Raw genomic sequence first — 56305 nt, 5'->3', positions numbered from 1 at the left:
CCAGCCGCATCAGCTAATCGGGCGCGAGGCGCCTTTCCGTTGCGCATACGCTCCAAGCTATCTTCGCTGAGTTGCCCGGCTAGCCTGGTATCTTTTGATGCTTCGGCCCAGAAGGCGCGCCTGAATGAATCAAAGCTGGAATATTCACGCCCTCTTAGCGAATCGGCAATGCTGGTTGGGATTGGCGCACCAGATCCCCCCCGGGCATGGTCAAGCCATACACCGGAAACATCCTCCCCAACCCCCGTCACCGTCCCAGGCGTCAATCTCGCCGGTTTCGAAAACACCACATACAACGACTTCAGCCCGGTCTCCGCCGGGAACACCAGAATACAATCCTCGGCGGTGATGTCTTCGCCGGGCAGGATTTCAATCTGGCTGTCGGTGTTCGCGGCGATCGGGTGGACGAGGATCGTGCTCAGTGCTTCGCCGTGCTCCGGATGAACCAGCGGCGGCATCGATCCCAGCGGCCCGCGTTGCGGCGTCCACAGAATGGTGATGCCGTTGAGTTTGGCCTCCATGGCGGTCTTGTCGCTGTTCCACTCGACTTTTACGGTGCGCACCGAGTCGTCGCCCGAGGCTCCGGTGTGGATGCCGTAAACCTGCATGACGCCTTCGGCATCGCGTCGGAACTGGAAGCGCACGCGAGTGGTGGCGCGGCTCATGCTGCGTAGCTGTTCATCAGTGTGAAGCGTGTCGTCGCCCATTCGGGTCGGAAGCATCCCGAGGATAAACACGCTGGCCGGGCCTCCCGCACCGCGGATTGCCCAATTAAGGCGCTGCTGCAGGATTCCACCACCGGCCATGCGCCCCAACGCCAGATCGGCGCCGATGGCCTTCGCTACGGCGTGACTGGCAGCGGGAATGCGCAGGGCGCCTGCCACCATGACTTTGCCGAAGTGAGAGGCGGGCTCAGGTGTAGTGCCGGCATCCGTCCGGCACCAGTTGCCCGGCGCGCAGGACTTGGCAAAAACCACATCGTCGCGAGGCTTTGGCGATGGCCATTCGTCTGTCCGGATATAAACGGGTTCTGGTGGCGGGGGTGGAATCCATCCGGTCCATGTCGCGTTTTCGCTCGGGCGTTTTCGACGCCACTCCTCGTCGAAAAGGAATTTGTTCAGGTCCATGACCACTCCCTGTCTGTCCTGGAATCGAGACAGGGGAGCGTGTCGGTCAATCGGGATGGCGATCAAATCGACTTGCCGGGATGCAGAGGCCTGATCGAACGAATAATCCTCTTCGTACGCTTTTCGCACCGGGTTCCTACAGAATCAGACCGATCCAGCGGGGAGGGCACTTTTCTCGAGGCATAAAAAAACGGCCTACCTTTCGGTAAGCCGTTTTTAGTACTTGGTGGCTACACAGGGACTTGAACCCCGGACCCCAGCATTATGAATGCTATGCTCTAACCAACTGAGCTATGTAGCCAAGTGGCGCGCATTATTCCCCTGAAATGGAAAAGCGTCAAGCGTAAATTCAAAATATTTCTTCTTATTTTCAACCGCTTATCCTCCCGCGCCGAAAAAAGGCGCGGGAGGGGCATTCAACGCAGCTGAAATCTTCCGGTGTTGGCACTCAAGGCATGGCTGCCCTGGCTCAAGGTGTCCGCCGCGAGATTCACGGCACGCGCGCCTTCGAGCAGGCGAACCGCCGCCTGATCCACCTGCTGGATATTGCCGCTGACCTCATCGGCGGTGTTCGCCTGTTCTTCGACCGCCGTGGCGATCTGGGCGAGGGTGTCGGTGACGCTCTGCACGGCGCTGGCGATTTCCCCCAGGCGTTCGCCAAGTCCCGTGACCGCTTCCGCGTCCGATTGCGCCTGGCCGCACGCAGCCTCCATCAGGCTCACGGCTTCATTGACCGTATTGCGCAGGCTGTCGACCGTACCGGCGATCTGCGCCGTGGATGATTGCGTACGTTGCGACAGGCTGCGCACCTCATCGGCCACCACGGCAAAGCCACGACCTTGTTCACCCGCGCGAGCGGCCTCGATAGCGGCGTTGAGTGCGAGCAGGTTGGTCTGCTCGGCGACGCCACGGATGGTGTCGACCACCAATTGAATCTGCTGCCCTTGCTCGCTGACCCGGCCGAGCGCTGCGGCAGTTTCGTTCAGGCGCTGATTGAGCTGTTGAATGCTCGCCGTGGTGCGCTGACTGTCACGGCTGCTGTCGGCAGCGATGCGCCGGGTGTGCTGGGCGCTGCCGGAAGCCTGTTCGCAACTCTGCGCCACGCCTTGGGACGTCGCTGCCAGTTGCGTGGCTGCGGCGGCGATCTGGCTGATCTGCAATTGCTGCGCTTCGACTTCGCTGAGAGCGCCGCTGGAGTGATCATTAAGGCTGCGCACCGCGTTGCTCAGTTGCGAAGTCTCGTGATCGACACCCAGCAGGCTGTTGCGCAATTGCACCACGGCCACGTTGAGCGCGGTGCTGATCGACGCCAGTTCATCACGGCCCACGACTGGCACTTGCAGGCTCAGATTGCCGTCACGCAGGGCCTCGGCCAGCAGCGTGATGCCACTGGCGCTGCGGCGGATCGAGGCTTGCAGGCAGACGAACAGGTACAGCGCCGCCAGCAACAGAAAACCGAAGACCGCCGCGACAACGATGAACTGACGAATCGCCGACCCATGGTAGTCATCCAGCCTCTGATCCAGCGACACCAGCGATTGCTGGCGCAACGTGGCGAGGTTGCCGAGCAGGGCGTCGAGAGTGCGCTCGAACTCTTCCGGCTTGAGGTTGATGCTGCCGCCGAACACGCCGTCATCCAGCACTTTGAGACCGGCATCCAGTTGCTTGAGGCTGTCGTGATATTGCCCGGCCCAGCCTTGCAGAGCGCTCGGTAGACGCGCTTCGAGCAGGCCGGCAGTTTTTACAAGCTGCTCGCGGGCATCGCCGATGCGGCTGCGCAGGTCACGCAGTTGCAGACGGCTTTGCAGGGTGAACTGGCCGGAAACCACGGACGCCTGGCCGACGGCTGCCAGTCGGCCGACCCGCTCGATCAGGTCCGGTGCGTGCTGGGTGGAAATCTGTGTCAGCAGATAGGTTTCCAGCCACGGCGCGAGGATCAGGCGATTGTCCATCGCGATTTGTTCGCGCAACGCTTGCAGGGCGCTGAGCGCATTGGTGAAACGGTCGTAACCATCCGGCCACCAGCCGACACCGGAAAGGCTTTTCGAGTCCAGACCATTGAGCGCGGCTTGCAGAGCCTGATAGCGGGTCAGGGTTTCGCTTTCCGCGCCTTCGGCTTGCAAGGCGTTGCCCAGCTCCAGCGTGGCCTGGGCCACGGCAGGTTGCACGCCATCGAATGCGGCCACGGCGGCCAGAGTAGCGGGCGTCGGCTGGCGGTTGGTTTCCGTGGCGCGCCAGCGGGCGGCACGGTCACGCTGAGCGGCGAGCAGGTTGTCGAGTGCATCGAGGGCGAGCAACTGCCGCACACCGGCACGTTCGCCGGCGATCAGGTTGAGTTTGTCGCGATAGTCCTGGCCGATCATCAACAGGCTACCGGCCAATGGCAGGATAAACAGCAGAAACAACAACTGGAATTTACGCGCGAAGCCAAACCGCCCCAGCAACCTGATCCCCGGTGATAAAAAAACCTGCATGCCCCATGACTCCTCTGGACACCACGCACCATCGGCGTGCATCGCGGTCATTGCGACCGGGATTGGTGCCCTGCTAAAAGGCCTCGAAAGTTCACCCTTGCCCGCTCTGTAGGCCGGCTCTGTAGCGAAACTTCCCATTCTCGATGCCCTTTGTAAGGGCGCCGCGTTCAAGCCGATAAGCAAGGCAAGATTCAGACCATGGCGTTGCGCTATCACTTGCGGCGCGACGACTGAATAGTTCGTTAGCTGGCTAAGGGGATGGCGCTGACGCACCGAAAAATGGCACATTGACGCACCTGCCCGCGTGCACCCATCTGCAGTCCGGAAACTCCCATGGCTATCAGCAACGTTCAGACCGCCGCTGCCTCGGCGTCCGCTCCTCCCCAGAGCAGTCCACTGGTGATGCGCATCATCGGCGCGGTGGCGCTGGCGCATTTGATCAATGACCTGATCCAGTCAGTGCTGCCGTCGATCTATCCGATGCTAAAGGCCAACTACGGTTTGAGTTTCACCCAGGTCGGCCTGATTACCCTGACGTTCCAATTGACCGCGTCACTGTTGCAGCCGTGGGTCGGTTATCACACCGACCGGCATCCGAAACCGTGGCTGCTGCCGGCCGGTTCCGTGTGCACGCTGATCGGCATTGTGATGATGTCGATGGTTGGCAGTTTTCCGCTTATCTTGCTGGCGGCGGCGCTGATCGGCATCGGCTCTTCGACCTTCCATCCTGAAGCTTCTCGTATCGCGCGGCTGGCGTCGGGTGGGCGTTTCGGTTTGGCGCAATCGACCTTTCAGGTGGGCGGTAACGCGGGTTCGGCCTTCGGCCCGTTGCTCGCAGCGGCGATCATCATTCCTTTCGGGCAGGGCAACGTGGCGTGGTTCGGGCTGTTCGCGGTGTTTGCGTTGTTTGTGCTTTACCGCATCAGTCGCTGGTACGCCCATCACCTGAACCTGTTCAAGCTCAAGGCCGGCCAGGCCGCCACTCATGGACTGTCGAAGGGCAGGGTGGTCAGTGCGTTGGTGGTGCTGGGTCTGCTGGTGTTCTCCAAGTATTTCTACATGGCCAGCCTGACCAGTTACTTCACCTTCTACCTGATCGAGAAGTTCGACCTGTCGGTGGCCAGTTCCCAGCTGCATCTGTTCCTGTTCCTCGGCGCGGTGGCGGCGGGTACGTTCTTTGGCGGGCCGATTGGCGACAAGATCGGGCGTAAGGCGGTGATCTGGTTCTCGATCCTTGGCGTGGCGCCGTTCACGCTGCTGATGCCACATGTCGACCTGTTCTGGACCAGCGTCCTGAGCGTGGTGATCGGTTTCATACTCGCTTCAGCGTTCTCGGCGATCGTGGTGTACGCGCAGGAGCTGGTGCCGGGCAACGTCGGAATGATTGCCGGGGTGTTCTTCGGTCTGATGTTTGGTTTTGGCGGGATTGGTGCTGCGTTGCTCGGCCATCTGGCGGACATTCACGGCATCGAATACGTGTATTTCCTGTGCTCGTTCCTGCCGCTGTTCGGTGTGTTGGCGATCTTCCTGCCGAGAACCAAAAAGGCCTGACAGGCTGAATTTCAGGCATGAAAAAGCCGCGTATCGAACGCGGCTTTTTCTTGGGTGCAGCTTTTACACGTTGAAGCGGAAGTGCATGACGTCGCCGTCCTTGACGATGTAGTCCTTGCCTTCCAGGCGCCATTTACCGGCTTCCTTGGTACCGGCTTCGCCCTTGTACTGGATGAAGTCGTTGTAGGCGATCACTTCGGCGCGGATGAAGCCTTTCTCGAAGTCGGTGTGGATCACGCCAGCGGCTTGCGGTGCGGTGGCACCGACGCGGACGGTCCAGGCGCGGACTTCCTCTACACCGGCGGTGAAGTAGGTCTGCAGGTGCAGCATCTCGTAGCCGGCACGGATTACGCGGTTCAGGCCAGGCTCTTCCAGGCCCAGGGCTTCGAGGAACATGTCTTTCTCTTCGCCGTCATCCAGCTCGGCGATTTCCGCTTCGATCTTGTTGCAGACCGGAACGACCATGGCGCCTTCTTCTTCGGCGATGGCCTTGACCACGTCCAGGTGCGGGTTGTTCTCGAAACCGTCTTCAGCGACGTTGGCGATGTACATGACCGGCTTGGTGGTCAGCAGGTGGAAGCCCTTGATGATCGCTTTTTCGTCGGCGCTCATGTTCTTCATCAGGCTGCGCGCAGGCTTGCCTTCGGTGAAGTGCGGGATCAACTGCTCAAGCAGGGCCTTCTGGGCCACCGCGTCCTTGTCACCGCCCTTGGCGTTGCGCGAAACCTTCTGCAGTTGCTTCTCGCAGCTGTCGAGGTCGGCGAAGATCAGTTCCAGGTCGATGATTTCGATGTCGCGCTTCGGGTCGACGCTGTTGGAAACGTGGATCACGTTTTCGTCTTCGAAGCAGCGCACGACGTGGGCGATCGCGTCGGTTTCGCGGATGTTGGCCAGGAACTTGTTGCCCAGGCCTTCACCTTTCGAGGCGCCGGCCACCAGACCCGCGATGTCGACGAATTCCATGGTGGTCGGCAGGATGCGCTTCGGATTGACGATGGCCGCCAGAGCGTCCAGACGCGGATCCGGCATCGGCACGATGCCGCTGTTCGGCTCGATGGTGCAGAAGGGGAAGTTCTCGGCCGCGATACCGGATTTGGTCAGGGCGTTGAACAGGGTGGACTTGCCGACGTTAGGCAGGCCGACGATGCCGCAATTGAATCCCATGGTGTTTCCCCTCGGATAAGAGTCAGGCCTTCTGGCTGTGCAGGTTTTTCATCGCACGGTTCCATTCACCGGCGAGGATATCCGGCAGCACGCCGAGGGCAAAGTCGATGCTGGCATCGAGTTTTTCCTGTTCGGCGCGTGGCGCACGACCCAGGACGAAATTTGAAACCATACTGGCGACGCCCGGGTGGCCGATGCCAAGCCGCAGGCGGTGGAACGTATTCTGATTGCCCAATTGCGCAATGATGTCGCGCAACCCGTTGTGACCGCCATGGCCGCCGCCGACTTTGAGTTTGGCGACGCCCGGAGGCAGATCGAGTTCGTCATGTGCCACCAGGATTTCTTCGGGCTTGATGCGGAAGAAACCGGCGAGTGCCGCCACGGCCTGGCCGCTGCGGTTCATGTAGGTGGTGGGAATCAGCAGACGAACATCCTGACCCTGATGCGAAAAACGCCCGGTCAGGCCGAAATACTTGCGATCGGCCACGAGATTCACGTTCTGTGCGTGGGCGATGCGCTCAACAAAAAGGGCCCCTGCGTTATGCCGGGTCTGTTCGTATTCAGCGCCTGGATTTCCCAGGCCAACGATCAGTTTGATGGCAGTCACGATAGGGGCCCTTCCTTTGAGTGGTGGATAACACCGCCGCGATCCGTGAAGGCGGCGAAAGTGGACGAAAAATGCTCATTTACCATGGATGTAAACTTCGCGTTCCCGCCCGCTTTCTCGCTACGTTCCAGTCCGCGATGTTACCTGTTCACTCAGGCATGGCAGAGTGAATTACTCTGCTGCGCCTTCTTCAGTAGCTTCTGGAGCAACACGTGGAGCGTGGACGTTGGCAACAGCCTTGTCATCGCCGTGTGCCAGAGCAACGAACTCAACGCCTTTAGGAGCCTTGAGGTCCGACAGGTGAACGATTGCGCCGATTTCCAGAGCCGACAGGTCGACTTCGATGAACTCAGGCAGATCTTTCGGCAGGCAGGTCACTTCGATTTCGTTCAGAACGTGCGAGATTTCGCCGCCTTTCTTGACCGGAGCTTCTTCACCGACGAAGTGAACTGGCACGATAGCGGTCAGTTTCTGGCCAGCTACAACGCGTACGAAGTCAGCGTGCATCACGTGGCCTTTGGCCGGGTGACGTTGCAGAGCCTTGATGATCACGTTCTGCTTGGTGCCACCAACGTTCAGTTCGATAACGTGGCTGTAGGCCGCTTCGTTTTCGAGCAGTTTGGCAACTTCTTTGGCCAGCATGCTGATGGATTCAGGGGCTTTGTCGCCACCGTAAACAACAGCTGGAACCAGGGCAGCGAGACGACGCAGGCGGCGGCTCGCACCTTTCCCCAGGTCGGAACGCAGTTCAGCATTCAAAGTAAAATCGTTCATTTTGTATCTCCAAAATAGCCATGACCGAGTGGCGTTTGCGACCAGCGCCGAACACGGTATGGGCAAAAAAGCCCCGCCCCGGCAGGAATGCCGGGGCGGGGCGCTTTTCGTCAACGAGACATTTCGCGAAGGGCAGGGCCCTTAACGGAACATCGCGCTGATCGATTCTTCATTGCTGATGCGGCGAACCGCTTCGGCAACAACCGGTGCGATATCCAGTTGACGGATACGTGCACAGGCTTGTGCTGCAGCGGACAGCGGGATGGTGTTAGTGACCACCAGCTCGTCCAGCACGGAATTTTCGATATTCTCGATGGCCCGACCCGACAGCACAGGGTGTGTGCAGTAGGCAAAGACCTTGGCTGCGCCATGCTCTTTCAGGGCCTTGGCCGCGTGGCACAGAGTGCCGGCGGTATCGACCATGTCATCGACCAGAATGCAGGTACGCCCTTCGACATCGCCGATGATATGCATCACTTCAGAGTGATTGGCTTTCTCACGGCGTTTGTCGATGATCCCGAGATCCACGCCCAGGGATTTGGCAACGGCACGTGCACGCACGACGCCACCAATGTCCGGGGACACGATCATCAGGTTCTCGAAGCGCTGATCTTCGATGTCATCCACCAGAACCGGGGAGCCGTAGATGTTATCTACCGGAATATCGAAGAAACCCTGAATCTGGTCAGCATGCAGATCAACCGTGAGAACACGGTCGATGCCGACTACGGTAAGCATGTCAGCAACGACTTTTGCGCTGATAGCCACACGTGCGGAACGCGGACGGCGATCCTGACGGGCATAACCAAAATAAGGAATAACAGCAGTGATACGAGTAGCCGAGGAGCGGCGGAAGGCATCAGCCATCACTACCAGTTCCATCAGGTTATCGTTGGTCGGAGCGCAAGTCGGCTGAATAATGAAGACGTCTTTACCACGAACGTTTTCATTGATCTCGGCTGTAATTTCGCCGTCGGAGAATTTACCGACAGAGATGTCACCGAGAGGGATATGCAGCTGACGTACGACACGCCGAGCCAGATCGGGGTTAGCGTTCCCCGTAAAGACCATCATCTTGGACACGCGCAGTACCTGAAGGCTGAGGGTATACCTGGATGAGTATAGGAAAATGGCAGGGGCGGCTGGATTCGAACCAACGCATGGCAGGATCAAAACCTGCTGCCTTACCGCTTGGCGACGCCCCTGTATCTGTTGCTTTCAAGTGCCGGGCACTTGATTCCTTTAGAGCAGACTTTGCAGCTTGCGATGCAACATCGAAACGTTGCTTCCTTTTGCTACAAACCCTGTAAGGGTCTCTGTCAGAAGGGCCGAGACTTTATCAGCTTCAGCTTTGCTTGGGAAGCCCCCAAACACACAACTTCCAGTTCCGGTAAGTTTTGCTTCGGTAAAATTACCTAACAAATTCAATGCGTTACGTACTTCTGGATAACGCCTTGAAACCACCGGCAAGCAGTCATTTCGACTGTTTCCCTCGGGAACGGGGCGCACTTTAATGGGCGGCGTGTTACGTGTCAACAAAGGATCTGAAAAAATTTCTGCCGTACTTACAGAGACTTGCGGAACGAGCACGACGTACCAAGGTTCGGCGGGCTCGACCGGGGTGAGTTTCTCACCGACACCTTCGGCAAAAGCCGCATGACCACGCACGAACACCGGCACGTCGGCGCCCAGCGTCAGGCCCAGTGCGGCCAGGCGATCTTCATCCCAATCCAGTTGCCATAAATGATTGAGGCCGAGCAGGGTGGTGGCCGCATTCGAGCTGCCGCCACCGATGCCGCCGCCCATTGGCAGGATCTTGTCGATCCAGATATCGATGCCGAGCGAGCAGCCGGATTGTTCCTGCAGTTTCTTCGCCGCGCGCACGATCAGGTTGCTGTCATGGGGCACGCCGTCGAATTCGGTGTGCAGGCAAATCACGCCATCGTCACGGACGGCGAAGGTGATTTCGTCGCCGTAGTCGAGGAACTGAAAAAGCGTCTGCAACTCGTGATAACCGTCTTCACGACGACCGAGAATGTGCAGCATCAGGTTGAGTTTGGCTGGCGATGGCAGCGTGAGGCGTGGTGCGGTCATGCTTTATTGCCCCAGTTTGCGCGGTTGCCAGGTCTTGATCACCAGCGTCACGTCCAGATCGCTGCCGTGCAGCTTGATCCGCTCGGGCAGCCAGTAACCGTTCTGTTCGGCATAGCTGAGGTATTCGACCTGCCAGCCATCCTGATCCAGATTGGCCAGGCGACTGTTGCCGTCCAGGGTCAGACGGCTTTTGCTGTCCGGTGCCGGAAGGCCGCGAACCCACCAGGCCAGATGCGAGACCGGCAGTTTCCAGCCCAGTTGATCTTCGACCAGTGCTTCCGGAGTCGGCGCTTCATAACGGCCCTGATTCGCCACTTCCAGCGACACCGCACCCGGGCGGCCGGTCAGTCGCGCTGCGCCACGCCCCAGCGGGCCGGACAGGCGAATGTCGTAGTAGTCCTGACGTTGCAGCCAGAACAGTGTGCCGCTGCCCGAGTCTTTCGGGGCGCGGATACCGATCTTGCCGTCGATCTGCCAGCCGTCGAGGCCGGTCAGTTGCTGTTTGTTCGCGGCCCATTGTGCAGGGCTGCCTTGGCCCTCGACCGATTCACGGGCGCCGAAGCCCGCGCAACCGGCGAGGAGGGCGATGAAGCTGAAAACGATGACGTGGCGCAAAAACATGAGTTAAAGAGTCTCGGATCCGGTCAGGCGCTTGATGGTGCTGCGCAGGATGGTGCTGTCAGGCTGGTCCTTGAGGAACTTGCCCCAGATTTGTTTCGCTTCGCGCTGTTTGCCCTTGGCCCACAGCACTTCGCCCAGATGCGCGGCGACTTCGTGATCGGGGAAGCGCTCGAGGGCCTGACGCAGATACTTCTCGGCGTCCTCCAGATTTCCCATGCGGAAGTTTACCCAGCCGAGGCTGTCGAGAACCGCCGGGTCTTCCGGGTTGATCTGGTGGGCCTGTTCGATCAGCGCCTTGGCTTCAGCGTAGCGGGTGGTGCGGTCGGACAGGGTGTAGCCGAGGGCGTTGAGGGCCATGGCGTTGTCCGGATCGCGCTTGATGATCAGGCGCAGGTCTTTTTCCATTTGCGCCAGGTCATTGCGCTTTTCCGCCTGCATGGCGCGGGTGTAAAGCAGGTTCAGATCGTCCGGGTACTGCTGCAACGCTTGTTGCAGGACTTTCCAGGCCTTGTCGCCCTGATTGTTGGCGGACAGGGTTTCGGCTTCGATCAGGTACAGCTGGATCGCGTAGTCCGGTTGTTCGTCACGCTCGGCAGAGAGTTTGCTCTGGGCTTCGGCGGTCTTGCCGTTGTTCATCAGGATATCGGCCTGACGCAGTTGCGCCGGCAGATAGTCGTTGCCGGGGCCGACCTGGGCGTATTCGATAAGCGCGCCTTGCGGGTCGTTGCGTTCTTCGGCGATACGCCCCAGGTTCAGGTGCGCGGAATCGACGTGGCTTTCCCGGGCGATCAGGTCTTCCAGATAACCCTTGGCCTCGTCCCAGGCCTTGGCTTCCAGGCAGACCAGTGCCAGCGAATAACGCAGTTCGTCGTCTTCCGGGTATTGCTGAACCAGGGTGGAGAACTCGACCTTGGCATCGTCCATCCGGTCCTGTTCCACCAGCATCCGCGCGTAGGTCAGGCGCAGGCGCTTGTCGTCCGGATACTTCTTGATGCTCTTTTGCAGCAGCGGCAAGGCTTCGTCGCCGCGATTTAGCCCTTGCAGCAGGCGTGCGCGCAGCAGGATCGGGGCGATCTCGCCGTCTTCCGGCGGATTGTCTTCGAGCAGGGTCAGCGCACCTTTGGTGTCGCCATCCTGCTGCATCAGCAGGGCCTTGCCGAAAATCAACTGATTGTTGTTCGGGTGACGCTGCAACAGGCGGTCGAAACTTTTCATCAGGCCGTTGCGGGTTTCCTGATCGGTGTCGGCAGCCGACAGCGCGAGGAAGTCGAAATGGGTGTCGCCCTTGCCCTGAAGGACTTTCTCCATGTAGACCATCGAGTCGTCATAACGCCCTGCACGAGCCAGTTGCACAGCGGCGGCGCGTTGCGCTTCGAGGTCGTCCGGGGCATTTTTCGCCCAGATCAGCGCGGTATCGAGGGCCGGCTGGTCGGCGCCCAGGTACTCGGCGATGCGGAAGGCACGCTCGGAAACGCCCGGATCCTGGGTGTTGATGGCCTGGGTCACGTAGTTGTCCAGGGCAATGTCGAAACGATTGCGCTGGCCGGCGAGTTCGGCACTCAGCAGGCTGAACACCGTTTCCTGGCTGAACGAGCTGTAAACCTTGGGCTTTTCAGGGGCCGGCGTGGTGTCTTCGACCGGTGAGGCACCGTCCTGCGAAACGGGGGCCAAGGCCTGGCAGCCGCTGAGGAAGACAAAAGCGAGGAGCAACGCGGAAGATCTATTCATATAGGAAGAGGACGACTAACCTGCGGTCGGATCATCATGACACAAGCCTTCGGCCAAACATAACCGAGTCTCGATTGTGGCCATTATAGGGGCCGGCAATTGGGACAATAGTCAGCGGTAGTTGTTCTGAATCTGACGAAGTAGGACAATTGCCGGCTTCACGTCACCATCAGCGACCTTGAATGGCCTTCCTTGCACTCGGTATCAACCACAAGACTGCTTCAGTAGACGTCCGCGAGCGCGTGGCCTTTACCCCTGAGCAGCTGGTGGAGGCCTTGCAGCAGCTCTGCCGACTCACCGACAGCCGCGAAGCTGCGATCCTCTCCACCTGCAATCGCAGTGAGCTGTATATAGAACAGGATCAGCTGTCGGCCGATATCGTGCTGCGCTGGCTGGCCGACTATCACCATTTAAGCCTCGATGAGCTGCGCGCGAGCGCTTATGTACATGAAGACGATGCGGCCGTTCGTCACATGATGCGCGTCGCCTCCGGGCTCGACTCGCTGGTGCTGGGCGAACCGCAGATTCTCGGCCAGATGAAGTCAGCCTACGCCGTGGCCCGCGAGGCCGGCACCATCGGCCCGCTGCTCGGGCGACTGTTCCAGGCAACCTTCAACGCCGCCAAGCAGGTGCGTACCGATACTGCCATCGGCGAAAACCCGGTGTCCGTGGCGTTTGCCGCCGTCAGCCTGGCCAAACAGATTTTCAGCGACCTGCAACGCAGCCAGGCCCTGCTGATCGGCGCCGGCGAGACCATCACCCTGGTCGCCCGCCATCTGCATGAGCTGGGGGTCAAGCGCATCGTGGTCGCCAACCGGACCCTGGAACGTGCCAGTCTGCTGGCCGAACAGTTCGGCGCGCACGCGGTGTTGCTGTCGGACATCCCGGCCGAACTGGTGCGCAGCGATATCGTGATCAGCTCCACCGCCAGTCAGTTGCCGATCCTTGGTAAAGGTGCGGTGGAAAGTGCGCTGAAGCTGCGCAAGCACAAGCCGATCTTCATGGTCGACATCGCCGTTCCCCGTGACATCGAGCCGGAAGTCGGCGAACTCGACGACGTTTACCTCTATAGCGTCGACGATCTGCACGAAGTGGTCGCCGAAAACCTCAAGAGCCGTCAGGGCGCGGCCCAGGCTGCCGAAGAGATGGTTTCGGTCGGCGCCGACGATTTCATGGTGCGCCTGCGCGAGCTGGCGGCGGTCGATGTGCTCAAGGCCTATCGTCAACAGAGCGAACGCCTGCGCGACGAAGAACTGCAAAAGGCCCTGCGCCTGCTGGCCAATGGCGGCAACGCCGAAGACGTCCTCGGGCAACTGGCCCGTGGCCTGACCAACAAACTCCTGCATGCCCCGAGTGTGCAGTTGAAAAAGCTTTCTGCCGAAGGCCGCCTCGATGCGCTGGCCATGGCTCAGGAACTCTTTGCCCTCGAGGGCTCACCGGATAGCTTTTCGGATAAAAAACCGCAATGAAAGCGTCACTGCTCAATAAGCTGGACATCCTCCAGGACCGTTTCGAGGAACTGACCGCGCTGCTCGGCGACGCCGAAGTCATTTCCGACCAGGCCAAATTCCGCGCCTATTCCAAGGAATACGCCGAAGTCGAGCCGGTGGTCGAAGCCTATAAAAAGCTGCTCAGCGTACAAAACGATCTGGAAGGCGCACAGGCGCTGCTCAAGGACAGCGACCCGGACATGCGTGAAATGGCCGTGGAAGAAGTCCGCGAAGCCAAGGAATTGTTGATCACCCTGGAATCCGACCTGCAACGCATGCTGCTGCCCAAGGATCCCAACGACGGGCGTAACGTGTTCCTCGAAATCCGCGCCGGCACCGGTGGCGACGAGGCGGCGATTTTCTCCGGCGACCTGTTCCGCATGTACTCGCGTTACGCCGAACGGCGTGGCTGGCGCGTGGAAATCCTTTCGGAGAATGAAGGCGAACACGGCGGCTATAAAGAAGTCATTGCCCGGGTCGAAGGCGACAACGTCTACGGCAAACTCAAGTTCGAATCCGGCGCCCACCGCGTCCAGCGCGTGCCAGCCACTGAATCCCAGGGCCGGATCCACACCTCGGCCTGCACGGTGGCGGTGTTGCCGGAACCGGACGAGCAGGAAGCGATCGAGATCAACCCGGCGGACTTGCGCGTCGACACCTACCGTTCCTCCGGGGCCGGTGGTCAGCACGTCAACAAGACCGACTCGGCGATCCGTATCACCCACTTGCCGACCGGTATCGTGGTCGAGTGTCAGGAAGAACGTTCCCAGCACAAGAACCGCGCCCGGGCGATGGCCTGGCTGTCGGCCAAGCTCAACGACCAGCAGACCGCTGCGGCGGCCAATGCCATCGCCAGCGAACGTAAGTTGCTGGTGGGCTCCGGTGACCGCTCCGAGCGTATCCGTACCTACAACTTTGCCCAGGGCCGGGTTACCGACCATCGCGTCAACCTGACCCTGTATTCCCTCGACGAAATCCTCGCCGGTGGCGTCGAAGCGGTGATCGAGCCGTTGCTGGCCGAATACCAGGCCGACCAGCTCGCAGCGATAGGTGAGTAAATGACCATCATCGCCAGCCTGTTGCGCGCCGCCGAACTGCCGGATTCGCCCACCGCGCGTCTGGATGCCGAATTGCTTCTGGCCGCCGCGCTGGGCAAGTCGCGCAGTTTTCTCCACACCTGGCCCGAGCGCATCGTGCCCAGCGAAGCTGCACTGGTCTTCGCCGAGTATCTGCAACGTCGTCGCAGCGGCGAGCCGGTCGCCTACATTCTGGGCCAGCAGGGTTTCTGGAAGCTCGATCTGGAAGTCGCACCGCACACGCTGATCCCGCGTCCGGACACCGAACTGCTGGTGGAAGCCGCGCTGGAATTGTTGCCGGCAACCCCGGCCAAAGTGCTTGATCTGGGCACCGGCAGCGGGGCGATTGCCCTGGCCCTGGCCAGCGAGCGCCCGGCGTGGCAGGTCACTGCCGTGGATCGCGTGCTGGAAGCCGTGGCCCTGGCCGAGCGCAATCGGCAGCGCCTGCACCTGAACAACGCCACGGTGCTGAGCAGCCACTGGTTCAGCGCCCTCGAAGGCAAGCGTTTCGAGCTGATCATCAGCAATCCGCCATACATCCGCGCCGCCGATCCGCATCTGGTGGAAGGCGATGTGCGTTTCGAGCCGGAAAGCGCCTTGGTGGCGGGCATCGACGGGCTCGACGATCTGCGTCTGATCATCGCCCAGGCGCCGGCGCATCTGGAAGCTGGTGGCTGGTTGATGCTCGAACACGGCTATGATCAAGCCGAAGCCGTGCGCGATCTGCTGCTGACGCAAGGTTTCGAAGAAGTCCACAGCCGCACCGATCTGGGCGGCCATCAACGGATCAGCCTGGGGCGCCTGCCGTGCTGAATGATCAGGAATTGTTGCGCTACAGTCGGCAGATCCTGCTCCAACACATCGACATCGATGGCCAGTTGAAGCTCAAGGACAGCCGTGTCCTGATCGTCGGCCTCGGCGGTCTCGGTGCGCCGGTTGCCTTGTACCTGGCGGCGGCGGGTGTCGGTGAATTGCATCTGGCGGATTTCGACACGGTCGACCTGACCAACCTGCAACGCCAGATCATCCACGACACCGATAGCGTCGGCATGCCCAAGGTCGACTCGGCGCTCAAGCGCCTGAGCGCGATCAACCCTGAAATCCGACTGGTGCCCCATCGTCAGGCGCTTGACGAGGATTCCCTTGCGGCAGCTGTGACGGCGGTGGATCTGGTGCTCGACTGCTCGGATAACTTTTCCACCCGCGAAGCGGTCAACGCCGCGTGCGTGGCGGCGCGCAAGCCGTTGGTCAGCGGCGCCGCGATTCGCCTCGAAGGACAGCTTTCGGTATTCGACCCGCGCCGTGCCGAGAGCCCGTGCTACCACTGCCTGTACGGTCACGGCAGCGAAGCCGAACTGACTTGCAGTGAAGCCGGCGTGGTCGGGCCGCTGGTCGGCCTGGTCGGCAGCCTGCAAGCGCTGGAAGCCCTGAAGTTGCTGGCAGGTTTTGGCGAGCCACTGGTGGGTCGTCTGCTGTTGATCGATGCACTGGGCTCGCGCTTCCGTGAACTGCGGGTCAAGCGTGATCCAGGGTGCAGCGTCTGTGGTTCGCAGCATGCGTGAAGCGCCGATTGCCGTCTTCGATTCCGGCGTCGGCGGTCTGTCGGTGCTGGCGGAAATCCAGCACCTGCTGCCGAATGAATCGCTGCTGTACCTGGGCGATTGCGGCCACATTCCTTATGGCGAGAAAACCCCGGAATTCATTCGTCAGCGTTGCAGCGTGATGGCCGGTTTTTTCCGCGAGCAGGGCGCCAAGGCGCTGGTGATCGCCTGCAACACCGCGACCGTGGCCGGTGTCGCCGATCTGCGCCGGGACTTCCCTGACTGGCCGATCGTCGGCATGGAGCCGGCGGTCAAACCGGCCGCCGCCGCCACCCGCAGCGGTGTTGTGGGCGTACTCGCCACCACCGGTACGTTGCAGAGCGCCAAGTTCGCCGCGCTGCTCGATCGTTTCGCCACCGATGTGCGGGTCATCACTCAGCCGTGTCCCGGACTGGTCGAGCGCATTGAAAGCGGCGATCTGCACAGCCCCGAGTTGCGTGCATTGCTCAAGCACTATGTCGATCCGCTTCTGGCCAATGGTTGCGACACGATCATCCTCGGCTGCACCCACTACCCGTTTCTCAAGCCGATGCTCAAGTCGATGATTCCCGAGACCATCAGCCTGATCGATACGGGCGCGGCGGTAGCACGGCAGTTGCAGCGGTTGTTGGCCCAGCGTGATTTGCTTGCCGAAGGTCCGAACCGACCGGTCAGATTCTGGACCAGCGCTGATCCCGCGTCTTTACGCAAGACCCTGGCCCTGCTGGGTCAAGTCGCCGGCGAAGTCGAGAAATTCAACTTGTAAAAAAAATGTGAAATATCTAAAAAGTCAGCTGAACTTCTGACCAAGCGCAGATTTCTATAGCGCAGAGTGACCTAGAAAACCAAACGATCGTTCCGGAAAAGGAAGTTTCAAAGTGAAGCGACTATTCTGCTTGGCCGCGATTGCGGCTGCACTGATGGGGCAAAGTTTTACCGCACAGGCTGCTGGCGTCGAGTTTGCAGTGGGTGCTACCAGCGATTCGACCATGACTTATCGCCTGGGCATGAATTTCGACTGGGACAAGAGTTGGCTGCAAAGTGACGTTGGTCGTCTGACCGGTTACTGGAGCGGCGCCTACACTTATTGGGAAGGCGACAAGACGTCGAGCAACAACAGCCTGTCGTTCTCGCCGGTGTTTGTTTACGAGTTCGCCGGTCAGTCGGTCAAACCGTATGTCGAGGCGGGGATCGGCGTGGCGCTGTTCTCCAACACCGAATATGAAGACAACAAGCTCGGCGGTTCCTTCCAGTTCGAAGACCGTATCGGTTTCGGCCTGCGCTTCAATGGCGGGCATGAGGTGGGGATCCGTGCGACGCACTATTCCAACGCCGGTCTGAGCAGCGACAACGACGGTGTGGAAAGCTACGCATTGCATTACACGATGCCGCTGTAAGCACCCGGAAAGTCAGTTCAAGAAAAAGGAGCGCCAGGCGCTCCTTTTTTTGTGCTCAGCGGTACGCCGTAGCAATCCCCTGGCGTTCGTCGATGCATTCCGGTGCACCCATTTCGAACTCGCGGCAGATCAGCGGACGCTTCTCGTAGATCGTGCACATCATCGTGTCGCGATCCAGCGCCGCGCACCAGCCGTCATCCAGACGCAGCATCACTTCTCCACCCCAATCGTCGGTATCGATAAAACGCTCGGGCACGCCAGTGTCGGTGATCAGCATCACTTCGAGCTGACAGCAGCAGGCTGCACAGGTCGAGCAGGTGACAACGGGTTCGGCGATCTGCCGATGGGGAATGGTTTTCATGGCGCCAGTGTACGGCAGTGGCCGATGACCGTGTGAAGGGCCTGACAGGCGTTTAGCGCGGCAGCCGTCGGGACAATTGATGCAGCAACGGAAACAGCATCGCCCACAGCAGCGCCACGCCGATCAGGGTCGCAAGCTCACCGTGAGGAAACTGCACGCCGGCCATTCGTCCGCCGGCGCCGTAGGACAGTGCGCCCCCGACTGCGCCAAGCAGGCTGGCGAGCCACCACGGGCTGGCGCTCCATTGCAGGCAATGGCGCAACGTCGTGGCAAACAACGCCCAGAGCAACATCAGCCACAGCGGGATCAGCGGCGACAGATCCTTGAACTCGAAGACCCCGAGACCACGCAGCGTACTGTCCACCGCCGTGCCGATAATCACTACGCAGAGCAACAGGCGACCTTCCTGCGCCCAGCTGCTGATCCAGCCCAGGTGAATCACCAGCACCGCCAGCGCCAGCAGCAGCCAAAGGCTGTCGCCACCGAGCACGCAGGCCAGCCAGCCGATCTGGAACAGCACCGCGTTGGCCAACCGCTCAAGCATCGAACCGGCCCAGCAAAGGCGCGGTCATCGCCGCCGGTTTGGCCAGCACCAGCTGTGCAGTGCCGATGGTGCGTTCGAGGAATCCGCCCTCGCAGTAACACAGGTAGAACTCCCACAACCTGAGGAAGTAATCGTCATAGCCCAGTTCGGTCAGACGGCCGTGAGCATGGCGAAAGTTCTCGTGCCACAGGCGCAGGGTGCGGGCGTAATGCAGGCCGAAATCTTCCATGTGCAACAGGTTCATATCGGTGTCGCGGCCGACGATTTCGAGCATTTTCTGCACGCAGGGCAGGGCACCGCCGGGGAAAATGTAGCGCTGGATGAAGTCCACGCCACGGCGCGCCTGTTCGTAGCGCTGTTCGCGGATGGTGATCGCTTGCAGCAGCATCAGGCCGTTGCTCTTGAGCAGCTGCGCGCATTGCTTGAAGTAGGTCGGCAGAAAGCGGTGGCCGACTGCTTCGATCATCTCGATCGACACCAGTTTGTCGTACTGGCCGGTGAGGTCGCGGTAGTCCTTGAGCAACAGCGTCACCTGATCCTGCAAACCGAGGCGTTCGATGCGCGCGGCAGTGAAGGCGAACTGCTCTTTCGACAGCGTGGTAGTGGTGACTCTGCAGCCATAGTGCTGCGCCGCGTAGAGCGCCATGCTGCCCCAACCGGTGCCGATTTCCAGCAGATGGTCGCCGGGCTTGAGCGCGAGTTTCTGGCAGATCCGCTCCAGCTTGTTCAGTTGCGCCTGCTCCAGGCTGTCGTCAGGGCTGAGGAACTGCGCGGCCGAATACATCATGGTCGGGTCGAGAAACTGCTCGAACAGGTCATTGCCCAGATCGTAATGAGCGGCGATGTTTTTCTGCGAGCCCTTGCGCGTATTGCGGTTGAGCCAGTGCAGCCCGCGCACCAGCGGGCGACCGAGCCGGGCCAGGCCACCTTCCATTGCGTCGAGCACTTCAAGGTTGCTGACGAAGACCCGCACCACGGCCGTCAGGTCCGGCGAGCGCCAGTAGCCATGGATGAAAGCTTCACCCGCACCGATCGAACCATTGCCGGCGACCAGGCCCCAGACGGCCGGATCCAGAACTTGAATCTCGCCCACCAGGGCGCTGCCCGGCGTGCCGAAGACGTGGCGCTCGCCGTCCTCGATGACGATCAGTTGACCCTGCTTGAGCTGCTCCAGCTGGCGCAGTACTCCCCGGCGCAGCAGCGAACCGCTCAGGCCGTGAGGGCTGAACAGGCTGGCTTTGGCCGAGACGCTAGTGGATTTCATGGTGGCGTTCCTCGGTCGGTATAGTGGCGGTTCGAAAAAGGTCGTCGGCGCGCTGGTGGTCATACACCGGGGTGCGCTTGAGCAACAGGCGCAGCGCCTGCCAATAGATCGCCAGCGCGGTCTTGGCAGTCATCCAGGGAAAGCGCCACAGGTGTCGGTGCAAGTGGCTTCGATCAAGGGGTTCGCGTTGCAGGTCGAGGGTGGCGTCGAACAGCTTTTGCTCACCCTGCCAGTCGGCCATGTGTACGCCCAGGGTCTGCGCGGCCGGGCTGAAGCTCATGCGGTATTCCAGGTCCGGCGGCAGGAACGGCGACACGTGAAAGGCCTTGGTCACGGCAAAGTGCTGATGAAAGTCCTGCAGCTGAGTCGGCGCTCGAGCCGGCAGCACGTAGTGATAACGCTCGCGCCACGGCGTGTTGCGGACTTCGCAGAGAATCGCCGCCAGTTGGCCGTCGGCCTCGTGGCAATAGAAAAAGCTCACCGGGTTGAACGACAGGCCCCAGCTGCGCGGCTGGGTCAGCAGGCAGATCGAACCTTGCGGCGCATGGCCCAGGGCTTCGCCGACAAGCTGCCGCACCGCATCGCTCAGGCGCACGCCCCGGTCGGTGAAGGTTTTCAGGTAATCGGTTTCGCGAAATGAAAACGGCGCAAAGCGGCTGGACCCCGCCAATCGGGACAGGCCCAGCACCGCTTCCTGTTCAGCCAGATCGAGATACAGCATGCCGATCCGGTAACGGAATTGATGACGGCGCGGTGCGAATCGCCGATGGGCAATCCAGCCACTGTAGAGCGCGCTGTTCACAGACCTTCTCCGAAGGCTGCGGCCACGCGCAGGGCGCTGACCACACCGTCCTCATGGAAACCGTTGGCCCAATAGGCGCCGCAATAATGCGTGTGTTGCGCGCCGTCGATTTCAGCCCAGCGCTGCTGTGCCGCCACGGCCGCGAGGCTGAATTGCGGGTGGGCATAGGTGAAGCGCGCCAGCACCTTGGACGGCGTGATACCAGCGCTCTGGTTGAGGCTGACGCAGAACGTGGTGTCGCTCTGGATGCCTTGCAGAATGTTCATGTCGTAGGTCACGGCCGCCCGGGTATGACCGGCTCCGCCGAGGCGATAGTTCCAGCTGGCCCAGGCCCGCTTGCGCGTGGGCAGCAGGCGGGTGTCGGTGTGCAGCACCACCTCGTTGTCGGCGTAGGGCAGGGCGCCGAGGATTTGCCTTTCTTTATCGTCAGGACTTCCCAGCAGTCGCAGGGCCTGGTCGCTGTGGCAGGCCAGCACCACTTTGTCGAAACGTTCGATGCCGGCCGGGCTGTGGATAACCACGCCGTGCGCATCACGATCGATCCGGCCCACCGGGCAATTCAGGCGGATACGCTCCTTGAACGATGCGCTCAACGGCGCAACGTAAGCGCTGGAACCACCCTCGATGACTTGCCATTGCGGACGGTTGCTGACCGACAGCAACCCGTGGTTCTCAAAAAAACGCACGAAGAACTGCAACGGAAAATTGAGCATTTCGGCCATCGGCATCGACCAGATCGCCGCGCCCATCGGCACGATGTAATGCAGGATGAAGCGCTCGCCGTAAGCGCCGGCCTTGAGGTAATCGTCGAGTGTGGTGTCCGCGGTGATCCGCTGTTCGGCAAGGTCGCGCCGGGCTTCTTTATTGAATCGCAGGATGTCGCGCAACATGCCCCAGAATCCGGGCGACAGCAGATTGCTGCGCTGGGCGAACAGGCTGTTCAGGTTGTTGCCGTTGTATTCCAGACCGGTGTCCGGATCGTTGACCGAAAAGCTCATCTCGGTGGGTTTGAACGTCACACCCAGTTGGCCAAGCAAACGGATGAAGTTGGGATACGTCCAGTCGTTGAACACGATGAAGCCGGTGTCCACCGCATACTCGCGCCCGTCCACGGTCACAGGCACGGTGTGCGTGTGGCCGCCGATCCGGGCGTCGGCTTCGAACACCGTAATGTCATGCCGACGAGCGAGCAGATAGGCACAGGTCAAACCGGCGATACCGCTGCCGACAATGGCGATCTTCATGTTGCGTCCTTGAGCGGAGGGTTGCTGCGCACCATGCGTTTGCCAATTGCCAGTTGTACCCGCGCAGGCATTTTCGACAGTGGCCACAGAACCGCCATGAACAGTGCCGGAAAGGCGATTTCAAGCGGTCGATCTTTCAGTTTGGCGAAGATGTGCCGTGCGGCTTTATCCACAGGCCAACTGAGAGGCATCGGGAAATCATTTTTGGCGGTCAGCGGTGTCTCGACGAAACCGGGGCTGATCACGGTCACTTCAATGCCTTCGTCCGCCAGATCGATACGCAGGGACTCGAACAGATAACGCAGCCCGGCCTTCGATGCGCCATAGGCTTCGGCGCGGGGCAGCGGCACATAGGTCACCGAGCTGGCCATGCCCACCAGATGCGGTGCCGTCCCTTTGCGCAGCAAGGGCAGCGCGGCTTCGATGCAATAGCTGCTGGCGAGCAGGTTGGTGCGCACCACGTGCTCGATGATCGAGGCGTCGAACTGCCGGGCATCGACGTACTCACAGGTGCCGGCGTTGAGGATCACCGTATCCAGCGCGCCCCAGTCCATGGCGATCTTCTCGCCGATTTCCCGGACAGTCTGGCTGTTGGTCAGGTCTCCCGGCACTACCAGCACCTGGCCCGGATAGCGCTGTGCCAACACTTTGAGCGGTGCGACCTGACGGGAACTGACCGCCAGATGTGCGCCGCTCTTCAGAATGTCTTCCGCGAGTGCCGCGCCGATGCCACTGCTGGCACCGGTCAGCCAATAACGCCGTGGAGCTGTACGACTCATCCCAATCTCCTTTTCAGCCAGGCGATCACCCGACCCAATATGGGTAGATGTTCATAAAGCAGTGCTCCGGCATCGAAGTAATCCCGATGACGGTAGACCTTGTCGCGCCACAGCAGGTGCGAGCAGCCGGAGACTCGAATCAGTTGCCCGCTGGCCAGGCGCGGGTGGCGGTAGCTCATGACCCAGCGCAAATAGCCTTCGCCGTCGCCGATCTGGTCGAAACCGTGGAAATCGAAGCGCAGTTCGTTGACGTTGGCGTACAACTCGCTGAAGTAACCACGCAATTGCGTCAGTCCCTGCACTTCGTGCAGCGGATCGGTGAAATGAATGTCCTCGCTGTACAGTTCGTCCAGTTTGCGCAAGTTGTCTTTATTCAACTGTGCGAACCGCTGGGCAAAACCGCGCAGAAAATCACTCATCGCTCTCTCCTTGAGACGACCGCGACGGCAGGTTCTTGAAGGCTGCCAGCGCCCGCTCCCGCGATGTGCTCAGATTGACGATCGGCGGCGGATAGTCCGCGACGCCGAACAGCCCGCCGGCACTGGCCGGGTTGTGTACGTCTTTTTTGTTCAGTCCGGCCAGCTCCGGCAGCCAGTGCTTGATGAACATGCCTTCGCTGTCGAATTTTTCCGACTGGCTGACCGGATTGAAGATGCGAAAGTACGGCGCCGAGTCGGTGCCGGTCGAGGAACTCCACTGCCAGCCGCCGTTGTTCGCGGCCAGGTCGCCGTCGATCAGGTGGCGCATGAAGAAACGCTCGCCTTCGCGCCAGTCGATCAACAGGTTCTTGGTCAGAAACATCGCCACCACCATTCGCAGCCGGTTGTGCATCCAGCCGGTTTCCAGCAGTTGGCGCATGGCTGCATCGATGATCGGCAGGCCGGTGCGGGCTTCCTGCCAGGCGGCCAGATCCGCAGGCGCATCGCGCCAGGCCAGGGCTTCGGTTTCCGGGCGGAATGCGCGGTGCCGCGAAACCCGTGGGTAACCGACGAGGATGTGCTTGTAAAACTCACGCCACAGCAGTTCGTTGATCCAGGTGATGGCCCCGACCTTGCCGCTTTCGAATTCGCCCTGATTGCTTTGCAGGGCAGCGTGCAGGCACTGGCGCGGCGAGATCACACCCGCGGCCAGATAAGGCGAGAGCTGGCTGGTGCCGGGTTTGGCCGGGAAGTCGCGTTCGCTCTTGTAATAGTCGATCTGTGCATCGGCGAACGTGTCGAGGCGTCGCCGGGCCTCGGCTTCACCGGCGGGCCACAGGGCGCGCAGGGATGCGCCGGGTGTCGGGAATCCTTCGATGGCTTCTGGAACGGGGTCGCTGGCGATGTTCAGCGCTGACTGTTTGCCCGGTGCCTGTTTCAGCGAAGGCATCGAACAGTGCAGGTGCTCGTAGCAGACTTTGCGGAACTGACTGAACACCTGAAAGTAAGTGCCGGTGCGGGTCAGCACGCTGCCGGGCTTGAACAGCAATTGGTCGAGGTAGGTATGGAACGTTATGCCTTCGGCTTGCAGCGCCTTGGCAACGGCTGCGTCGCGACGGCTTTCGTTGATGCCGTATTCCTCGTTGACGTGCACTGCCTTGATCTTCAGTTGCCGACACAGCTCGAGCAGCACCGCCGGTGCCTGATCCCAGTGAGACGCGGTGCGGATCAGGAGCGGGATGTTCAGATCGCCGAGGCTTTTGCTCAGCTCGTGCAGATTGCGCAGCCAGAAATCGATCTTGCACGGCGCGTCGTCATGTTCCTGCCATTGCTGCGGGCTCAACAGGTACACAGCCACGGTCGGGCCACGCTCGGCGGCGGCTGCGAGGGCAGTGTTGTCATGTTGGCGCAAGTCGCTGCGCAGCCAGATCAATTGCATGTCGGTTTCTGTCTGAATCATTAAATCAACCCACGCTGAACGAGTGCCCGATGCGCCGAAAGAGGATCTTCGGCCAGCAGCAGATCTGCGATATCGGAAGTTCTGGCGGACAACTCGGCGTGGTGAATGCACACCGTTGGTCCGGCAATCAGTTTCGGGCAGCTGATGCCATTCAACAGTTTCGGCAGTTGGGCAAGGTTCAGGGCTTTGCTGGAATACAGCAGTACGCCACGGGCTTGCAGGGTATCGGTTGCCAGCGCCAGCTCTCCGGCCGGCAGCGGCCAGTCGAACACCTGCACCGGGCAATCGGCGCTGCTGATCAGCCAGGCGCAGAGCCACAGGTGTGGCTCCAGCGGCAGATCCGACTGATTGACCAGCAGCAGCGGCGCGGTGCGCAACTGACGGTTGTTATGGTAGATGCGTGCGCCGAATTTGCTGCGCAACCAGGCATAAAAGAACACGCGCTCCATCTGCGCGCCGAACTGGCCCTGCCAACGCTGTTCGAGATCGCTCAGCAGCGGCAGCAACAATTGCTCGCACAGGGTGCGTGGCGGATACAGCGCCATCGCCTGATTGACGCTGTCGTCGAGGCTGCGCTCGTTCAGTTGAGTGACCGCCAACAGGGCGGCCTGACGCAGGGGATGCCATTCGTCTTCCACCGGTTCGTTCAAGGCCTGCGCCGTGTCGAGCAGCGGTTTGACCTGGCTGACCGCTACGCCACGGTTGAGCCAGGTGAGAATATTCTGGATACGCAGCACATGATCGGCGTTGTACAGGCGATGGCCCTTGGGGGTGCGTTGCGGCACGATCAGTCCGTAGCGCCGTTCCCAGGCGCGCAGGGTGACGGCATTGACGCCGGTCTGACGCGCGACTTCGCGGATCGGCAGCCAGCCTTCGTCGAGGGCTTTCTTGAAGTCGGCGCCGAGGTCTTCCCGGGCGCTGGTGTCGGGTGAGTCGTTCATCAAATGGCGTTTCGCAGGCTGAGGTTTTCCGGATGCGGCTGCAGGTACACCTGCTGCGCAATGTAGGGATCCGGGTGGAGGCGAAAGTGATGTTTGAGCAGCGTCAGCGGCACCACCAGCGGCACGATGCCGTGTCGGTATTGGCCGATGATGTGCTGCACTTCCTGTTTGTCTTCGGGGCTGATGGCCTGTTTCAGGTAGCCACTGATGTGCTGCAGGACATTGCTGTGGGTGCGGCGGGTGGCGCATTTCTTGAGTGCCGCCATCAGTTCACTGAAATAGCGTGGGCCCAGTTCGACCGGGTCGGTCCGGCCCATGTTGCCCAGCAGATTGCCCAGCGCCTTGTATTGCACCGGATTGTGAGCCATCAGCAGGTATTTGTAGCGCGAATGGAAGTCGGTGAGCGCGCGGCGGCTCAAGCCTTGCTTGAGCACTTGCTGCCATTCGCGGTAGGCGAGTACGCGGGTGATGAAATTTTCCCGCAGCACCGGATCGTTAAGACGCCCGGCTTCTTCCACCGGCAGGTCTGGATGCCGTGCACAGAACGCGTCGGCGTAAATGCCGCGCCCGCCACCATTCACCGGTGCGCCGTTGGCGTGGTAGACCTTGACCCGCTCCAGTCCGCAGGACGGAGATTGCTGCATGAAGATGTAGCCGCAGATGTCACTGAGTTCCCCGGCCATTTTCTCGCCGTAAGCGGCCAGTGGCTGGGTAACATTGATCGATGGATTGACGGTGCCGACCGCATCAGGCTTTTGCGGGTCGCCGACCAGACGAATCGGCTCGCGGGGTATCCCGAGACCAATCGCTACCTCAGGACAGACGGGAACGAACTCAAAATGCTCGGCCAGGGTGCGGCTGCACAAACGCGATTCCTTGTGGCCGCCGTTGTAGCGAACTTCGGCCCCCATCAGGCAGGCGCTGATGGCGATTTTTGGCAGGGACGTCGATAAGTCGGACATGCAACAACCTCGAATCTGATCCTGTACAGACAGAATAGATCTGTACAACATTCTCTCAGCATAGATTCATGGGTGTACAAGTCAAACTTTTTGTATAAGTTTTTTGAGGTTTTTAGCGCCAGCCCATTTTCCAGTGTGAATCATCCTGCAAAGCGCGCCAGTCGCATTGCTCGGTACGCCGGGTGAGCACAGCCTGCAATTCGATTTCCAGCACCGTGCCGTCCTCGTCACGGAACAGTTCGGTCACCAGAAAATGCTTTTCACGGTTTTGCGGGTGGGCTGCTGTCCATTTCGACAGCAGCAATTTGCGCGGATTGATACGGTTCACTGCAAGTGTTCGTGCAAGCGTCTTGCCGCCTCCTGACCACTGAGCCATGCCCCTTCGACCCGACCCGACAGGCACCAGTCGCCACAGGCGTACAGACCCAGGTCGGCGTCGGCCAGAGTGCCCCATTCATGACTGCTGGCAGGCCGGGCATAGAGCCAGCGGTGGGCGAGGCTGAAGGTCGGGGCCGGCATGGCGCTGTGCAGCAACTCGGCGAAGGCGCCGTGCAATTGTTCGATCACCGCTTCCTTGGGCAGGTCGATGTGCTGCCGGCTCCAGGCACTGGTGGCGTGCAGAACCCAGGTGTCGCACGTGGTGTCGCGTCCCGGTTTGCTGCGGTTGCGGGCCAGCCAGTCGAGCGGGCTGTCCTGGACGAAGCAGCCTTCGATGGGTGTATCCAGCGGTGTGTCGAAGGCGAGGGCGACGGCCCAGGTCGGATCCATTTTCACCCCGGCGGCGGCTCCGGCGAGTTTCGGCGCGGCGGCCAGCAGGGCAGTGGCCTGGGGCGCCGGCGTGGCGATCACGACGTGGCTGAACGGCCCGTGGGTGAAGCCTTCGGCGTCCTGCAGGTGCCAGTGTTGTTCACCGCGATAGACCTCGGTGATGCGGCAGGCGAAATGCACTTCCAGACCATCGAGCAGGCCTCGGGTGATGGCACTCATGCGCGGCGTGCCGACCCAGCGGGTCTGCTCGTCCGGCGACAGGTTCAACTGCCCGCCATGAAAGGTGTAGAGCTGTGGCGCCCATTCGGTAACCCAGCCTTTGCTTTGCCAGCGCTGGACTTCGGTCACGAAGCGTCGGTCACGGGCAGTGAAATACTGTGCGCCCATGTCCAGCGAGCCGGCGTCACTGCGTTTGCTCGACATGCGCCCGCCGCTGCCGCGGCTTTTATCGAACAACTGGACGGTATGCCCGGCATCCGTAAGGGCCTGGGCGGCGGAGAGTCCGGCGATGCCGGTGCCAATGATTGCGATAGGTACAGTCATAGGGGCCTCGTTTACCTTTCTGTACAGACTACGCCGTGGATGAAACCTGTACAATTCTGTTTTTTGGTATAACTTCCAGCGTTCTGGTTCTGACAGCTTGGCCTATGGTTAAACAATAGAGCCTGCCCGATAGAAAAGATCCCTGTTTATAAAAATAGACTAGTGATCGGGGTAAAACGCCACGCGAGGAAGAAGTCATGCACATATTGCTGACCGGCGGTACTGGATTGATCGGACGCCAGCTTTGCCGGCACTGGTCCGGGCAGGGGCATCGCCTGACGGTCTGGAATCGTCGTCCGGAAAAAGTCGCGAACATCTGTGGCGACCAGGTGCGTGGCATTGCGCGTCTGGAGGACCTTGGCGACGAGCCGGTCGACGTGATCGTCAACCTCGCCGGCGCGCCGATTGCCGACCGTCCGTGGACCCATCGACGCAAGGCGCTGTTGTGGAGCAGCCGGATCTCGCTGACCGAATCGTTGCTGGCGTGGCTGGAAAAACGCGGGCAAAAACCGTCGCTGCTGATCTCGGGTTCGGCCGTGGGTTGGTACGGTGACGGCGGCGAGCGCGAGTTGACCGAGGACTCGCCGCCGGTGATCGACGATTTCGCCAGCCAGTTGTGCATCGCTTGGGAGGAAACCGCGCAACGTGCCGAGGCGATGGGTATTCGCGTGGTGCTGGTGCGTACCGGGCTGGTGCTGTCGGCCGAGGGCGGCTTTTTGTCGCGCCTGCTGCTGCCGTTCAAGCTCGGGCTGGGCGGGCCTTTGGGTAACGGTCGGCAGTGGATGCCGTGGATTCATATCGACGATCAAATCGCCCTGATTGATTTTCTTCTGCACTGCAATCAGGCGAGCGGTCCTTATAATGCGTGCGCGCCGAAACCGGTGCGCAATCGCGAATTCGCCAAGACGCTGGGCAGTGTGCTGCACCGCCCGGCGTTCATGCCGATGCCGGCCCTCGCCTTGAAGGTCGGGCTCGGCGAGATGTCATTGCTGTTGCTGGGTGGCCAACGGGCCATGCCCAAGCGCTTGCTGGAAGCGGGATTCACTTTCCGGTTCACGGATTTACGCGCGGCCCTGGACGATCTTTCCAGCCGCCTCTGAAATAGGACGTTGCATGACCGATCACGCCTTGCTTCTGGTCAACCTGGGTTCGCCGGCCTCCACTTCGGTGGCCGACGTGCGCCGCTATCTCAATCAATTCCTGATGGATCCTTACGTAATCGACCTGCCGTGGCCGGTGCGGCGTCTGCTGGTGTCGCTGATCCTGATCAAGCGCCCCGAGCAGTCGGCCCACGCCTACGCTTCGATCTGGTGGGACGAAGGCTCGCCGCTGGTGGTCCTCAGTCGTCGTCTGCAACAGCAGATGAAGGCACAGTGGACCCACGGCCCGGTGGAACTGGCCATGCGTTACGGCGAGCCGTCGATTGAGACAAGTCTGATGAAGCTGGTAGCGGCGGGGCACAAACGCATCACCCTCGCGCCGCTTTATCCGCAGTTCGCCGACAGCACCACGACCACCGTGATTGAAGAAGCCAAGCGGGTGGTGCGTGAGAAGAAGCTCGATGTGCAGCTGTCGGTGTTGCAGCCGTTCTACGATCAGCCGGAATACCTCGACGCGCTGGTGGCGAGCGCCAGACCGCACTTGCAGCAGGATTACGATCACCTGTTGCTGAGCTTCCATGGTTTGCCGGAGCGGCACCTGACCAAGCTTGACCCGACCGGCAACCATTGCTTCAAGAATGAAGATTGCTGCAAGAATGCTTCGGCTGCCGTATTGGCCACCTGTTATCGCGCCCAGTGCCTGCGCACAGCGGCGCTGTTCGCAGAACGCATGGGACTGCCGGACGGCAAATGGTCGGTGTCGTTTCAGTCGCGGCTGGGCCGGGCGAAATGGATCGAACCCTACACCGAAGCGCGGCTGGATGAGCTGGCCAAAAGTGGCGTGAAGAAGATTCTGGTGATGTGCCCGGCGTTTGTCGCCGATTGCATCGAGACCCTGGAAGAGATCGGCGATCGCGGCAAGGAGCAGTTCCGCGAGGCGGGGGGCGAGGAGTTGGTGCTGGTGCCGTGCCTGAATGACGACTCGCAATGGGCGAAGGCGCTGGCAACACTGTGTGAACGGGCGCCACTGGCCCTGTAGCAGGAGTCAAAAGCTTCGCGAGCAAGCCCGCTCCCACATTTGATTGCATTTCAATGTGGGAGCGGGCTTGCTCGCGAAGGCTGACTGTCAGGCGATGAAGATCTGAAAGTTTAGATCAGCGGCTCATCCGCCTTCTTCTGTTTCCAGCTGTCGTTGCCCGGCAGCAGCAGGTTCAGCGCAATCGCCACCACCGCGCACAGCGCGATGCCTTTGAGCCCGAAATCATCCGGACCGGTGCCGGTGCCGACCAGCACACCACCGATACCGAACACCAGGGTTACCGAAACGATCACCAGATTGCGCGCCTCGCCCAGGTCGATCTTGTGGCGGATCAGAGTGTTCATTCCCACCGCCGCGATCGAACCGAACAGCAGGCACAGAATCCCGCCCATCACCGGCACCGGAATGCTTTGCAGCAGGGCGCCGAACTTGCCGATGAACGCCAGGCTGATGGCGAAGATCGCCGCCCAGGTCATGATTTTCGGGTTGTAGTTCTTGGTCAGCATCACCGCGCCGGTCACTTCCGCGTAAGTCGTGTTGGGCGGACCGCCGAACAGGCCGGCTGCCGTGGTGGCGATGCCGTCACCAAGCAGAGTGCGATGCAGGCCCGGCTTCTTCAGGTAATCGCGACCGGTCACGCTGCCGACCGCAATCACGCCGCCGATATGCTCGATGGCCGGGGCCAGCGCTACCGGGACGATGAACAGGATTGCCTGCCAGTTGAACTCCGGCGCGGTAAAGGCCGGCAGGGCGAACCATGGTGCTGCGGCAATTTTCGCGGTGTCGACCACGCCGAAGTAGAAGGACAGGGCAAAGCCCACCAGCACCCCGGAAATAATCGGCACCAGACGGAAAATGCCTTTGCCGAACACCGCCACGATCAACGTGGTCAGCAGCGCCGGCATCGAGATCATCATTGCGGTCTGGTAATGGATCAGCTCCGAGCCGTCGCCAGCCTTGCCCATCGCCATGTTCGCGGCAATCGGTGCCATGGCCAGGCCAATGGAGATGATCACCGGGCCAATTACGACTGGCGGCAGCAGACGGTCAATGAACCCGGTGCCTTTGATCTTCACCGCCAGGCCGAGGAAGGTGTAAACGAAACCGGCCGCCATCACGCCGCCCATGGTCGCGGCGAGGCCGAACTGGCCCTTGGCGAGAATGATCGGGGTGATGAAGGCGAAGCTCGATGCCAGGAACACCGGCACCTGACGCCCGGTGACGATCTGGAACAGAATCGTGCCTAAACCTGCGGTAAACAGTGCCACGTTCGGGTCCAGGCCCGTGATCAGTGGCATCAGCACCAGGGCGCCGAAAGCCACGAACAGCATCTGTGCGCCGGACAGCACCGTGCGCCAGAGCGGATCGTTGAACTCTTGCTGCATGCTTACGCGTCCTTCTGCTTGGTGCCGAAGATCTTGTCACCGGCGTCGCCAAGCCCAGGAATGATGTAACCGTGCTCGTTGAGTTTCTGGTCGATGGACGCGGTGTAGATGATCACGTCCGGATGAGCTTTCTCGACAGCGGCAATGCCTTCCGGCGCGGCAACCAGCACCATCGCGCGGATGTCCTTGCAACCGGCTTTCTTCAGCAGGTCGATGGTTGCGACCATGGAGCTGCCGGTGGCGAGCATCGGGTCGATGATCATCGCCAGGCGTTCGTCGATTTCCGGAACCAGTTTTTCCAGATAGGTGTGGGCCTGCAGGGTTTCTTCGTTACGGGCGACGCCGACGGCGCTGACTTTCGCACCCGGGATCAGGCTCAGCACGCCTTCGAGCATGCCGATGCCGGCACGCAGGATCGGCACGACGGTAATCTTCTTGCCGGCGATTTTCTCGACCGACACGGTGCCGCACCAACCTTCGATATCGTAGGTTTCCAGCGGCAGGTCTTTGGTCGCTTCATAGGTCAACAGGGCACCGACTTCCTGAGCGAGCTCGCGGAAATTCTTGGTGCTGATGTCTGCACGGCGCATAAGGCCAAGTTTGTGACGGATCAGCGGATGGCGGATCTCTTGGATGGACATGGGGAAAGGCTCCGGCGGCGGGCAAAAAAACCGGCCTAGATTAATCTATCCGAGGGTGATGTCCTATAGGACATACAGTACGTTAGTCCACAAATGCTTGATTCGGCCCCGGTTGATGCGTACCTTTGCCCGCTTTTCCGAAATCCGTCCCCCTGGAGAGCGCCATGTCCGCTGATCTCGAGCATATCCGTCAAATCATGCGAGAGGCTGACTGCCTGTACACCGAAGCTGAAGTCGAGGCTGCCATTGCCCGCGTCGGTGCACAAATCAACGAACAACTGGCCGACAGCAACCCGGTGGTGTTCTGCGTGATGAACGGCGGCCTGATCTTCTCCGGCAAACTGCTGACGCATCTGCAGTTCCCGCTGGAAGCGTCCTACCTGCACGCCACCCGTTACCGCAACGAAACCAGCGGCGGCGACCTGTTCTGGAAAGCCAAGCCGGAAGTCTCGTTCATCGACCGTGACGTGCTGATCATCGACGACATCCTCGACGAAGGTCACACCCTGGGCGCGATCATCGACTTCTGCCGTCACGCCGGCGCGCGCAAAGTGCACACTGCCGTGCTGATCGACAAGGACCACGACCGCAAGGCCCGTCCTGACCTGAAAGCCGACTTCGTCGGCCTGCCGTGTATCGACCGTTACATCTTCGGTTACGGCATGGACTACAAAGGCTACTGGCGCAACGCCAACGGGATCTTCGCCGTCAAAGGCATGTAATTCCGGGTAACCCCGATCCCTTTGGGAGCGGGCTTGCCCGCGATGGCGGACTGTCTGACACATTGATGTCGGATATGCCGACGCTATCGCGGGCAAGCCACGCTCCCACAGTTGTTTTGTGTGTGCTGATCCATCCGCGATACCCATGCTAGAGTGCTCTGCCCCGCCTCCCGGAGTCTGTCATGAGCCTCTTGATCCGCAGCTGCGCCGCCCTGTTGCTGACCCTCAGCCTGCCCCTGGCCGCCGCCCCGCTGCACAGCCAATTCCTGCCGCCCGACGACCTGACTCTGCGTGATGCCGAGCCCGAGCAGCAGCAATTGTTGCAGGTCACCGACTATTCTGTGGTGGTGGGGGCCCAGCGCCAGTCCAATCAGCAGCCGATTCCGGTCACCTCGTCCTTGATGATCCGCCTCAAAGGCAAATCCTTGAACAAGGGAGCGACGATCAATCAGGTGCTGGTCAACTTCGATGGCGAAAGTAAAAGCCTGAAAAAGCCGGCGTATGACGCCAAGAGCAAGACTCTGACGCTCTACTACCCGCTGGCCCAGTACCGGGTGGTGATCGATCTGTTGCGCAACGACACGGTCTACGTGCAATTTCTCAGTTACGCCAACGGCCACATCTGGGCCGATTTGCACACCGGCAGCACGCGCGCGCGTTGAGCCTTGTGCCTGCGCAGGGGTAAACTGCCCGCCCCGTGAAATGTCTGCGAGCTGGAGTCGGCAATGCGTAAAGATAAGAAGCAAGTGATTGGTGACGAGATCGGCGATGAGCAGATCAAGCTGTTCCTCGATTTTGAGCCGGTCGACGCCACTTCGCCGTCGCTGCACAAACTGGTCAAGGCTTACCGTGGCCTGCGGATCGACGATTTCGAGCGTTTCCTGACATTCTTCGTTGCCGCCGGTTATGACCTGGACGGCAAGGACGAGCACGGCCAGACCTTCGTCAACCAGATCCGCGATCAACGCAACGCGGCGGAATACATCGAGCTGATCGAGAAAGCCCGCGGCTGATCGCCCGAAGTTTTCCACAGGCATAAAAAAACGCCCCGCACTCATCGAGTGCGGGGCGTTTTTCATGGAGCCGAATCAGGCGTAGCTTTCGGTCTCGTTGCTGGCTTCAACCAGTTCCAGCGCGACGTTGTTCTGCGTGTTGATCTTGCGATACAGCGCAGCGTCGGTTTCCAGGACCTTTTCGCGGGCCGGGAAGATTTCCGCCAGTTTGGCAGCCCATTCACCCTTGGCCTTGGCCGGGAAGCACTTCTCGATCAGTTCCAGCATGATCGAAACGGTCACCGAAGCGCCTGGCGAAGCACCGAGCAGGGCGGCGAGGGAGCCGTCCTTCGCAGCCACCAGTTCGGTACCGAACTGCAGGATGCCGCCTTTTTTCGGGTCTTTCTTGATGATCTGCACCCGTTGGCCGGCCACTTCCAGGCGCCAGTCTTCGGCTTTCGCCTCGGGGTAGAAACGACGCAGGGATTCCAGGCGCTGTTCCATCGACTGCATCACTTCGCTGACCAGGTACTTGGTCAGGTCCATGTTGTTTTTCGCCACGGCCAGCATCGGCCCGATGTTGCCGGCGCGAACCGACATTGGCAGGTCCATGAAGGAACCGTGCTTGAGGAACTTGGTGGTGAAACCGGCGTATGGCCCGAACAGCAGGGATTTCTTGCCATCGACCACGCGGGTGTCCAGGTGCGGCACGGACATCGGTGGCGAACCCACGGCGGCCTGGCTGTAAACCTTGGCCTGGTGATGCTTGACCACTTCCGGGTTGTCGCAACGCAGCCACTGGCCGCTGATCGGGAAGCCGCCGAAGCCTTTGCTCTCTTCGATGCCCGAGGCTTGCAGCAGCGGCAGAGCCGCGCCACCGGCGCCGAGGAATACGAACTTGGCGTCGACTTCACGGCTGCTGCCGCTGTTGACGTCCTTGATGCTGACGGTCCAGCCGTTGGCGTTACGCTTGAGGCCGGTCACGCGCTTGCAGTACTTGACCTGGGCATCGGGTGCGCTGGTCAGGTGCTTGAGCAGCTGATTGGTCAGGGCGCCAAAGTTGACGTCGGTGCCGTTGATCACGCGGGTGGCGGCGAGCACCTGGTCTTTCGGACGCCCCGGCATCATCAGCGGCATCCACTCGGCCATCTTCGCCTTGTCTTCGGTGTATTCCATGTCGGCGAAGGCGTGGTGCTTGCGCAGCGTATTGAAACGTTCCTTGAGGAACGACACGCCTTTCTCGCCCTCGACATAGCTCAGGTGTGGCACCGGGCTGATGAAGGACTTGCACGAGCCGAATGTGCCTTTCCTGGTCAGATACGACCAGAACTGCTTCGACACCTCGAACTGGGTGTTGATGTGCACGGCTTTCTTGATGTCGACGGTGCCGTCGGCAGTCTGTGGCGTGTAGTTCAGCTCGCACAGGCCGGCGTGGCCGGTGCCGGCGTTGTTCCATGGGTTGGAACTCTCTGCGGCACCGGAATCCATCAGCTCGACGACTTCCAGCTTGAGCGCCGGGTCGAGTTCCTTGAGCAGTACTGCGAGGGTGGCACTCATGATGCCGGCCCCAACCAGAACTACGTCGACTGCTTCGTTATGCGCCATTTAACGCGTCTCCAAAATCTGCAGCACCAAATTGTCGGCATGGCTGCCAGGCGTCCAGGGCAGGTCAGTTGAGCCCCGGGTATCCTTGGTCAGGTGTGCCATGTCCGAATCTTCGCAATTTTTCGCAACTTCGACGGATGCGTGCGGCCTGGCTTAAAGAGTCATATGAACTCATTTCGGCACGGGGCTGGCAATTCGACTTATGGTCGAGACATCCGTTTGTGCAACCAAATCCGTAGCGGACAGGCTTCAGGCTCCGGTAGTCGAGGCGTTCCCGTTCCTGTGTCGTTGGGCTGTTTCAGACGCTAATGGTGCATGTTCAGACGCAAAACTATTCATTTGCTCGCCACACTCTTGTGAAGTTGTGAAAACCCGTTTTTTTCACGCTCTTTTGAAGACGTGAACCTCAAAAAGGGCTGTCCGGGGCTGGCACCGTGCCCGGAGGGGCAAACAACTCAGTGGCCGAGCGTCATGACAGCTCTGCAGATTCGCGAAAAGCGGGATTTGCCAGGGAAACAGCAAGCACGCCAGCTTCACTCGATCTGTGTGGGCGGCTCTCTGTGGGCGATTTGGATGCCAATGCAAGCGCATTGACGCTGTTGCGGGGCCCGATCAGGAGACGTCCTTATAATCGGGGGGAGATTGTATCGAAGAAATGCGCGGAGTTGGTCGAGTTTAATGACTTTTATTAGGCATCCGGTCAGATGCTCAACATCGCTTGAGCCCGTGCGCGTGGGCGCTGCTGTTCGACGCGGGCGCTGGCGGGCAGTGGCTGGTGCAGCCAGTTGAGACGGATTTCCTCGATTTCCACCCAGCCATCACCCATCGGTTGCAGGCTGCATTGCTTGAAGGCCTGGCAATGGCCGTTGCGGTCGAGCAGGGCAAAACTGCGATGCAGCGGGCGTGGGGCGAACAACGAGATCAGATAGCGCATGGCAGTGTTCCTTTTGGGGATCTGTGAGGAAGATTGGCAAAGGGCCGTGACGCGCACGTGTATGGGGGGTGAAGAATCTGTGACAGGAACCGCTGGCAGCGGGTTTTGTCTGAGATTTCAGTGCTGGTGACCCACAGTGGCCCACCGCTATACTGCCGGCCTGTCTGTGCCTGATTCTGGAGAGAAGAGCATGTTGCAACGCCTGTTGTTCGGTTTGATCACTGTGACCAGTTTGACCCTGGTTGGCTGCGCCCACAGCCCGCAACAACTGAGCCCGGAACCGAAGCTGACCACTCAGCTGGCACCGGTCGGCCATGGCCAGCCTGTCGTGGTCCGTGTGGTCGACGGTCGTCCGTCGCCAACCCTCGGCACCCGTGGCGGCCTGTACCCGGAAACCAGCGCCATCACCGTGCAGCGCGAGCAGATCCTGCCGAAGTTGCAGGCCCAGGCTGAAGCCGCCGTGCGTCTGCTCGGGTTCACCCCGACCAACAACGCGCCCAATGCACCGCAATTGACCGTGACCCTGGCGGAACTGAAATACCAGTCGCCCAAAGAAGGCATGTACGTGACCGAAGCCACCATCGGCGCGACCTTCCGCTCCGACGTGCAGAACGCCAACCGTCGTTACAGCGGCCGTTACGGTGCCTCGCTGGACCAGCGTTTCGGCATGGCGCCGAACCAGGAAACCAACACCAAGCTGGTCAGCGATGTGCTCAGTGATGCGCTGACCCGTCTGTTCAAGGATCCGACCGTGGGTCAGGTCCTCGCCGAGTAAGTGTTCGGTTGACGTGAAAAAGCCCGGAGCCAGTGATGGCTCCGGGCTTTTTCGTTCAGGCGGCTTGTGAATAGAAGTCGAGAATGCTGACGCCGGTCAGCAGGTCGGTCTCGGGCAAGTCCGCATGCTGGTGCCCGCCGAGGGCGCAATACACCAGCCAGTGGCGATCCTGGACATTGAAGGCCAGGCTGCCGACGAGGGTTTGCTGCTCGTCGGACGGGGAGATGAGGTACAGGCGATCCTGGTTTTCAGCGTGAAGCATGTCGCGTTCCGTGTCGGTTTCGAGGCGCGCAGGGTGACTGAAACAAATGACGATGCCGTGACACAGGACAGCCATCGGTCGATTGACGGGTTATTTGTCGTAAAGGGTAGGGCAGTCGGGGAGGGTTTCGGTAGAATCCGCGCCGCGGTCGTCGGTCTGGCGCTCGCCATACCGGTCTAGATTGAGGTCTGTGATGTCGCTGCACTTGATGACGCTGTTTACCGCCCATCCCGCCAAGCTGATCAACCTGTTGGCCCTGCTGCTGGCCTTTCCCGGCAGTTGGCTGCTGCACGCGACCCGCCGCCGTGAACAACGGGCGATGGCCAGTATCGCGGCCCAGCGTCAGAGTCAGCCGGATCAGGAACCGGTGCTCGATTGGGCGACCCTGCGCATGAACCGCTTCTTCTACCGCTTCGGTTTTGCCTGCCTGGGCCTGGCGTTGCTGGTGTCCTGGATCAGTACCCGCTTCTGAACGAAGAACGGCGCCCGAAGGCGCCGTTTTTGTCTCTTGCCGAAACCGCTTACAGCGGCAGGCCAGCCTTGACCCGGTACTGATTGCGCACCGGCGTCGCATATTGCAGCACCAGATACGGACGATGCTCTTGCGGGCAAGCGTCCAGACGGCTTTGCCATTCTTCCTGGGCCTTGGCCAGCTCCTCGGCACCGAACACTTCGGCAGCCTTCGGTACGTTCAACTGCGGATCGGCATCAGCCCACTGCGCGTACGCCAGGTAATGCACCGGGAACAACCGGTAGCCGCCGAGAATCTGCTTGTCCATCTCGACCGCCAATTGCTTGGTGTCTTCGAACAGTTCGGTGATCGGCGCAGCGAAATTCACGTGCACCCGGCCCTTGTAGCCGGTGATGCCCTTGGCGATGCTCACGTCATCCTCGCCCGGTGCCTTGCTGTAGGTGCCGGTGGTGGCGCGGATGTACAGCTCGCGGGCCTTGGCCTGGTCGCAGGGGTCGTATTCGTAGCTGATCGACACCGGGGTCAGGTTCAGCGACTGAATGACTTCGCCGAACGGCTCGTCCTTGCGGCTCATGTGGAACATCTTGAGGATCGCCGATTCGGTACGGTCGTCGCCGTCCTTCGCGCGGCCTTCGGCCTGGGCGATCCAGATCGAGGCGCAGTCATTGCGGATCGAGTGGTTGATGTACGCCGACAGCAGCTGATACGCCGCCATTTTCTCGCGGCGCCCGGTGATCGAACGGTGCACGATGAAGCTCTTGTTCAAGCGCATCAGATCGCTGACGAACGGCTTTTGCAGCAGGTTGTCGCCAATTGCGATGCGTGGGGTCGGCAGGCCGGCGTGGTACACGGCGTAGTTGACGAAGGCCGGGTCCATCACGATGTCGCGGTGGTTGGCGATGAAAAGATAGGCGCTGCCGGACTTGAATTGCTCGACACCGGTGTAGGTCACGCCATCGGTGGCGCGCTCGATGGTGTGGTCGACGTAGAACTCGACCTTGTCCTGCAAAGTGGCCACGGAGGTCACGTCGGCGAACTCACGACGCAGCCGATGGGCTATAAGTGGTTTGAGCATCCAGCCGAAGGCACCGGCAAAACGCGGGAAGCGGAAGTGGGTGAGGATATCTAGAAACGCCTTGTCGCCGAGCAGTCGCGCCAGTACCGCGGGTACTTCGCTGTCGTCGTAAGGTCGGATGGCATCGAATTCGCCCATCATGCTCTCTTGTTGGAAACGGCTAGGGTAAGTAAAGGTTTTGATCGAAAACCAACGGGGCACGGTCTGAAAAAGTAGCCAGACAAAAATAGCCCTGCAAATAGACCGGCGATTATACGCACAAGTCACCCGGGAGACCGCGATGCTGGAAAGCGCAGTATATGAATGTCCGTATTGTGGTGAAGAGGTCGAGACGACCGTGGATCTCTCCGCTGGCGACCAGACCTATATTGAAGACTGTCAGGTGTGTTGTCGGCCGATCACCTTTGTATTGCAGGTCCATGGAGAGGACTGGTTTCTGGAAGTCTTCAGCGAAAACGAGTGAGGCGCGGCCATGCAGCGAATCTACGAGCCGGAAAACCTGATGGAAGGCGAGATGCTCAAGGGCATGCTCGCCAGCGAGGGCATCGAGGCGCATCTGGTCGGGCGCGATCTGCTGGGCGGCACGGGGGAGTTGCCGATCTTCGGTTTGCTGGGCCTGTCGGTCGATAACGACCAGGCCGAATACGCCCGCGAGCTGATCCGTGCGTACAATGCCGCGCTGCCGCTGCCCGGCGATGAACCGGACAGTTATCCCGGGACGCTGGTCTGTTAGGCTGGCGTTCGTTTTGTTTGTGAGTCGTGCTGCCCCATGTGTGGACGTTATGCCCTGTTTCGCTGGAACCGCGATTTCGCGAGCCTGCCCGGTTTTCCTGCCGATCAGCAGGCGCAGTGGAACATTTCCCCCAACGATTCGGTGTTGATGCTGCGCGCCGAACCTGACGGCCAGCGCACGCTGGCCCGTGCCCGTTGGGGCCTGACGCCGCCGTGGCTGACCGACCTGTCACGTACGCCGGCCCATGCCCGGGCCGAAACCGTCGCCGAACAACCGATGTTCCGCGAGGCCCTGCGGCTGCGGCGCTGCCTGCTGCCGGCCAACGGTTTCTACGAATGGCGCGGCAACGTGCGCAAACGGCCGTACTGGCTGACACCGGGGGAGGGGGCTTCGCTGTATTTTGCGGCGATCTGGGAGGCGTATCCGGTGCAGGAGCAGGTTTGGCTGAGCACGGCGGTGATCACCCAGCCGGCGGCCAGTCAGCGCCGACCGTTGATTCTCGATGAGGCGGGGCAGGCGGCATGGCTTGATCCCGAGACGCCACTGCATGTCCTGCAGGGGTTGCTCGCCAGCGAACCCGCCGCCTTGCGCGAGCGGGTGCTGGCGAATCTGGTCAATGATCCGAAGCTCAATGGGCCGGAGTGCCTGACTCCGGCTTGATCGGTCAGACCTTGAACTGGTTGATCAACCGCCGCTGCTGCTCCGCCAGTTTGGTCAGGCCCGCACTCGCCGAACTCGACTCATCTGCCCCACCCGCCACTTCATTAGCCACCTGACCGATATTGATCACGTTGCGGTTGATGTCGTCGGCCACCGCGCTCTGTTCTTCGGCAGCGCTGGCGATCTGGGTGTTCATGTCGTTGATCACCGACACTGCCTGGGTGATGGTTTCCAGTGCTTCGGCCGCCTTCGCCGCGTGCTGCACGCTTTCGTCGGTGCGGTTCTGGCTGTCTTCCATGACCCGTACCACATCGCGGGTACCCTGTTGCAGTTGCTGGATCATGCTCTGGATTTCTTCGGTGGCCTGCTGGGTTTTCTGCGCCAGGTTGCGCACTTCATCGGCCACCACCGCAAAACCGCGTCCCTGCTCACCGGCACGGGCCGCTTCAATCGCCGCGTTGAGGGCCAGCAGGTTGGTCTGCTCGGCGATCCCGCGAATGGCGATCAGGATCGCGTTGATGTTTTCGCTGTCCTTGGCCAGCGTCTGTACCACGTCCACGGCCTTACCGATTTCCACGGCCAGCACGCCAATCGAATTGGAGGTGTCGCGCACGATCTGCATGCCCTGGCTGGCGGCCTGATCGGCATGGCTGGCGGCTTGTGCAGCCTGGGTCGCATTGCGCGCCACATCCTGCGCGGTGGCGGTCATTTCCTGCACGGCGGTGGCCACCTGATCGATCTCGGCCATCTGTTTCTGTATGCCGATATTGGTACGGATCGCGATGTCCGCGGTGTGCTCCGAGGAATCGCTGACGCTCTGCACCGACGACACCACCTGCGTGATCATCCCCTGCAATTTCGCTAGGAAGGTATTGAAGCCCTTGGCGATTGAGCCAAGTTCATCATTGCGATCACTGCTCAAGCGGCGGGTCAGGTCGCCTTCGCCCTGAGCGATGTCATCGAGCATGGTCACCATTTGTTTGAGCGGGCGAGCGATGCCGTGACCCACCAGCCAGATCACCAGCAAGCCGAGGCCGGCGATGATCAGACCGACCATGGCCATGCCGAAGGTGTCGGACTTGCGCTGGGCATCGAGGTCGCCTTGCAGCTTTTGCAGATCAGCCATCACGGCGTCGAGCGGCAGTTGCAGCATCAGTGTCCAGCGCGCGTCGGTCTGGCCGATGCCGAACGGCAGATACAACTCGATCCGGCCTTGCTCTTTATTGACGGTGTACGTCACTTCGCCGCGCTTGAGATTGGCCATGTTGGCAATCTGCTGGGCGTCGAGAATGTCGCTGACCTTCTCGCCGAATTTGCTCGGGTCCTTGGTATAGGCGACGATCCGGCCGTTGCTGCCGATCAGGGCCATTTGCCCGGCGCCGCTGTAGAGTTTCTGGTTCGCGCCCAGGAGCATTTCCTGGATGAAGTTCACCGACAGGTCGGCCCCGACGATGCCCTGGAACGCGCCGTTGAGCATGATCGGTTCGATGAAGGAGGCGAGCATGACGATCTTGTCACCGACCTTGTACGGGGCCGGATCGATCACGCAGGATTTCCTGGTTTCTTTCGAGCACAGGTAATACTCGCTGGCGCGCACGCCGGTGGACAGGACTTTCTGGTCGTCGACGTCCACCAGTTTGTCCAGGCCCAGGGTGCCATCGTCGTTGCGGAACCACCACGGCAGGAAGCGCCCGTTGGCGGGATCGATCCCGACAACCTGGGTGCCGACGTAGGCCGCGTCATTGTGGTCCAGTGCGTTCTTTTCCCAGCCGATGTAGGTGCCGAGAATCTTCGGATTCTTCTCGACGTTTTCCTTGATCAGGCTGATCAGTTGCTCGCGGCTGACGTTCAGGCGTGGCTGGCCGTCGGCGCCCGGTGTGCCGAGCAGGGCGTTGACGCGCACCAGTCCGCCGGCAATCAGCAGCGGCGCTTCCAGTTCGCGCTGGATCTGGCTGACCTGGGTCTGCGCCAGCGAGGTCAGGCGCTGTTCGATGACTTGCTCAAACTGGGCCTGAGTCCGTTGCTGGACCATTTCCTGGGTGCGAGCACCGGAGAACAGCGCATACAGCACCAGCGCAGCGACTACGCTGAGCACGATGGCGCCGGCCAGGGCAGCCACGGAAAACTGGATCGACTTGAACTTCATGGGAGCTCCGCACGCGAGAGGACGTCTGCGCTGTTGTATCGGCAGCCACTATTGAGCCGTGAGGGATAGAGAGAGTAATTGCAGCGCAATGTCGCAAATGGATCAGTGAACGACGCAGTTGCAGCGGGCTTGTCGGTGGATATGAATTTTTTCCTACAGGTCAGAAGGAGGTCTTCTGAAATCAGGTGCAACACGTCCGTTGTCTCTGGCGTCGATACCATTACCCGCCTAGGATACGCGGCAGGTTTTCAGGGAGCTTTTGAATGAACAAGACATTGGTTGTAAGTGCACTGAGCGCAGCGCTGTTGCTGGCCGGTTGTCAGTCGGTCAACACCACCAGCGGCGGTGCCGTGGGCGTTGAGCGCAAGCAGTACATGTTCAGCATGCTGTCCTCGCAAGAGGTCGACCAGATGTATGCCCAGTCCTATCAGAAGACCGTGGGCGAAGCGTCCAGCAAAGGCGTGCTGGACAAGACCAGCAACGATGCCAAACGTGTTCAGGCGATTGCCAACCGCTTGATCGCTCAGGCGCCGAACTTCCGTCCGGATGCGGCGCAATGGCAGTGGGAAGTGAACCTGATCAAGAGCGACGAACTCAACGCCAACTGTGGTCCTGGCGGCAAGATCATTTTCTACACCGGGCTGATCGACAGCCTGAAACTCACCGACGATGAAATCGCCGCGGTCATGGGCCATGAAATCGCCCACGCCCTGCGCGAGCATGGGCGTGAAGCCATGTCCAAGGCTTATGGCATCGAAATGGCCAAGCAGGGCGCCGGTGCGTTGCTCGGCCTGGGGCAGGACAGCCTGGCGCTGGCCGACACCGTGGCCAACTACGGCATGACGCTGCCCAACAGCCGCGCCAACGAGAACGAGGCTGACCTGATCGGTCTGGAACTGGCCGCGCGTGCCGGGTACAACCCGAATGCCGCCATTACCCTGTGGAACAAGATGAGCAAGGCCTCTGAAGGCGCGCCGCCGGAGTTCATGAGCACTCACCCGTCCTCCAGCAGTCGCACTGCTGCCTTGCAGGCGGCGATTCCGAAGGTCATGCCGCTTTACGAGAAAGCGCCCAAGTCCTGAAACAATGATCGCTCCCACACTGAGTGGGGGAGCGATCTGCCGGATCAAACCCAGCCGCTGCTCTGCATCGCCTTGTAGACCGCGACGATCGCCAGGATCAGGAACGCCGAAGCGGCCAGTCGACGGATCAGGGTCAGCGGCAGTTTCTCCGCCGCAAAATTCCCCGCCAGTACCACCGGCACGTTGGCGATCAGCATGCCCGCCGTGGTGCCGATGATCACCAGCCACAGCTCCGGGTATTGCGCCGCCAGCATCACGGTAGCGATCTGGGTCTTGTCACCGATTTCCGCGAGGAAGAACGCAATCAGCGTGGTCAGGAATGGCCCGAACTTGCGGGCGGTGCTGGCTTCATCGTCATCCATCTTGTCCGGCACCAGCGTCCACAGGGCGGTGGCGGCGAAACTTGCGGCGAGAATCCAGTGCAGGACGGAATCGGAGAAGAAGCTGCCGAACCAGGCGCCGACCGCACCGGCTGCCGCGTGGTTGGCCAGGGTCGCAGCCACGATACCGGCGATGATCGGCCAGGGTTTGCGGAAGCGAGCGGCGAGAATCAGCGCGAGCAGTTGCGTCTTGTCGCCGATTTCGGCCAAGGCAACGATTGCGGTGGGAACGAGTAACGAGTCCAGCATCAGGATTTCCTAAGGGGCGGGTCGACACGGCTATGACACGTACAGCCTTCCCGCCCCGGGTAAGGTGTGCGTGTCATAGGTCTTGTCAAACCCTGCGATCCGTCTGCTGCGGACGCTTGGGTCGCATACGCCATGATCTGAGGATCAAGTATGTTGACGTATGCCGGACGAGCATGGCGCTCGTGGGAGACTACTCCCCTAGGACGGAGCGGATTCTGCCTAGGCGGAATCCATTCGGCAAGTGCTAATTTTCAGCCGCGCTTGGCCCGGTAAATCCGGAAACCATTACCTTCGGCCTTGATCGCGCAGACTCCGAGATGCTCCTCGATCAGCGGCTGGTACTTCAGGAAACTGTTGGCAACCAGACGAAGTTCTCCGCCGTTTTTCAGATGTTTGGCCGCTTTTCGCAGCAAGTTCTCGGTAGCGAAATAATCGGTGTGCACGCCGACATGGAACGGTGGATTGCTCAGAATCGCGTTCAAACCCATCGGCGCGGCGTCGATGCCGTCACCGGTCAGCACCTCGGCTTCCAGGCCATTGGCGGCCAGGGTCAGCCGGCTGCTGGCGGCAGCGAAGGCATCAACGTCGAGCAACGTGACCTGATTGTGCGGGTAACGGCGCTTGACCGCCGCGCCAAGCACGCCGGCGCCGCAACCGAAGTCCAGCAAATGACCGCTCGGCAGTTTGTCCAGGTGTTCCAGCAGCAGGGCGCTGCCGCGATCCAGTCGGCCATGGCTGAACACGCCCGGCAGGCTGATCACTTTCAGTGGCCCTTCGGCCAGTGGAAGCTCATAAGTCTGCGCCAGACTTTCCAGCGATTTGGCTTCAGGGGCGTTGGCCACCGTCACTTGCCAGAGTTGGCAGTGACGCGCGCTGTCGAGCTTGCGCGGTTTGCCGAACGGGTTGAGCTGTTTGGAGGCGCCTTCGATACCGCTGCGTTTCTCCCCGACCAGATACACCTCACGCCCGGCCAGACGCGAAGCCACGGCATTGAGGATGTAATCGGTCAGGTCCTTGGCCTTGGGCAGGAACACCACGGCATTGGTGAATTCGCGCTCCGGCACGTTCACGCCAAAATGGCTACGCCCTTCGAAGCGCGCTTCGAGCGCAGCCTGATCGCCGGCGTGCCAGCACCAGCCAAACGCCTCGGGCAGGCGCCCCAGCAGATCATCGGCAGGCAAACCGGCCAACAACACCGAACCCTGGAATAACTCGGCCTGACGAAGCAGTACTTCACTGCGCGGATCCATAACTGCTCCTGTGAAAAAAAGTGCCGCAGTTTATCAACTGACGACCCGCAGCGCCTTACCGCTGTAGAACGCCCGGGTGTTTTCCACCAGTTGGCCGACGATTCGCTGCCGCGCTTCACGACTGCCCCAGGCATTGTGCGGGGTGACGATCAGGCGCGGGATGTCGGCGGCCAGCAGCGGATTGCCGTTGGTCGGTGGTTCGACGCTCAACACATCGGTGGCCGCGCCGCCCAGATGACCACTGCGCAAGGCGTCGGCCAAGGCCTGTTCGTCAATCAGCCCGCCGCGGGCGGTGTTGACCACGAAGGCGCCGGGTTTCATCGAAGCGAGTTCGCGGGCTCCGATGAAGTGCCGGGTGTGTTCGTTGAGCGGGCAGTGCAGGGTGAGGGCGTCGATCTGTGGCAGCAATTCCTCCAGCGGCAGGCGATCCGGCCGGGCCGGGCGCCCCGGAATCTGTCCCAGCAACACGCGCATGCCGAAGGCTTCGGCCAATCGCGCGACCGCACCGCCCAGTTCACCATGGCCGAGCAGACCCAGGGTTTTGCCTTCCAGCTCGACGATCGGGTAATCCAGCAGGCAGAACTGTTTTGCTTGCTGCCAGCGGCCTTGGCTGACGGCTTTTTGATAATCGGCCAGACGTGTGGCGAGGTTGAGCAACAGCATGATCGTGTGCTGCGCCACCGACGGCGTGCCGTAACCCTGACAGTTGCACACGGTGATGCCGTGGGCGCGGGCGGCGGCCAGATCGACGTTGTTGGTACCGGTGGCGGTGATCAGGATCAGCTTCAGCTGTGGGTTGGCGGCCATGGCGGCGGCGTCGATCGGGACCTTGTTGCTGATCGCCACGGTCGCACCTTGCAGGCGTTCGGCAACCTGCGCAGGCAACGTCTGGGCGAACAGTTGCAGATCGCTGAAGCAGTCACGCAAAGGGCTCAGATCAAGATCGCCAAGATCCAGCGAAGGGTGATCGAGGAATACGGCGCGGTGGGCGTTCGTCATCAACTGTACCTGTCGTGCTTTGAAGGGAAGGCGTAATCTGCCGAGCCTACCAGATGAAACAACTCGTTACGCTTGGCCGAAAGGAGCCCCCATGTACTGGACCGAATTCTTGACCGTTGCCCTGATCCACCTGCTGGCCGTCGCCAGTCCCGGTCCTGATTTCGCCGTGGTGGTGCGCGAAAGCGTGACCCATGGTCGACGCGCCGGAACCTGGACCGCGTTGGGCGTGGGCACGGCGATTTTCCTGCACGTCGGTTATTCCTTGCTGGGGATCGGGTTGATCGTTTCCCAATCGATCGTGCTGTTCAACGCCTTGAAATGGGCCGCCGCCGCGTACCTGCTGTACATCGGCTTCAAGGCCCTGCGCGCGCAACCGGCGAAAACCGTCGCCGATGATCTGCACAAAGAGGCCGGCGAGCGCACCGCTCGTGGCGCGTTCACTTCGGGCTTCGTGACCAACGGTCTGAACCCGAAAGCCACGCTGTTCTTCCTGTCGTTGTTCACTGTGGTGATCAACCCGCACACACCGCTGACGGTGCAGGCCGGTTACGGGATCTATCTGGCTGTCGCGACCGCGACCTGGTTCTGCCTGGTGGCCATGTTGTTCAGCCAGCAGCGCGTGCGCGCCGGTTTCGCCCGTATGGGCCACTGGTTCGACCGCACCATGGGCGCGGTGCTGATCGCCATCGGCGTGAAACTCGCGTTCACCGAGATGCATTGATCCTGCGGTGACGTAACGGATTCCGGCAAATGCTGGCGCAAAGCTAGCATTTGTACGGCTCTGCAAATCATTCCTTTGGCTGATTTGGCTGACGTATAACGGTTCTAGAGTACGAAACTCCAACGCCAACACCGTGCAGTCAGAAAAGGGATTCTTATGTTGCAGACTCGCGTTATTCCGCCCGCCGAAGGGGCGTACCAGTATCCACTGCTGATTAAACGGCTGCTGATGTCCGGTGCCCGTTACGAGAAAACCCGCGAGATCATCTACCGTGACCAGCTGCGCTACAGCTACCCGACCCTGATCGAGCGCGTGGCGCGGCTGGCTAACGTGCTGACGGCGGCCGGCGTAAAAGCGGGTGACACCGTGGCGGTAATGGACTGGGACAGCCATCGCTACCTGGAGTGCATGTTTGCGATCCCGATGATCGGCGCGGTGATCCACACCATCAACGTGCGTCTGTCGCCGGAGCAGATCCTCTACACCATGAACCACGCCGAGGACCGCTTCGTGCTGGTCAACAGCGAGTTCGTCGGGCTGTATCAGGCCATCGCGCCGCACCTGACCACGGTGGAGAAAACCCTGCTGCTGACCGATCTGCCGGAAAAAACCGCCGATCTGCCGAATCTGGTCGGCGAGTACGAGCAACTGCTGGCGGCCGCCAGTCCCCAGTACGACTTCCAGGATTTCGACGAGAACTCGGTCGCCACCACGTTCTACACCACGGGCACCACCGGCAATCCGAAAGGCGTGTACTTCACCCATCGGCAACTGGTGCTGCACACCATGGGCGTGTCGACCATCATGGGCGCCATCGACAGTGTGCGGCTGCTGGGCACCAACGATGTGTACATGCCGATCACCCCGATGTTCCACGTGCATGCGTGGGGCCTGCCGTATGTGGCGACCATGCTCGGGCTCAAGCAGGTCTATCCGGGGCGTTACGACCCGGAATTCCTGGTCGAGCTGTGGCGCAAGGAAAAGGTCACGTTCTCCCATTGCGTGCCGACCATCCTGCAGATGGTGCTCAACGCCAAAGGCGCGCAGGGCACCGATTTCGGCGGCTGGAAAATCGTCATTGGCGGCAGTGCGCTCAATCGCACGCTGTACGAAACGGCCAAGAGCAAGGGCATTCAACTGACGGCCGCTTACGGCATGTCGGAAACCGGGCCGCTGGTCTCGTGCGCGCACCTTAACGATGAGTTGATGGCGGGCACCGAGGACGAGCGCACCACTTACCGGATCAAGGCCGGCGTGCCGGGGCCATTGGTCGAAGCAGCCATCGTCGACACCGAGGGCAATTTCCTCCCGGCGGACGGCGAGACCCAGGGCGAACTGGTGCTGCGCGCACCGTGGCTGACCGAGGGCTACTTCAACGAACCGCAGAAGGGCGCCGAGCTGTGGGCCGGCGGCTGGCTGCACACCGGCGACGTGGCGACGCTCGACGCCATGGGTGTGATCGACATCCGCGACCGGATCAAGGACGTGATCAAGACCGGTGGCGAGTGGATCTCTTCGCTGGACCTCGAAGACCTGATCAGCCGGCACGTCGCGGTACGTGAAGTAGCAGTGGTGGGGATCGCCGATCCGCAGTGGGGCGAGCGTCCGTTTGCCTTGCTGGTGGTGCGCGAAGGGCACGTTATCGGGGCGCGCGAGCTCAAGGAACACCTCAAGCCGTTCGTTGAGTTGGGGCACTTGAGCAAGTGGGCGATACCAAGTCAGATCGCGCTTGTTACTGAAATTCCCAAGACCAGTGTCGGCAAGCTCGACAAGAAGCGCATCCGCCTCGACATCACTGAATGGCAGGCCAACAACAGTACCTTCCTCTCGACGCTCTGAGCGTCCGCTGGCCCCCCCAAAACGGCGCCCCAGACCCACCAAGCAAGCGCTTGGCTTGTGAAATCCGAATTTTCAGCCATCCTTGCCGTGCCGACATGTGTCGGACTGGCGAAAGGACTGTTCCAGAGTGGCCGGCAGCTGCAAATCACACTTTAGAGGGATCAAGCAGTACCACCTGCTGGCTATAGTCCGCTCAAGGATTTTTAAGAACGGGGCACACGCACAAACGGGGCGATGCAACATTGAAGCGATTTCGGGAAGTCTCTGGCACCCGGTCCTTCAGGCGTTTTTAAAAGTACTCACTGCCATAACAATAATGCACATGGAGTAGCGTCGATGACCTCAGTAAACCAGTTCTGGCGCCGGGCAAAGCTGCCTCTGGCCGTCAGTCTTGCTTCTTCGCTCGCCGGGCCCGCATTCGGCGTCAGTTTCAACGTCGGTGAAATCGAAGGCCAGTTCGACTCCTCCCTGTCGATCGGTGCCAGTTGGTCCACCCAGAGCCCGAACAAGAACCTCATCGGCGTCAACAATGGCGGTCACGGTCTGTCCCAGACTTCCGACGACGGCCACGCCAACTTCAAGAGCGGCGAAACCTTCTCGAAGATCTTCAAGGGCATCCATGACCTTGAACTGAAATACGGCGACACCGGCGTGTTCGTCCGTGGCAAGTACTGGTACGACTTCGAACTGAAAGACGAGAGCCGCGAGTTCAAGGACATCAGCGACCACAACCGCAAGGAAGGCGCCAAGTCCGCCGGCGGCCAGATCCTCGATGCCTTCGTCTACCACAACTATTCGATCGCCGATCAGCCGGGCTCCGTGCGTCTGGGCAAACAGGTGGTGAGCTGGGGTGAAAGTACCTTCATCGGTGGCGGCATCAACTCGATCAACCCGATCGACGTGTCCGCGTTCCGTCGTCCAGGCGCCGAGATCAAGGAAGGCCTGATCCCGGTCAACATGTTCTACGTGTCCCAGAGCCTGACCGACAACCTGTCGGCCGAAGCCTTCTATCAGCTGGAGTGGGACCAGACCGTCGTCGACAACTGCGGCACGTTCTTCTCCCAGCCGGACATTATTGCCGACGGCTGCACCGATAACTTGCGCGTACTCAACAAGCGCTCGCAGATCCCGGCCATTGCCCTGGGGCCATTGGCGGCCAACGGTGTCAACGTCAATGAAGAAGGCGTGCTGGTGCCGCGCGGCGCCGATCGCGATGCGCGCGACAGCGGCCAGTGGGGCGCGTCCCTCAAGTACATGTTCGAACCGCTGGACACCGAATTCGGTGCCTACTTCATGAATTACCACAGCCGTGCGCCGATCTTCAGTGCCACTGGCGCGCCGCAATCGGTCTACAACGGCGTAGCCGCATTGCCAGGTCCGTTTCAGGCACTCGGGCCGCTGCTGGTCGCGGGCAACTCGAAATACTTCGTCGAATACCCTGAAGACATCCGCCTCTATGGTCTGAGCTTCTCCACCACTTTGCCTACCGGTACGGCGTGGAGCGGTGAGATCAGCTATCGCCCGAATGCACCGGTGCAACTGAACTCCACCGACATCCTGTTCGCCGGTGTGCGTCCGCTGGGTGGCCCTTACGCCAACGCATCGCTGCTCAATGGCGTGCCGGGCCAGGATCTGCATGGCTACGAGCGCAAGGAAATCACTCAACTGCAAACCACCTTCACGCACTTCTTCGATCAGGTCATGGGCGCCAGCCGTCTGACCCTGGTGGGTGAAGTGGGCATGACTTACGTGGGCGGCCTGGAGAGCCGATCCGACAAGCGCTATGGCCGCGATCCGGTCTTCGGCCCGGGCGAACTGCCAGCCACCGGTACCACCAACACCTGCGTCAACATCCTCAACAACGGCACCATCAATGGCGCCGGACCAGGTTCGCCGCAGAACAACCGCAGCCGCAATTGCGACAACGACGGTTTCACCACGTCGATGTCCTGGGGCTACCGTGGCCGTGCGATCTGGGAATACAACGATGTGTTCGCCGGTGTGAACCTCAAGCCGAACGTGGCCTGGTCCCACGACGTCAGCGGCTACTCGCCGGGCCCTGGCGGCAACTTCGAGGAAGGTCGCAAGGCCGTCAGCCTGGGCGTCGACGCCGAGTACCAGAACACCTACACCGCGAGCCTGGCGTACACCAACTTCTTCGACGGCAAGTACAGCACCGTGGATGACCGCGACTTCGTGGCGCTCAGCCTCGGCGTGAACTTCTAAGCACTGCATTTCAGGACGAACGAATTTATGAAAATAACAAAAAGTCTGTTCCACGCCGGTGTTCTGGGCCTGTCGCTGCTGGCGACCGGCGTCATGGCGGCGGTGCCTGCCGCCGAAGCGGACAAGCTGGGCAAGAGCCTGACCCCGATGGGCGCCGAAATGGCCGGTAACGCCGACGGCTCGATCCCGGCCTGGAAACCGATGCCGAAGAATGCCGGCACCGTCGACAGCAAAGGCTTCCTGTCAGACCCCTATGCCAGCGAAAAACCGCTGTTCACCATCACCAAGCAGAACGTCGATCAGTACAAGGCCAAGCTCGCGCCGGGTCAGTACGCGATGTTCCAGCGCTACCCTGACACCTTCAAGATGCCGGTCTACCCGTCCCATCGCGGTGCCACCGTACCGGATGACGTATTCGCCGCCATCAAGAAGAACGCCACCACCACGACCCTGGTGTCGGGTGGCAACGGTCTGGAAAACTTCGATACCGCCGTGCCGTTCCCGATTCCGAAAACCGGTGTGGAAGTCATCTGGAACCACATCACCCGCTATCGCGGCGGCAGCGTGACGCGTCTGGTGACCCAGGCCACGCCGCAACCGAACGGCTCGTTCAGCCTGGTGTACTTCCAGGACCAGTTCGTGTTCCGCGACAAGATGAAGGATTACGATCCGGCGAACCCGGGCAACATCCTGTTCTACTTCAAGCAGAAAGTGACCGCGCCGGCACGTCTGGCCGGTGGCGTGCTGCTGGTGCACGAAACCCTCGACCAGGTGAAGGAACCGCGTTCGGCGTGGGTCTACAACGCCGGTCAGCGTCGTGTGCGCCGCGCACCGCAAGTGTCCTATGACGGCCCGGGTACCGCGGCGGACGGCCTGCGTACCTCCGACAACCTGGACATGTTCAACGGCGCACCGGATCGCTACGACTGGAAACTGGTCGGCAAGCAGGAGATGTACATCGCCTCCGACAGCTACAAGCTCGACGATCCGAAACTCAAGTACACCGACATCATCAAGGCCGGGCACATCAACCAGGATCTGGCGCGTTATGAACTGCGTCGCGTCTGGCACGTGACCGCGACCCTGAAGGAAGGTCAGCGTCACATCTACGCCAAGCGTGACTTCTTCATCGACGAAGACACCTGGCAAGCCGCTGTCATCGACCACTACGACGGTCGTGGCCAACTGTGGCGCGTCGCCGAAGCGCACGCCGAGAACTACTACGACAAGCAAGTGCCGTGGTATGCCCTGGAAACCCTCTACGATCTGCAATCCGGTCGTTATCTGGCGCTGGGCATGAAGAACGAAGAGAAGCAGGCGTATGACTTCGGCTTCACCGCCACCACCAGCGACTTCACCCCGGCTGCCCTGCGTCAGGATGGTGTTCGCTAAGCAGCTGTAAACCGAGGCCGCATCCTCGTGAATACGCCCCGACTGGTTCGGGGCGTTTTTTTTGCTATCAGTTTTTCCGTAGGCTTTTTGTAGCCATTTGTAGCAACGACCTTCATAACCGCTCCGTTTAAGGCTAGTCTGCGGACATCTGCTACGCCGCCAACAGCCATACGAACAAGAGCCGGCCATGACTGATCTGTCCCCACTTCCGGGTCCCGCAAGCGTTGCCGTCGCGGCACTGGACGGGCGTTTTTTTCGCCCGCCGTTACCCGATGGCTACGTGCTGCGACCCCGTTTGTGCGAGCGCCTGAGTGCGGGGCTCGGAGGGCGCCTGTTGCTGGTCAGCGCACCGGCCGGTTTTGGCAAGAGTTCGCTGGCGGTGGAGTTCTGCCAGAGTTTGCCGGCGCACTGGCAAAGTCTGTGGCTGGGCCTGAGCGCTCGCGACAGTGACCCGGGACGCTTCCTCGAGCGCTTGCTCGAGGGTCTGCAAGACTACTTTCCCGAACTCGGCAGCCGCGCACTCGGTTTATTGAAAATGCGCCAGCGTCATCAGCCATTCGCCTTCGAGGAATGGCTCGACGGCTTGCTCGATGAGCTGGCCCTGCACCTGCTACCGACCTCGCCGTTGCTGCTCGTACTCGACGATTACCACCTCGCGCAAGGGCCGGTGCTTGATCGTTGCCTGCAGTTTTTCCTCAACCATTTGCCCGATGGTCTGCTGGTCATGGTCACCAGTCGGCAGCGCCCGGACTGGCACCTGGCCCGTCTGCGCCTGTCGCGCCAGTTGCTGGAACTGCACGAGCAGGATCTGCGCCTGACCCACGATGAGGCCCTGGCACTGCTCGATCGTCACAGCAGCTCACTGCGTGGCGAGGCGCTGGAAAACCTGATCCAGCGCAGCGAAGGCTGGGTGGCCGGGTTGCGCTTCTGGCTGCTGGCGATTTCTGAAGCCGGCACCGAATCGGCCTTGCCTCAAGCGTTGAACGGCGGGGAAGGGCTGATCCGTGAATACCTGCTGGAGGAAGTCATCGACTGCCTGCCCGCCGTGGTGCAGGCGTTCCTTTATGACACCGCACCGCAGGAGCGCTTTTGCAGCGAGCTGTGCGACGCGGTGCGCGAATCCCATGACAGTGCCGAGATCCTGCGTTTTCTCCTGGCACATCAGGTATTCCTGGTGCCGTTGGACGAGCATGGGCACTGGTATCGCTATCACCATCTGTTTTCCGACCTGTTGCGCAGTCGACCGATTACCCGGGCGATCGTGCCTGTCGCCACGCTGCACTTGCGCGCCTGTCGCTGGTTCAATGCCCAGGGGTTACTGGACGAAGCTGTCGAGCAGGCGTTGCGGGCAGGGCATCTGGACGTTGCGGCGAATCTGGTACAGAACCTGTCCGAAGAACAACTGCTCGCCGAGCAGAATGTCGGCATGCTGCTGCGCTGGAAAATGGACTTGCCTGACAGCCTGTTGATCAGCACACCGCGTTTGATCGTTTTGTATAGCTGGGCGTTGGGACTGGCCTGTCAGCTCGACGCGGCCGAAGAACTCGCCAGTCACCTGAGCCGGTTTCTGCCGGCACCTTCTGCCACTGCACAGAAATCGATGTTGGCCCAATGGCTGGCGCTCAAGGGCATCATCGCCCGTGGGCGGGGCCATCGCGAGCAGACCATCGAATATTGCAGCGAGGCACTGGAAAGCCTGCCGGCCAAGCGCTACGGCCAGCGCCTGATGTGCCTGTCCACCTTGTCCAACCTCGCGATCGCCGACGGTGATCTGTGGCGTGCACGGGGCCTGAACCGCGAGTCGCTTGAACTGGCGCAGCGGGTCGGCAATCCATTGTTCGAGGCGCTGGCGCATTACGATCGTGCCCGCGTCCTGCAAGCACGGGGCGAAATCCTGCGCGCGCTCGATGAAGTGCGCCAAGGGCTGGAGCGCTTGCGCGGCTTGTCCGCACAACGGTTGTACGCCGTGCGTGCGCGACTGACACTGTATGAGGGTTTTCTGCTGGCCATGCGGTTGCAGCCCGAAGCGGCGCGCGCGCGATTGCAGGCCGGCCTCAGTGAAGCGCGGGCCTGTCGTGATATCAGCGTGTTGATTGGTCACTGCGTGATTGCCCGGCTCGACGGCAGCCGCGGTGATTACGCCCGGGCTTTCGCCGAACTGGCAGAAGCCGAGCGTCTGATGCACATCTGGGATGTGCCACCGATCTACTATCTGGCGATGATTACTCTGGTCAAATGCGAGTTGTGGCTGGCGCAGGGGCGCATTGATCTGGCCGAGGCCTGGCTGGCGCGACTGGGGCAGACCTACACCGGCGAGCGCGCCGCGGCACCACCGGAGTTTCATCCGCAGTTGCCGTTGCATGTCGAGTTGCAGCAGGCGCTGCTGGATGTCATTCAGGGGCAGCCGATGCTTGCTGAGGGTCGGCTGAACGTGCTGCTGGAAAACGGCCAGCAAACCGGGCGTCAGCTGTTGAGCGTGATGGCATTGACGCAAAAAGTGGCGTTACTGTTGGCGAGCAGTCGTGAACCTGAAGCCCGAAAAGCATTGGCTCAGGCGATTGAAGCGGCCAGCGGCGGGGTGTTGCAGCCCTTTGATGCTCTGGTCAAACAACATGCCGAGTGGTTGCGCGGGCAGCTGTTGCTGATGTTGCCGGGTTTCGCCAGTCAGCAATTGCTGGAGCATTTCCCTCCCGTGGTATCGCGCAACGTTCAAGAGCTTCCGACAGCGGAACAACTGAGCAGCCGGGAACTGGCAGTCCTGCGGTTGATCGCCCAAGGCTGTTCGAATCAGGAAATCAGCGAGCAACTGTTCATTTCGTTACATACCGTGAAAACCCATGCCAGCCATATCAACAGCAAGCTGGGGGTGGAGCGGCGCACGCAGGCCGTGGCGCGGGCCAAGGAGCTGGGCGTGTTGTGTTAGCGGATATTCAACGGTCACGGCCAATAAAAAACGCCCCGATACGATCGGGGCGTTTTTTTATCCGGCCTGTGAGCCAGGCCGGATTGCAGCTTTACGGTAAAACCATCAGGCCACCAGATCGTTGGCGCTGAATGTATTGACCCCCACCAACTGGATTTCGAAGTCTGCCGTGGCGTTGCCGCTGACGTTGCCCGACAGAATGTGATCGACGAATCGCAGTTGCCCGGCTCCAGTGAATTCACCTGCGCCAATGAAGGTGAAGCCATTGAGGCCTGCCGCCAGCAGATTGGCATCGAAGTGGCTCAGATCGATCTTGTCACCCTGCAGGCTGCTGAAGTCGCTGATGACATCACGATTGGCTCCGATCCCCATTTCGTTGACAGCGCTGAAAACAAAGGTGTCCGCGCCTGCGCCGCCGATGAGCGTGTCAGCGCCGGCGCCTCCATTCAGAACGTTGTTGGCGCTGTTGCCGGTCAGGGTGTTGTTCAGGCTGTTGCCGGTAATGTTGAACGCACCGCTGCCCAGCAGCGAGACGTTCTCGACGTTCTGCAGATTGCTCAGGCTCAGGTCGATCAGGTTGGTCAGCGGCGTAGCCGAGTAAACGACATTGAGGGTGTCGTTACCCTCGTTGGCGTTTTCCTGCACCAGTGCCAGTTCACCGGCCTGATCGAGGAAGTAGGCATCGTTGCCTTTACCACCGACCAGGGTATCGAGCCCGGCGCCGCCATTGAGCTGGTTGTCGCCGTCGTTGCCGATGATGACGTTGTTCAGGGCGTTGCCGATGCCGTAGATATTGGCATTGCCGGTGAGCGTGAGGTTTTCCAGGTTGGCGCCAAGGATGTAGTCCACCGACGCTTTAACAGTGTCGATCTCGCTGGTCAGGGTGCTGGTTTCTCTGACCACGTCGCCGACGTTGTCGACGATGTAGGTATCG

54 protein-coding genes, 2 tRNA genes, 1 pseudogene and 1 riboswitch (1 of these 58 cut by a window edge) are annotated in these 56305 nt (G+C 60.8%); of the genes and pseudogenes, 23 read left to right on the top strand and 34 right to left on the bottom strand.

Annotated elements, in window-relative coordinates:
- From QLG12_RS14775 to QLG12_RS14765, 3 genes are all read right to left on the bottom strand, one after another.
- A protein-coding gene (locus QLG12_RS14775) for an S-type pyocin domain-containing protein (protein ID WP_282474788.1) crosses the window boundary here: on the bottom strand, positions 1-1127 show its 5' portion. It extends 121 nt beyond the left edge of the window; only the first 1127 of its 1248 coding nucleotides appear in the window; the start codon lies at positions 1125-1127; its stop codon lies beyond the left edge, outside the window.
- Between the two features lie 224 nt (positions 1128-1351).
- Positions 1352-1428, bottom strand: a tRNA-Met gene (locus QLG12_RS14770).
- 115 nt (positions 1429-1543) lie between these two features.
- Positions 1544-3601 carry a methyl-accepting chemotaxis protein gene (locus tag QLG12_RS14765; RefSeq protein ID WP_282474787.1) on the bottom strand — a complete coding sequence of 686 codons (2058 nt, stop codon included), beginning with the start codon at positions 3599-3601 and terminating at the stop codon, positions 1544-1546.
- Positions 3602-3934: 333 nt separating this feature from the next.
- On the opposite strand from QLG12_RS14765, the gene QLG12_RS14760 reads away from it, so the two are divergent.
- Complete coding sequence (locus tag QLG12_RS14760; RefSeq protein ID WP_085668193.1) at positions 3935-5152, top strand: MFS transporter; 1218 nt, start codon at positions 3935-3937, stop codon at positions 5150-5152.
- A gap of 63 nt (positions 5153-5215) precedes the next feature.
- Here the strand turns inward: QLG12_RS14760 and ychF are convergent, their stop codons facing one another.
- From ychF to QLG12_RS14720, 8 genes are all read right to left on the bottom strand, one after another.
- Positions 5216-6316, bottom strand: coding sequence for a redox-regulated ATPase YchF (ychF, locus tag QLG12_RS14755; RefSeq protein WP_064384013.1), 1101 nt, complete (start codon positions 6314-6316; stop codon positions 5216-5218).
- Positions 6317-6338: 22 nt separating this feature from the next.
- Positions 6339-6923, bottom strand: coding sequence for an aminoacyl-tRNA hydrolase (pth, locus tag QLG12_RS14750; protein ID WP_007951726.1), 585 nt, complete (start codon positions 6921-6923; stop codon positions 6339-6341).
- Between the two features lie 171 nt (positions 6924-7094).
- The gene (locus QLG12_RS14745) at positions 7095-7697 is read right to left on the bottom strand and encodes a 50S ribosomal protein L25/general stress protein Ctc (protein WP_197868376.1); all 603 of its coding nucleotides are present in this window, start codon (positions 7695-7697) and stop codon (positions 7095-7097) included.
- 141 nt (positions 7698-7838) lie between these two features.
- The gene (locus QLG12_RS14740; protein ID WP_003171603.1) at positions 7839-8780 is read right to left on the bottom strand and encodes a ribose-phosphate pyrophosphokinase; all 942 of its coding nucleotides are present in this window, start codon (positions 8778-8780) and stop codon (positions 7839-7841) included.
- Between the two features lie 47 nt (positions 8781-8827).
- Positions 8828-8902: transfer RNA gene (locus QLG12_RS14735), tRNA-Gln, on the bottom strand.
- A 37-nt stretch (positions 8903-8939) separates the two neighbouring features.
- On the bottom strand, positions 8940-9791 hold the full coding sequence (ispE, locus tag QLG12_RS14730; protein ID WP_197868377.1) for a 4-(cytidine 5'-diphospho)-2-C-methyl-D-erythritol kinase: 852 nt from the start codon (positions 9789-9791) through the stop codon (positions 8940-8942).
- Between the two features lie 3 nt (positions 9792-9794).
- Positions 9795-10412 carry a lipoprotein insertase outer membrane protein LolB gene (gene lolB, locus QLG12_RS14725; protein ID WP_197868378.1) on the bottom strand — a complete coding sequence of 206 codons (618 nt, stop codon included), beginning with the start codon at positions 10410-10412 and terminating at the stop codon, positions 9795-9797.
- A 3-nt stretch (positions 10413-10415) separates the two neighbouring features.
- The gene (locus QLG12_RS14720) at positions 10416-12140 is read right to left on the bottom strand and encodes a tetratricopeptide repeat protein (RefSeq protein ID WP_197868379.1); all 1725 of its coding nucleotides are present in this window, start codon (positions 12138-12140) and stop codon (positions 10416-10418) included.
- A gap of 182 nt (positions 12141-12322) precedes the next feature.
- On the opposite strand from QLG12_RS14720, the gene hemA reads away from it, so the two are divergent.
- From hemA to QLG12_RS14690, 6 genes are all read left to right on the top strand, one after another.
- On the top strand, positions 12323-13609 hold the full coding sequence (gene hemA, locus QLG12_RS14715) for a glutamyl-tRNA reductase (protein WP_007951716.1): 1287 nt from the start codon (positions 12323-12325) through the stop codon (positions 13607-13609).
- Positions 13606-14688 (top strand): peptide chain release factor 1, encoded by a 1083-nt coding sequence (prfA, locus tag QLG12_RS14710; protein WP_197868380.1) that lies wholly within the window; start codon positions 13606-13608, stop codon positions 14686-14688. Before hemA ends, prfA begins: the two co-directional genes overlap by 4 nt.
- The gene (gene prmC / locus QLG12_RS14705; protein ID WP_108563240.1) at positions 14689-15519 is read left to right on the top strand and encodes a peptide chain release factor N(5)-glutamine methyltransferase; all 831 of its coding nucleotides are present in this window, start codon (positions 14689-14691) and stop codon (positions 15517-15519) included. It abuts the gene before it with no gap.
- Positions 15513-16268 (top strand): molybdopterin-synthase adenylyltransferase MoeB, encoded by a 756-nt coding sequence (locus QLG12_RS14700; RefSeq protein WP_282474786.1) that lies wholly within the window; start codon positions 15513-15515, stop codon positions 16266-16268. Before prmC ends, QLG12_RS14700 begins: the two co-directional genes overlap by 7 nt.
- Entirely contained in the window at positions 16261-17052 is a 792-nt protein-coding gene (gene murI / locus QLG12_RS14695; protein WP_236195030.1) for a glutamate racemase, read from the top strand. The genes QLG12_RS14700 and murI overlap by 8 nt, the downstream gene beginning before the upstream one ends.
- A gap of 112 nt (positions 17053-17164) precedes the next feature.
- Positions 17165-17683: an acyloxyacyl hydrolase gene (locus QLG12_RS14690; protein ID WP_039766327.1), complete on the top strand. Its 519-nt coding sequence runs from the start codon at positions 17165-17167 to the stop codon at positions 17681-17683.
- 55 nt (positions 17684-17738) lie between these two features.
- On the opposite strand, the gene QLG12_RS14685 is transcribed toward QLG12_RS14690, so the two are convergent.
- From QLG12_RS14685 to QLG12_RS14630, 12 genes are all read right to left on the bottom strand, one after another.
- Complete coding sequence (locus QLG12_RS14685) at positions 17739-18044, bottom strand: YkgJ family cysteine cluster protein (protein ID WP_011335918.1); 306 nt, start codon at positions 18042-18044, stop codon at positions 17739-17741.
- Between the two features lie 52 nt (positions 18045-18096).
- Positions 18097-18588: a DUF2878 domain-containing protein gene (locus QLG12_RS14680; RefSeq protein WP_282474785.1), complete on the bottom strand. Its 492-nt coding sequence runs from the start codon at positions 18586-18588 to the stop codon at positions 18097-18099.
- Positions 18581-19852 carry a cyclopropane-fatty-acyl-phospholipid synthase family protein gene (locus QLG12_RS14675; RefSeq protein WP_108563235.1) on the bottom strand — a complete coding sequence of 424 codons (1272 nt, stop codon included), beginning with the start codon at positions 19850-19852 and terminating at the stop codon, positions 18581-18583. The genes QLG12_RS14680 and QLG12_RS14675 overlap by 8 nt, the downstream gene beginning before the upstream one ends.
- Entirely contained in the window at positions 19839-20654 is an 816-nt protein-coding gene (locus QLG12_RS14670; protein ID WP_282474784.1) for a DUF1365 domain-containing protein, read from the bottom strand. The genes QLG12_RS14675 and QLG12_RS14670 overlap by 14 nt, the downstream gene beginning before the upstream one ends.
- Positions 20651-21898 (bottom strand): FAD-dependent oxidoreductase, encoded by a 1248-nt coding sequence (locus QLG12_RS14665; RefSeq protein ID WP_282474783.1) that lies wholly within the window; start codon positions 21896-21898, stop codon positions 20651-20653. The genes QLG12_RS14670 and QLG12_RS14665 overlap by 4 nt, the downstream gene beginning before the upstream one ends.
- Entirely contained in the window at positions 21895-22677 is a 783-nt protein-coding gene (locus tag QLG12_RS14660; RefSeq protein WP_197868387.1) for an SDR family NAD(P)-dependent oxidoreductase, read from the bottom strand. The genes QLG12_RS14665 and QLG12_RS14660 overlap by 4 nt, the downstream gene beginning before the upstream one ends.
- Positions 22674-23096 (bottom strand): nuclear transport factor 2 family protein, encoded by a 423-nt coding sequence (locus QLG12_RS14655; RefSeq protein ID WP_197868388.1) that lies wholly within the window; start codon positions 23094-23096, stop codon positions 22674-22676. Before QLG12_RS14655 ends, QLG12_RS14660 begins: the two co-directional genes overlap by 4 nt.
- The gene (phrB, locus tag QLG12_RS14650; RefSeq protein WP_282474797.1) at positions 23089-24534 is read right to left on the bottom strand and encodes a deoxyribodipyrimidine photo-lyase; all 1446 of its coding nucleotides are present in this window, start codon (positions 24532-24534) and stop codon (positions 23089-23091) included. Before phrB ends, QLG12_RS14655 begins: the two co-directional genes overlap by 8 nt.
- Positions 24535-24554: 20 nt before the next feature.
- Entirely contained in the window at positions 24555-25496 is a 942-nt protein-coding gene (locus QLG12_RS14645; RefSeq protein WP_282474782.1) for a MerR family transcriptional regulator, read from the bottom strand.
- The gene (locus tag QLG12_RS14640) at positions 25496-26458 is read right to left on the bottom strand and encodes a DUF523 and DUF1722 domain-containing protein (protein ID WP_197868391.1); all 963 of its coding nucleotides are present in this window, start codon (positions 26456-26458) and stop codon (positions 25496-25498) included. Before QLG12_RS14640 ends, QLG12_RS14645 begins: the two co-directional genes overlap by 1 nt.
- 112 nt (positions 26459-26570) lie before the next feature.
- Positions 26571-26786 (bottom strand): TIGR02450 family Trp-rich protein, encoded by a 216-nt coding sequence (locus QLG12_RS14635; protein WP_064383996.1) that lies wholly within the window; start codon positions 26784-26786, stop codon positions 26571-26573.
- Positions 26783-27769: an FAD-dependent oxidoreductase gene (locus tag QLG12_RS14630; protein ID WP_197868392.1), complete on the bottom strand. Its 987-nt coding sequence runs from the start codon at positions 27767-27769 to the stop codon at positions 26783-26785. The genes QLG12_RS14635 and QLG12_RS14630 overlap by 4 nt, the downstream gene beginning before the upstream one ends.
- A 197-nt stretch (positions 27770-27966) precedes the next feature.
- Here QLG12_RS14630 and QLG12_RS14625 point away from each other — a divergent pair, with 197 nt between their 5' ends.
- Both QLG12_RS14625 and hemH read left to right on the top strand, forming a co-directional pair.
- Positions 27967-28869, top strand: coding sequence for a TIGR01777 family oxidoreductase (locus QLG12_RS14625; protein ID WP_282474781.1), 903 nt, complete (start codon positions 27967-27969; stop codon positions 28867-28869).
- Positions 28870-28882: 13 nt separating this feature from the next.
- Entirely contained in the window at positions 28883-29908 is a 1026-nt protein-coding gene (hemH, locus tag QLG12_RS14620; RefSeq protein WP_282474780.1) for a ferrochelatase, read from the top strand.
- 110 nt (positions 29909-30018) lie between these two features.
- On the opposite strand, the gene QLG12_RS14615 is transcribed toward hemH, so the two are convergent.
- Together QLG12_RS14615 and upp are read right to left on the bottom strand one after the other, a co-directional pair.
- A complete protein-coding gene (locus tag QLG12_RS14615; RefSeq protein WP_064383992.1) occupies positions 30019-31293 on the bottom strand; it encodes a uracil-xanthine permease family protein in 1275 nt (424 codons plus the stop codon).
- Positions 31294-31295: 2 nt separating this feature from the next.
- A complete protein-coding gene (upp, locus tag QLG12_RS14610) occupies positions 31296-31934 on the bottom strand; it encodes a uracil phosphoribosyltransferase (protein WP_007951682.1) in 639 nt (212 codons plus the stop codon).
- A gap of 164 nt (positions 31935-32098) precedes the next feature.
- On the opposite strand from upp, the gene QLG12_RS14605 reads away from it, so the two are divergent.
- The 3 genes from QLG12_RS14605 (at position 32099) to QLG12_RS14595 (ending at position 33669) form a co-directional block, all read left to right on the top strand.
- Positions 32099-32656: a hypoxanthine-guanine phosphoribosyltransferase gene (locus QLG12_RS14605; RefSeq protein ID WP_007951681.1), complete on the top strand. Its 558-nt coding sequence runs from the start codon at positions 32099-32101 to the stop codon at positions 32654-32656.
- Positions 32657-32838: 182 nt separating this feature from the next.
- A complete protein-coding gene (locus QLG12_RS14600) occupies positions 32839-33318 on the top strand; it encodes a hypothetical protein (RefSeq protein ID WP_197868396.1) in 480 nt (159 codons plus the stop codon).
- Between the two features lie 63 nt (positions 33319-33381).
- Positions 33382-33669 (top strand): PA4642 family protein, encoded by a 288-nt coding sequence (locus tag QLG12_RS14595; protein WP_197868397.1) that lies wholly within the window; start codon positions 33382-33384, stop codon positions 33667-33669.
- 75 nt (positions 33670-33744) lie between these two features.
- On the opposite strand, the gene mqo is transcribed toward QLG12_RS14595, so the two are convergent.
- Together mqo and QLG12_RS14585 are read right to left on the bottom strand one after the other, a co-directional pair.
- A complete protein-coding gene (mqo, locus tag QLG12_RS14590) occupies positions 33745-35253 on the bottom strand; it encodes a malate dehydrogenase (quinone) (protein ID WP_197868398.1) in 1509 nt (502 codons plus the stop codon).
- 700 nt (positions 35254-35953) lie between these two features.
- On the bottom strand, positions 35954-36187 hold the full coding sequence (locus QLG12_RS14585) for a hypothetical protein (RefSeq protein WP_039766297.1): 234 nt from the start codon (positions 36185-36187) through the stop codon (positions 35954-35956).
- Between the two features lie 190 nt (positions 36188-36377).
- On the opposite strand from QLG12_RS14585, the gene QLG12_RS14580 reads away from it, so the two are divergent.
- The gene (locus QLG12_RS14580) at positions 36378-36962 is read left to right on the top strand and encodes a YajG family lipoprotein (RefSeq protein ID WP_007951676.1); all 585 of its coding nucleotides are present in this window, start codon (positions 36378-36380) and stop codon (positions 36960-36962) included.
- 55 nt (positions 36963-37017) lie between these two features.
- Here QLG12_RS14580 and QLG12_RS14575 read toward each other — a convergent pair whose 3' ends face one another.
- Positions 37018-37224 (bottom strand): hypothetical protein, encoded by a 207-nt coding sequence (locus QLG12_RS14575; RefSeq protein WP_129973059.1) that lies wholly within the window; start codon positions 37222-37224, stop codon positions 37018-37020.
- Between the two features lie 193 nt (positions 37225-37417).
- On the opposite strand from QLG12_RS14575, the gene QLG12_RS14570 reads away from it, so the two are divergent.
- Complete coding sequence (locus QLG12_RS14570) at positions 37418-37696, top strand: hypothetical protein (RefSeq protein ID WP_011335898.1); 279 nt, start codon at positions 37418-37420, stop codon at positions 37694-37696.
- A 49-nt stretch (positions 37697-37745) separates the two neighbouring features.
- Here the strand turns inward: QLG12_RS14570 and QLG12_RS14565 are convergent, their stop codons facing one another.
- Positions 37746-38909: a 1-acyl-sn-glycerol-3-phosphate acyltransferase gene (locus QLG12_RS14565; protein ID WP_170928982.1), complete on the bottom strand. Its 1164-nt coding sequence runs from the start codon at positions 38907-38909 to the stop codon at positions 37746-37748.
- A gap of 142 nt (positions 38910-39051) precedes the next feature.
- Between QLG12_RS14565 and QLG12_RS14560 the strand changes: the two genes are divergently transcribed.
- From QLG12_RS14560 to QLG12_RS14550, 3 genes are read left to right on the top strand one after another with little or no spacing between them, the layout of a single operon-like run.
- On the top strand, positions 39052-39234 hold the full coding sequence (locus QLG12_RS14560; protein WP_011335896.1) for a CPXCG motif-containing cysteine-rich protein: 183 nt from the start codon (positions 39052-39054) through the stop codon (positions 39232-39234).
- A 9-nt stretch (positions 39235-39243) separates the two neighbouring features.
- Positions 39244-39504 (top strand): DUF2007 domain-containing protein, encoded by a 261-nt coding sequence (locus QLG12_RS14555; RefSeq protein ID WP_064383985.1) that lies wholly within the window; start codon positions 39244-39246, stop codon positions 39502-39504.
- Between the two features lie 36 nt (positions 39505-39540).
- Positions 39541-40164, top strand: a complete 624-nt coding sequence (locus QLG12_RS14550) for an SOS response-associated peptidase (RefSeq protein WP_282474779.1) — start codon at positions 39541-39543, stop codon at positions 40162-40164.
- 4 nt (positions 40165-40168) lie between these two features.
- Here QLG12_RS14550 and QLG12_RS14545 read toward each other — a convergent pair whose 3' ends face one another.
- Positions 40169-42310, bottom strand: coding sequence for a methyl-accepting chemotaxis protein (locus QLG12_RS14545; protein WP_282474778.1), 2142 nt, complete (start codon positions 42308-42310; stop codon positions 40169-40171).
- A gap of 263 nt (positions 42311-42573) precedes the next feature.
- Between QLG12_RS14545 and QLG12_RS14540 the strand changes: the two genes are divergently transcribed.
- On the top strand, positions 42574-43392 hold the full coding sequence (locus tag QLG12_RS14540) for a M48 family metallopeptidase (RefSeq protein ID WP_011335892.1): 819 nt from the start codon (positions 42574-42576) through the stop codon (positions 43390-43392).
- 44 nt (positions 43393-43436) lie between these two features.
- On the opposite strand, the gene QLG12_RS14535 is transcribed toward QLG12_RS14540, so the two are convergent.
- The 3 genes from QLG12_RS14535 to QLG12_RS14525 all read right to left on the bottom strand — a co-directional run bounded on the left by QLG12_RS14535 (position 43437) and on the right by QLG12_RS14525 (position 46270).
- A complete protein-coding gene (locus QLG12_RS14535) occupies positions 43437-44021 on the bottom strand; it encodes a TMEM165/GDT1 family protein (protein WP_007956837.1) in 585 nt (194 codons plus the stop codon).
- Positions 44022-44109: 88 nt separating this feature from the next.
- Positions 44110-44232: riboswitch (yybP-ykoY riboswitch) on the bottom strand.
- A gap of 40 nt (positions 44233-44272) precedes the next feature.
- On the bottom strand, positions 44273-45271 hold the full coding sequence (locus QLG12_RS14530) for a class I SAM-dependent methyltransferase (protein WP_282474777.1): 999 nt from the start codon (positions 45269-45271) through the stop codon (positions 44273-44275).
- 33 nt (positions 45272-45304) lie between these two features.
- A complete protein-coding gene (locus QLG12_RS14525; protein ID WP_282474776.1) occupies positions 45305-46270 on the bottom strand; it encodes a 2-hydroxyacid dehydrogenase in 966 nt (321 codons plus the stop codon).
- A 91-nt stretch (positions 46271-46361) separates the two neighbouring features.
- Between QLG12_RS14525 and QLG12_RS14520 the strand changes: the two genes are divergently transcribed.
- The 5 genes from QLG12_RS14520 to QLG12_RS14500 all read left to right on the top strand — a co-directional run bounded on the left by QLG12_RS14520 (position 46362) and on the right by QLG12_RS14500 (position 55371).
- Positions 46362-46991, top strand: coding sequence for a LysE family transporter (locus QLG12_RS14520; protein ID WP_064383980.1), 630 nt, complete (start codon positions 46362-46364; stop codon positions 46989-46991).
- A gap of 156 nt (positions 46992-47147) precedes the next feature.
- Entirely contained in the window at positions 47148-48830 is a 1683-nt protein-coding gene (locus QLG12_RS14515) for a fatty acid--CoA ligase (RefSeq protein ID WP_064383979.1), read from the top strand.
- Between the two features lie 336 nt (positions 48831-49166).
- Positions 49167-51056 carry a DUF1302 domain-containing protein gene (locus QLG12_RS14510; RefSeq protein WP_197868405.1) on the top strand — a complete coding sequence of 630 codons (1890 nt, stop codon included), beginning with the start codon at positions 49167-49169 and terminating at the stop codon, positions 51054-51056.
- 27 nt (positions 51057-51083) lie between these two features.
- Positions 51084-52448 carry a DUF1329 domain-containing protein gene (locus tag QLG12_RS14505; protein ID WP_197868406.1) on the top strand — a complete coding sequence of 455 codons (1365 nt, stop codon included), beginning with the start codon at positions 51084-51086 and terminating at the stop codon, positions 52446-52448.
- Between the two features lie 187 nt (positions 52449-52635).
- The gene (locus tag QLG12_RS14500; RefSeq protein ID WP_197868407.1) at positions 52636-55371 is read left to right on the top strand and encodes a LuxR C-terminal-related transcriptional regulator; all 2736 of its coding nucleotides are present in this window, start codon (positions 52636-52638) and stop codon (positions 55369-55371) included.
- A 105-nt stretch (positions 55372-55476) separates the two neighbouring features.
- Here QLG12_RS14500 and QLG12_RS14495 read toward each other — a convergent pair.
- Positions 55477-56305 (bottom strand): annotated as a pseudogene (locus QLG12_RS14495) (calcium-binding protein); the annotation flags it as partial.

It is taken from the genome of Pseudomonas sp. V88_4, from assembly GCF_029967985.1.
GTDB classification, from domain to species: Bacteria; Pseudomonadota; Gammaproteobacteria; order Pseudomonadales; family Pseudomonadaceae; genus Aquipseudomonas; species Aquipseudomonas glycinae.
This window is presented reverse-complemented; position numbering and strand designations above follow the sequence as displayed.

Excerpts from the sequence above, each read along its gene's own strand:
- lolB (WP_197868378.1), bottom strand. The coding sequence starts at position 10,412 with ATGTTTTTGCGCCACGTCATCGTTTTCAGCTTCATCGCCCTCCTCGCC.
- QLG12_RS14660 (WP_197868387.1), bottom strand. The coding sequence starts at position 22,677 with ATGAGTCGTACAGCTCCACGGCGTTATTGGCTGACCGGTGCCAGCAGT.
- hemH (WP_282474780.1), top strand. The coding sequence starts at position 28,883 with ATGACCGATCACGCCTTGCTTCTGGTCAACCTGGGTTCGCCGGCCTCC.
- QLG12_RS14615 (WP_064383992.1), bottom strand. The coding sequence starts at position 31,293 with ATGCAGCAAGAGTTCAACGATCCGCTCTGGCGCACGGTGCTGTCCGGC.
- QLG12_RS14535 (WP_007956837.1), bottom strand. The coding sequence starts at position 44,021 with ATGCTGGACTCGTTACTCGTTCCCACCGCAATCGTTGCCTTGGCCGAA.
- QLG12_RS14530 (WP_282474777.1), bottom strand. The coding sequence starts at position 45,271 with ATGGATCCGCGCAGTGAAGTACTGCTTCGTCAGGCCGAGTTATTCCAG.
- QLG12_RS14640 (WP_197868391.1), bottom strand. The coding sequence starts at position 26,458 with ATGTCCGACTTATCGACGTCCCTGCCAAAAATCGCCATCAGCGCCTGC.
- QLG12_RS14545 (WP_282474778.1), bottom strand. The coding sequence starts at position 42,310 with ATGAAGTTCAAGTCGATCCAGTTTTCCGTGGCTGCCCTGGCCGGCGCC.
- QLG12_RS14600 (WP_197868396.1), top strand. The coding sequence starts at position 32,839 with ATGAGCCTCTTGATCCGCAGCTGCGCCGCCCTGTTGCTGACCCTCAGC.
- QLG12_RS14675 (WP_108563235.1), bottom strand. The coding sequence starts at position 19,852 with ATGAAATCCACTAGCGTCTCGGCCAAAGCCAGCCTGTTCAGCCCTCAC.
- QLG12_RS14720 (WP_197868379.1), bottom strand. The coding sequence starts at position 12,140 with ATGAATAGATCTTCCGCGTTGCTCCTCGCTTTTGTCTTCCTCAGCGGC.
- QLG12_RS14595 (WP_197868397.1), top strand. The coding sequence starts at position 33,382 with ATGCGTAAAGATAAGAAGCAAGTGATTGGTGACGAGATCGGCGATGAG.
- QLG12_RS14520 (WP_064383980.1), top strand. The coding sequence starts at position 46,362 with ATGTACTGGACCGAATTCTTGACCGTTGCCCTGATCCACCTGCTGGCC.
- QLG12_RS14575 (WP_129973059.1), bottom strand. The coding sequence starts at position 37,224 with ATGCTTCACGCTGAAAACCAGGATCGCCTGTACCTCATCTCCCCGTCC.
- QLG12_RS14645 (WP_282474782.1), bottom strand. The coding sequence starts at position 25,496 with ATGAACGACTCACCCGACACCAGCGCCCGGGAAGACCTCGGCGCCGAC.
- QLG12_RS14765 (WP_282474787.1), bottom strand. The coding sequence starts at position 3,601 with ATGCAGGTTTTTTTATCACCGGGGATCAGGTTGCTGGGGCGGTTTGGC.
- QLG12_RS14585 (WP_039766297.1), bottom strand. The coding sequence starts at position 36,187 with ATGCGCTATCTGATCTCGTTGTTCGCCCCACGCCCGCTGCATCGCAGT.
- QLG12_RS14605 (WP_007951681.1), top strand. The coding sequence starts at position 32,099 with ATGTCCGCTGATCTCGAGCATATCCGTCAAATCATGCGAGAGGCTGAC.
- QLG12_RS14560 (WP_011335896.1), top strand. The coding sequence starts at position 39,052 with ATGCTGGAAAGCGCAGTATATGAATGTCCGTATTGTGGTGAAGAGGTC.
- QLG12_RS14665 (WP_282474783.1), bottom strand. The coding sequence starts at position 21,898 with ATGAAGATCGCCATTGTCGGCAGCGGTATCGCCGGTTTGACCTGTGCC.
- QLG12_RS14550 (WP_282474779.1), top strand. The coding sequence starts at position 39,541 with ATGTGTGGACGTTATGCCCTGTTTCGCTGGAACCGCGATTTCGCGAGC.
- ispE (WP_197868377.1), bottom strand. The coding sequence starts at position 9,791 with ATGACCGCACCACGCCTCACGCTGCCATCGCCAGCCAAACTCAACCTG.
- mqo (WP_197868398.1), bottom strand. The coding sequence starts at position 35,253 with ATGGCGCATAACGAAGCAGTCGACGTAGTTCTGGTTGGGGCCGGCATC.
- QLG12_RS14525 (WP_282474776.1), bottom strand. The coding sequence starts at position 46,270 with ATGACGAACGCCCACCGCGCCGTATTCCTCGATCACCCTTCGCTGGAT.
- QLG12_RS14685 (WP_011335918.1), bottom strand. The coding sequence starts at position 18,044 with ATGAAAACCATTCCCCATCGGCAGATCGCCGAACCCGTTGTCACCTGC.
- QLG12_RS14745 (WP_197868376.1), bottom strand. The coding sequence starts at position 7,697 with ATGAACGATTTTACTTTGAATGCTGAACTGCGTTCCGACCTGGGGAAA.
- QLG12_RS14510 (WP_197868405.1), top strand. The coding sequence starts at position 49,167 with ATGACCTCAGTAAACCAGTTCTGGCGCCGGGCAAAGCTGCCTCTGGCC.
- hemA (WP_007951716.1), top strand. The coding sequence starts at position 12,323 with ATGGCCTTCCTTGCACTCGGTATCAACCACAAGACTGCTTCAGTAGAC.
- QLG12_RS14570 (WP_011335898.1), top strand. The coding sequence starts at position 37,418 with ATGTCGCTGCACTTGATGACGCTGTTTACCGCCCATCCCGCCAAGCTG.
- prmC (WP_108563240.1), top strand. The coding sequence starts at position 14,689 with ATGACCATCATCGCCAGCCTGTTGCGCGCCGCCGAACTGCCGGATTCG.
- ychF (WP_064384013.1), bottom strand. The coding sequence starts at position 6,316 with ATGGGATTCAATTGCGGCATCGTCGGCCTGCCTAACGTCGGCAAGTCC.
- QLG12_RS14760 (WP_085668193.1), top strand. The coding sequence starts at position 3,935 with ATGGCTATCAGCAACGTTCAGACCGCCGCTGCCTCGGCGTCCGCTCCT.
- QLG12_RS14580 (WP_007951676.1), top strand. The coding sequence starts at position 36,378 with ATGTTGCAACGCCTGTTGTTCGGTTTGATCACTGTGACCAGTTTGACC.
- murI (WP_236195030.1), top strand. The coding sequence starts at position 16,261 with ATGCGTGAAGCGCCGATTGCCGTCTTCGATTCCGGCGTCGGCGGTCTG.
- QLG12_RS14565 (WP_170928982.1), bottom strand. The coding sequence starts at position 38,909 with ATGGGCGAATTCGATGCCATCCGACCTTACGACGACAGCGAAGTACCC.
- phrB (WP_282474797.1), bottom strand. The coding sequence starts at position 24,534 with ATGCAATTGATCTGGCTGCGCAGCGACTTGCGCCAACATGACAACACT.
- QLG12_RS14625 (WP_282474781.1), top strand. The coding sequence starts at position 27,967 with ATGCACATATTGCTGACCGGCGGTACTGGATTGATCGGACGCCAGCTT.
- QLG12_RS14515 (WP_064383979.1), top strand. The coding sequence starts at position 47,148 with ATGTTGCAGACTCGCGTTATTCCGCCCGCCGAAGGGGCGTACCAGTAT.
- upp (WP_007951682.1), bottom strand. The coding sequence starts at position 31,934 with ATGTCCATCCAAGAGATCCGCCATCCGCTGATCCGTCACAAACTTGGC.
- QLG12_RS14505 (WP_197868406.1), top strand. The coding sequence starts at position 51,084 with ATGAAAATAACAAAAAGTCTGTTCCACGCCGGTGTTCTGGGCCTGTCG.
- QLG12_RS14555 (WP_064383985.1), top strand. The coding sequence starts at position 39,244 with ATGCAGCGAATCTACGAGCCGGAAAACCTGATGGAAGGCGAGATGCTC.
- prfA (WP_197868380.1), top strand. The coding sequence starts at position 13,606 with ATGAAAGCGTCACTGCTCAATAAGCTGGACATCCTCCAGGACCGTTTC.
- QLG12_RS14540 (WP_011335892.1), top strand. The coding sequence starts at position 42,574 with ATGAACAAGACATTGGTTGTAAGTGCACTGAGCGCAGCGCTGTTGCTG.
- QLG12_RS14680 (WP_282474785.1), bottom strand. The coding sequence starts at position 18,588 with ATGCTTGAGCGGTTGGCCAACGCGGTGCTGTTCCAGATCGGCTGGCTG.
- QLG12_RS14630 (WP_197868392.1), bottom strand. The coding sequence starts at position 27,769 with ATGACTGTACCTATCGCAATCATTGGCACCGGCATCGCCGGACTCTCC.
- QLG12_RS14655 (WP_197868388.1), bottom strand. The coding sequence starts at position 23,096 with ATGAGTGATTTTCTGCGCGGTTTTGCCCAGCGGTTCGCACAGTTGAAT.
- QLG12_RS14500 (WP_197868407.1), top strand. The coding sequence starts at position 52,636 with ATGACTGATCTGTCCCCACTTCCGGGTCCCGCAAGCGTTGCCGTCGCG.